Origin of the sequence: uncultured Maribacter sp. (assembly GCF_963975365.1) — a bacterium.
Taxonomy (GTDB): domain Bacteria; phylum Bacteroidota; class Bacteroidia; order Flavobacteriales; family Flavobacteriaceae; genus Maribacter.
In genome coordinates, this window is record NZ_CAXBGF010000011.1 from 1 (window position 1) to 57,671 (window position 57,671).

Here is a 57,671-nt window from a genome sequence, read left to right on the forward strand (position 1 = left end):
TGGTAGAGCGCCACCTTGCCAAGGTGGAGGTCGCGGGTTCGAATCCCGTTTTTCGCTCAGAAAATGTTGCTGGCCAACATTTTTTATTTACATGCCAAATATGCTCGAGTGGTGGAATTGGTAGACACGCCGGACTTAAAATCCTGTGCTCTTTGGGGCGTGCGGGTTCAAGTCCCGCCTCGAGTACCAAAACCCTTGTTAATCATATGATTTTCAAGGGTTTTTTATTTTAACTTCTTTCTTAAGATTAGACCTGAGATTATTTTATTCAATAGAACTTAAAGTCATTGGGTATTTACTACCTTTAATCTTGACTTTAATATATGCTAAGAAAAATTATTAAAATTTTAGGTACATTAAGTCTAGTCCTAGTACTAGTTATTTTTGCCTCTAATTTTGTTATTTCAAGTACCACCGAAGACAAAACGTTTTCTGACGTTAATATTGTACCACCAAATAAGGTAGGACTTGTACTAGGGACTTCTAATAGAATAGCTAACGGTTCTTCAAATCCATACTATACCTATCGCATAAATGCAACAGTATCGTTATATAAAGCTGGCAAAATCAAATTTATTTTAGTGAGTGGTGATAATGGTAGCATTTATTACAACGAACCCAATACAATCAAGAAAGATTTAATTAAGAAAGGAATACCAGAAGAGGTGATTTTTTTAGACTATGCTGGTTTTAGAACTTTAGATTCTATGGTGCGGGCAAAATTTATTTTTGGACTCGACAACGTTACTGTAATCTCACAGAAGTTTCATAATGAGAGAGCAATATTTATTGCGGAACAAAAAGGACTAAAAGCTATAGGATTCAATGCCCAAGACTTATCTACTACACAAGGGTTTAAAGTTCATTTTAGAGAGTATTTGGCACGAGTAAAAGTTTTTATTGATATGATATTAAACACCCAGCCAAAATTCTATGGAGCCACCATTGAAATAAAATAAACAGCATCATTTACCTTAAATAGTTTACATTTATTGGTAAAACCAAACCATAAAACGTGTCAAAACTTAAAATCATATTAAGAAATTTAGGACCAGGACTTTTATTTGCAAGTATGGCAATCGGCACCTCCCACTTAGTATTATCTACAAAAGCAGGTGCACAATATGGATGGATTATGGTAATACCCATAATTCTAGCTAACATTCTCAAATATCCATTTTTTGAATTTGGAGTACGCTATACCAGTGTTACCAATAAAACCCTAATTGAAGGGTACCTGCATCGCGGCAAGGAATATTTATGGTTCTACGCAGGAATCACATTACTAACCACATTTACAATTTTAGCAGCACTGTACACCGTAACTGCAGGCTTGTTCATTAATTTGTTTAGCATTACCAACACTTCTATTTCTATTGTAGCACTAGGTTTATTTTTGACTATAAGTACGATTCTAATTTTTGGAAAATACAAATTTTTAGAGATTAGCCTAAAGTTTGTGGTAAGCATTCTCTTTATCGCATTACTCACTACAACTGTCTTAGTTCTAATTCAAGGCCCTGTCTCCCATATTCAAGATTTTAAACCAACACCTATTTTTAATGAAGTTGGCGTACTTTTCTTAATTGGTTTAATGGGCTGGATGCCAACCACCGTTGAAGCATCTAGCTGGATTAGTTTATGGAGCATTGAAAAATGGAAAACGCAAGATAAGCCAAGTTTAAAAGAATCGCTTCAGGAGTTTAATATAGGATATAGCATCACTGCGATTCTAGCAGTTTTTTTTATGATTATAGGTTGGTTTACTTTATACGGAACCAACATTCAACTTAGTACTAATGCGGTAAGTTTTGCCGACCAAGTAGTTTTATTATTTACTGAGCATATTGGTTCTTGGGCATATATTTTCATAGCAATTTCTGCTTTCGCAACTATGTTCAGTACATGTCTGACTGCCCATGATGCATTAACCAGGGTAAGTCTAGATATTGTATCTCTATTGAATCCGAAAACTAAAATATTCAGTACCAAATTAGCATTTGGCATAGGAGTACTAATTTTAATGATTGTCAACTTTATAGTCATTGCAGCATTTAGTGCAAATATGGGTAAGCTAGTGGCTTTAGCTACTTTTGTTTCATTCATAGTAGCTCCCATTATCGGCTACATGAATCTTAAGAATGTAACTAGCAATGACTTGGCTCAGGAAAATTGGCCTGGAAAATATCTCAAATTACTAACTTATTTTGGAATTGTATTCTTGTCGTGTTTTTCACTGTATTATTTTTATATCGTAATATTCTAAATAAGTAGTAGTAACACTAATCTACAACCACAAACAAAGTACGTTCATTTTGTTTATGAAGAAAATCTAAGCAATATGCTCCATTAATACAGTTGTTTTTAATCATTTCCTCACCATACCCGATTGCCTCAACAATATTATTAGAGGCTAAACCATTCTTAAACAAATAATTTTTTATAACATTAGATCTATCTTGTGATAGTTTCTTATTAAAAGTATCACTACCTCTACTATCAGTGTAGGTTTCAATTTTTAACCTTAATTGAGGAAAACGCGATACAGCATCTACAACCTTATTCAATTCAGCTTCTACTTGTGCATTCAAAGCAGCTTTTCCTTTATCGAAATAAAATTTATCAAGTTTTAAAATTGTTTTGCCTTCGCTTTCCAAAACCAAATCCTCAAACCTAGCAAGCCCTAACATATAAGAAGTGGTTTGAATTTCTTCCATTCCCTCTTCTGAATAGGAAGTTGAAAAAATAGAATATCCATCCTTTAAAACCTGTATTGTTACTTGTTTTTGCCAAGGAATTTCAATTCTAAAATCTCCTGTCTCAGCAGAGCTTACCTCCGCTAATATTTCACCCTTATGGTTTAACAACCTCACTTGCCCGCCACTTACCCCATTTTTTTTCTTTAAGTCTACAACTTTTCCACCTAAAGAAAATGTTTTTAAACCTGGTAAGTTCTTTAATGTAAACCGATAAAGATCATCTCCACCTTTACCTCCTTTACGATTAGATGAAAAATACCCTGAGAAACTTTTATTCTCGTTCTGCTTAATTATAAAACCAAAATCATCGGATATTGAATTTATACCCTCCCCAAGATTTACTGGTATGGTATACGAATCATTTCCTATTATATTTGATTTATAAACATCCATTCCACCTAATCCGTAAAAAACATCAGAAGAAAAATACAAGCTTCCTTCAAAGACAAAAGGAGCAATTTCATTTCCTGGTGAATTAATTCTCGGGCCTAAATTTATAGGCGCAGACATTATTTGCCCGTTGTTTGTATATACATAATACAAATCTGTACCACCATAACTGTCATCGAAATTAGCAGCAAAATATAATCGCTCAGACTTGTCATCGAAATATGGATAATAAAACGATGTACTTAGATCTTTTAATATAAATCGAAATCGTCCAGTATCGCTTAACATACCGATAGCCAATGTGTTTTTACCATTTTCATCATACCTAAGCTCATCATCTTCCGTGTTTGAGAGAATATAGAAGAATGTTGATAATTTATTAGAATAGAAAGGAGTAGACTTATGAAACTTTGTTGCTGGTATTTTATCAAAAACCTCAACATCCATTAATTGATTATTAGCATTCAGTTTACCAAAATAGATATCTAAATATGATTCTCCCGAAGGCTCATAAACTTTTTTAGCATTTTGAAGTCTACTACTACTAAACAACAAACCATTTTTATAAAAAGCAGGTGAGAAATCTGCTTGCGGACTATTCACAACTACATCTGCAATAACACTATTATCACTTTCTTTAGGAATTTCTAAAAGACTATAATTAAACTCTGCATTCTCTAAAAGCTCTGGTGATAACATATCAGCTTTCGACCTTAAAAAGTTCTTTATCCTATCTCTTTCCGAGTTTTTTGATAGACTTTGAAGCATTTTATTAAATCGGTTAACCGACATAATGGTGTCAATCTTGTTCACTTCTAAATAAAGTTCCGAGGCATTATCAAAGCTACCTGTATTAAAATAAGAATCTGCAAGGTTTAATAACTGATGGTTCGTTAATGGATTCTTTTCCATTTCACTTCTATATTCCATTATTGCTTGTTGGTATTGATAGCTATAATAAAGATTATCAGCTTTAGATTTTTTCTCCTGTGCTGAAACCATCAATGGAACGAAAACTAGCAATACTATGATTAACTTAAATCTCATGTTAGTGCACTTTAAAAGAATCGAGGTGAATCAATTTGTTTAGGTTTACTTTTTGCATTTTTATCAGTTCCATCTTTTGTAGAATCAGCTCCTTCTCTACCTAAATAGAATTTAAGTATAATCTCATGTGACCCATTATTAAACTCGCCAAGTAAATTGGTATTATAATCGTATGAATATCCTACGAATAATGAGTTTGAAACTTGAAGACCTGCCAAACCACTAAATGCATTCTCTATACGATAAGACACTCCAGCGGTAAATACGTCTGAAATTAAAAAATTACTAGATAAGTTCACGTTAACTGGTGAGCCTTTAAGTGTATTAATTAAGAAAGCTGGTTTAAATTTTAGATTATCCGAAAGGTCGAAAATGTAACCTCCAATAAAATTGAATTGTAGCTTGTCCTCTACTATTGAAGCCACTTCTTCATTGTATACCCCTTCAGTTAAAAAATTCGGTACGGAGGCTCCTAGATACCAAATATCTGAATATAGGAAAGCACCCGCACCAACTGTTGGGTAAAACTTGCTTAGCATTTCACCATTAAGATTTTCACCAGGATTTTCAAAAGTCCCTTTTGTAAAGTCAACATTTAAAAATGACCCACCTGCATCAATACCAAAAGATAATTTTGTTTCATCGGTTACCATTAACTGATATGAATAAGAAATATCAGCATAGGTTTGAGAAACTGGCCCTAATTGATCACTTATAACATTGAGACCTAGGCCTACTTTCTCATTTTTAAAAGGCAGATTAGCTCCGAATCGAAATGTGCGTGGTGCACCAGGTACATCTATCCACTGAGCTCTGTAAAGTCCAGATAATTCAGGAGTCTCAACAGTACCGACATACGCTGGGTTAAAACTACCAATATTATACATGTATTGAGTGTACTGTGGTTCTTTCTGCCCAAATGCATTGAAGCCTAACAGAGAAAATAGCAAAAACGCTACAGTATAACTCGATTTATTAAAGTTATAATCCATAATTTATTTTATCTAATAAGCTGTATCCAGCCCTTATCGATTATAGCCGGTAGTTCATTAATATTATAATCCATAATATAAAAATAAGTTCCTTTAGGCACTTCTTTCCCTTTATAGGTTCCGTCCCAAACATCAACGGTAGTCTGAGTTTCAGGAGTAACTAAATTGGCACCTTCAAAAACCAGATTTCCATAACGATCATATATAACAATTTTATATTTTATCCCCGCTCTAGATTGAGTATCTGAGTCCCTAAGATTAATTCTTAGTACATCATTAGTATTATCGCCATTCGGTGAAAATTGATTAAAAAGGAACCCCGGGTCTGCAGAAGTTGGTATGCTAACCTTAACATCTACAGTACTATTATTATTTGCCACAACACCATCTGTTGGCGATGACCTAATCAATGTGGCCGTATTACTAAAAGTCCCCTCTAGTGGCACTAATACTGTAATTTCTAATGTTACTGCATTTTGTTCTCCTACTTCTAACGATTCAATAGTCCACCCACCTGTTGTCTCATTATAATCACCGGTAGTTGAAACATCGCTTATGTAAATAAAACCAGCATCTGGCCCAACAGCAAGAATATCTTCAATCTCGATATTATTAATTGTGTCCCCATTTACAGATTTATTTTCTACACGAATTGTAAATGTTATCTGTTCACCTAATAACGGAGTTTTGTTATCAACTGTCTTGATAACTTCAAGATCAATACCTTCTGGTACTTCAGTATTTAGAATTACGGTAGACTCATCGTTTGCCGGATTGTTATCTGATGGTATCGACTCTAATAAGGTTGCCGTATTTTCATAAGGACCTACTTCAGAAACAGTAACCGTTATGGTAAGTTCTGCAGACAAACCAGCTTCAAGTTCTGCTATGTTCCAAATACCTGAAATTTCATCGTAATCGACTGAGGATTTAGACACAAAATCAAAACCTAATTCTAATAAGTCTCCTATAACAATTGCCCTAGCAGTTCTATCAGATAAATTTGTGACCATTATTTCAAAAACAATAGTATCACCGATTTGTGCATCTACATTATCAACAGATTTCAAAATTTCTAAATCTATCGGATCATCGCAACTTGGTGATGCTACAGGATCACAAGGATCATCTGGATCAGAACCATTGGTTTGTTCGTCTAAATCTGACAAACCATCGCCATCAGTATCGCAGCTACCATTAAATCGGTTGGGAATACATGGGTTGTCATTAGCAGGATCTTGCTGGTTATTTACACCATCATTATCCGTATCCTCGGTATTTGAATCTAAAGCATCAATAATTCCATCACTATCCTCATCTAATGGGTTGGCTATATCAGCACCAACTTCTTCACCATCTTCAATACCATCACCGTCAGTATCTGGGTTGTTAGGATCTAAACCTAATGCTACTTCTTGACCACCTAAAAGTCCGTCATTATCATCATCCGATTCACAATCACTAACAGTAACAGTAATATCTATTGTAGAATTGACACATGGCGCCGTTGAATTCGTAGTCGTAAATCTGAAAACATAGGCTCCTGAAGCTAATGCTTCAAAGTCAACAACATTGGTAGAGTTTATATTCACATCTTCAGGACCAGACACAAAAATCCATACACCAGGGTCAGCCCCAGTAAGTCTGGTATCTAAATCTAAACTGGTAAGACCATTGGCTGTTATATTACATATAGAGGCATTCTGAGCAGTACCCGTATTTGCCTGAAATCCTATTCTAGCAATTACTGGTTGCCTTTCGGTCGCACATTCATTTTCGGAAGCCTCAACATAATAGGTAGTTGTAGCAGTTAAAAGTGGTGTTGTGTATGTTTCTCCAAAAGCTATAGGCGTATCTGAGACTAATGAATCATACCAATTAACAGAAGCTCCATCACTTGGCACAACACTAAACAACAATGTTCCTGGCCCACAACGTTCATTACCGTTAATAGTAACCAACTGAGGAATGATATTCCGAACAATTTGAACTTCAATATTACCACTCGCACAATTATTTACGGCATCATAGAAAAAGCCATAATAGGAGGCCGGTGTGCTAACATCTTGAGCTTCTGCAACCGTCAAATGTGAGTTTGTTATTAACGGGTTAGAAACCCTACTCCAAGTTAAAACAGTACCGCTAGGTGCTGGGGTATCAGTGAAATCAAATAGATTGGCTGAAAAAGCACTACCTGTATCAACCACACAATAAATTGGAGAAACCGATGCATCTAAAACCGGTGCAGCAACACAATTATCATCATCATTTATTGCACCTATTGCTGTACCTCCATTTACTAGCTGCACATTATTGGTCGGCATTCCTAATTGAACCTCAAAAGTTTCTGTATTTTCTAAAACTGCATCATTATTTATAGGCACCGTAATCGTCTTAGTTTCATTTGCTGTACCCGTAAAAATTAATGTGCCGGGAGTACCAGTATAATCTGTTCCCCCACCTATTGCAGTATCCTCAAAAAAAGAATAAGATACTTGTGTACCGCCGACTACTGCAATATCTAAAACAACATTAAAGATAAATTGCCCAGAGGCTAAATCTTCATTTTCCGTAACATCAGAAATAGTTAAAGTAGCTTGGTCATTATCATTTATTTCAACAGTTGCCGTTTGCGTAGCTACAGCCCCTAAAATGTAACCAGTTCCGGTGCCAAGTGTAATAATTACAGTTTCGGTACCTTCTTGTATTTGGTCGTTAGCAGGACTGATTAAAATTTGCCCTGACTGATCTCCTTGAGGAATATTTATTGCGTTAGCACTAATAACTGTATAATCGGTACCGTTAACCGCTGAACCACTTATTATATAATTAATGGTCATGGTACTGCCTGTATTGTTTGGAGCACTAAGGCTAATGGTAAATTCACCTGTAGCTAAGGCACCATTACTTTCTGCAGCTGTAGCATCAGATGTAGTAATTCGAGCTACGTTTGCATCATCACTAACAATAATAACCGTTGCATTATTTGGAGTACTAATCGTGTAGCCTATACCTGTAGCTAGGGTTAAAACAACCGTTTCATTACTTTCTATATCAGGATCATTAATTGGTGTCACCGTTACAATACCGGTACTTTGACCATTTGCAATAGAAACCGAACCACTTAATGCATTAAAATCAACTCCAGAAGTTGCTGTACCCGTTATTGTATAATTGACAACTATAGGAGCACCCGTATTGTTAAGTATTAGTGGACCTGAAGGATCGCTAGAAGAACGCAAACTTACAGTAAAAACTCCATTACCAAGAGGACTCTCATTTGCAGTTGCATCTGTAGAAGCAATTGATACAACATACGTATCGGTATCATCTATAGTTACCGTTGCTGTTGTTGTTGCAGTGGCTCCTAAATCGTAACCAGTACCTATACCCAAAGTAACAATGACCGTTTCCGAAATCTCAACAGTATTATCATTAATTGGTGTAACCGTTATTATTTTATTTTGTTGACCATTTGCAAAACTAACGGAGCCTGTAAGTGCGGTATAGTCCGTTCCTGAGATAGCAGTTCCGCCTACAGTATAATTTACAACTACCGGACCTCCGGTGTTATTGACTTCATCTAAACTTACAGTAAATGTCCCTGTGTTGGTAACAGGAGTAGCTTCAGTAGCGGTACCATCAGTTGCGGTAATAGTCGCCGTAAATACGTCATCATCTACAATGGTTACCGTATCTGTATTGGGAGTTCCAATTTCATACAATGCGCTATTTACGTTATTTAAGGTTATAACAACCGTTTCGTCTCCTTCTACTAGTACATCATCTATAGGAAGAATATTAATATTCGTAGAAATCGCTCCATCGGCAATAGATGCAATACCAGAAATAGTATAATCTTGTCCAACGCCTTGTGCTGCACTCCCTGTCAAGGTGTAATCAACAACTAACGCACTTCCTGTATTATTTTGTTCACTCAATTCTATTCTAAAACGACCATCGTTACCGGATCCATCTTCATTTGTACTCGGACTATTCGCAAGAACGGTTACCTGGCCCAAATCATCATTCGTTATAGTTCCAATAGCTGTATCTCCTGAAATTATATTGGCATTACTGGCACTAGTAAGGGTAACTACAAAAGTTTCGTCATCCTCGATTACGGTATCGTTCCCTGTAGTTACGGCTAATTGTTTTGAAACATCCCCTGATAAAAAAGCAACAGTTCTTTGTGCACCATTATAATCTTCCGGGTCAACTATCGGCGTCGTTCCTAAGGTTGCAGTTCCCCCACCAAAATTAATAGTGACCGTATAATCAAATAATGCAGCTTTATCTGCTACTATATTAAATACCAGATTAGTGCCTTCAACAGCCGATATATCTGAAATACTCAACGTTGCGGTATCGTCATCTAGTATATTGACTATTGCAGTTTGATTTGCGCCTAATTCATAAGCTGCATCTGACAATATTTCAACAACTACCGTTTCTGTCCCTTCTAATAAAACATCTTGAAGAGAAGTACTTACATTGATCAATGAACTACCTCCTAAAGTGAAGTCGTATGTTACATCTACCTCTCCACTTAAAGCTACAAAATCTACACCAGAGGTAGCAGTACTACTTACCAAAACGGTATATAATACTGTCACTGTGCCTGTGCCAAATAATGGAGCGACAGAAACCTCAAAACTACCAGGAGTCGGACTACCTTCTATAGCATCGGCATTCTTTACAATGGAAACAGTTTGCCCAAAGACATTTTGAAATGAAACTGCAAGAAAAACGAATCCAAAAACCAATAAAGACTTCTTAAATTCACTTCTAATTATAGGGTTTAGTAAACCAGAATATAATTTCATTTTCATAGCGTTCTTTACATTTCCATCAATTCTATTGAAGAATAGTTCCTATTCCACAACCAAAAATAAGGGCCTCAATATTACAAAAAAATCAAGGTAAACTTCTCATAAACAGCTGAAAAAAGGATTTATGGGTTGAATGGTAATATTAAGAAAGCAATGCTTAGTTCAAAAGCTCAGGGGATTGCGTTGTAACGGTCGACTCTATTTTTTTCACTAACCCTTGTAATACTTTGCCCGGTCCTATTTCAGTAAAAATCGTAGCACCATCTTTCACCATTTGTTGAACGCTCTGCGTCCATTTAACTGGCGCCGTTAATTGCAACATTAGGTTCTTCTTAATCTCTGCCGGACTATTTACTGCAGTAGTCGTTACATTTTGATAGATAGGACAACTTGGAGTTGCGAAATTCGTATTATCTATTGCAGCTGCCAATTCTTCTCTAGCCGGCTCCATTAACGGAGAATGGAATGCCCCTCCAACAGGTAACATCAATGCTCTTCTCGCACCAGCTTCTTTTAATTTCTCACATGCAAACTCTACCGCCGCCACTTCACCAGATATCACTAACTGACCTGGACAGTTATAATTAGCAGCTACCACAATACCTGAAGTTTCTGAACATATTTTCTCTACAAGACTATCTTCTAGCCCTAAAACAGCGGCCATTGTCGAAGGTTTTAACTCACATGCCTTTTGCATGGCCAAAGCCCGTTGCGACACCAATTTTAATCCATCTTCAAAACTTAGCGTATTATTCGCTACAAGCGCAGAAAATTCACCTAAAGAATGGCCGGCAACCATGTCTGGTTTAAACGAATCACCCATCACCTTACTCAAAATAACAGAGTGCAGAAATATAGCTGGCTGTGTAACTTTGGTCTCTTTTAATCCTTCGGCAGTACCATTAAACATTACTTCTGTAATATCGAAACCTAAAATATCATTTGCCTTTAAGAACAACTCTTTTGCAATAGGATATTTCTCATATAAATCAAGACCCATTCCAACAAATTGAGCACCTTGCCCAGGAAAAACATATGCGTTCATAACTTTTAATTTTGGTGCGGCAAAAGTACGTATTTTAGATAGATTGCCATATTGAAATTATGTACAGCCTCTATTCTGACTCTTTGAACCAACCTGAGTACATTATATAAGCTTCTGCTATTCTATTTATTTCACCTGAACTTAATTCGGGACTGATATCTTTTATTTTCTTCGCTGGCATACCCGCAAATATACTTCCCGATGGTACATGGGTACCTTTAGTAAGGACAGCTCCGGCTGCGATTATGCTGTTACTTTCTACAATACAATCATCCATAATAATACTACCCATACCTATCAACACATTATCCTGAACAGTACACCCATGCACAATAGCATTATGACCAATAGATACATTGTTACCTATTGTTGTTGGCGATTTTTTATATGTACAATGAATAACAGCCCCATCTTGAACATTTACCTTATTGCCCATTTTAATAAAATGCACATCGCCCCTAAGCACAGCATTGAACCAAACACTGCATTGCTTACCCATTATTACCTCACCTACAATAGTTGCATTTTCAGCAATAAAGCAATCATCACCAATTACAGGTTCTTTACCTCTAACACCTTTTATCATCCCTATTTTTATTTATTTAATTAAAATACGACAGAAAATCCTTCTTTTTAGATGCTGAAACCATCACTTCTTTTCCGTTGGACATTACTACACTACCACCTTTTCCCTTTCTATATTTTACCACCTCATTCACGTTTACCAAAAAGGATTTATGCACACGTGCAAAAGGAAAGTCCGCCAAAGCATCTTCAAAATATTTCAATGTCTTACTCACCAATATTTTCTTATTCAGTAGATAAATCTCAGTGTAATTATCATCAGCCTTACAATAAAGAATTTCAGAAACATTCAATATTTGGAATCCGTCTTGTTGAGGCAAGGTCAATTTACCTTCAACCCCTTTTGACTTGGTCGTTAGAACCTCACCTTCTAAACTTGCTTCTTTTTCCCGTATACCTTCAACATAATTAACAGCATTAATTAATTCATCAATATTAATTGGCTTCGTTAAATAATATGCTGCATGATTATTCAATGCATCTTTTGCATAATGGTCGTATGCGGTAACAAAAATAGTTTCAAAAGTTCTATCGGGTAGCTGATCTAATAAATCGAAAGCATTACCAAAAGGCATCTCAACATCTAAAAATACAAGATCCAGAGTATTATTTTCTATCAACATTAAAGCTTCTTTAATTGACGACGCCTCACCGACCAAATCTAAACTCTGACAATATTTACCAATGTAATTTCTTAGAATTTCTCTACTATTGGCCTCATCTTCGACCAAAATTGCTTTTAAACTCATTTTTCTTTTTTTAATATGAAAAGCACCTTTGTTCCTGAACCATCTATTTCTAAATCTGATATCTGAATACCCACCTTATCAGAATACATATCATTTAAAATCGCAACTCTTTTTTTGATGATACCCATGCCTTTAGATTTTTGTTTCTTTTGGTTCTGAGTTTTAATGGAAGCCGATTTCTTTCGCCCTATACCATTGTCAGTAATACATATCGCAATTGAATTACTAGTGTTTTCCTTTATAGAAACCAACAATAAACCTTTAGTTTCCCTATACCTTAAACCATGCCAAATAGCATTTTCAATGTAAGGCTGCAAAAGCATAGGGGGTATTTGATACTTAGAAATTTGAACATCCTCATTTATGATAATTTCATATTCGAACTTATCCTCAAACCTCGAATGTTCTAATTTCATATAAAGTTCTAACTGCTGCAATTCTTTTTCTAATGGGATAAAATCTTCTTCAGAATTTTCGAGTACCGAGCGCATTAAAGTAGAGAAATTACTTAAGTACCTATTGGCGCTTCTTTCATCGCTTTTAGAAATAAAATTATTAACCGAATTTAAAGCGTTGAATATAAAATGCGGATTCATTTGTGACCTCAGCGATTTTAATGCTAATAAATTATTGGCCAATTTTTGCTGCTGATTGCTTCGATAAAAGAAGAATGCAGCTAAAAGGGTTAATAGCAGTCCGAAAATCAATGAATAAATAATCAATTGTTGCCGTGCATTACTCTCTTGTGCCAGCTCTTGCTCTGTTAATGCTAAATCATATTTACTTTGCGATAATTCTCGCTCTTGCTCTAGTCCTGTTAATCTATTTTGGGCGCTGGCGATTTCCCTATTAAATCTAGTTGCTCTAAAAATTTCCTGCTCCTTACGCACATATAATGAATCGACCAAAGCGACATACGATTGATAGGTGTCTAAGGCTTTAGTAAAATCACCTTTCTCTTTATACACTTCAGAAAGTTTTCTAGTGGCATCTTTTTGTACAACAAGATCATCTTCATAATTAGCCTCAACAATACTTCTTTCTAAAAAAGGTATTGCCTCGTTATACTTATCTTGAGAGATATACGCATTTGCTATTTTATAATTAATTCGTTGCGATGTTATTGTATCACCAAGTTCTAACTTAGTTACCCCTGCATTAGGTGTGCTAAGCCTCTTTAAATCTTGCAAACTATTTTTTCGCATAGTAATCTCTTCACTATACCTGCTTTTTGCATTGTAAAAATCAGCTACTTTTTCTTTTTCCTGCAAGGCTCTTTTAGGTGCCTGCTGGGTCGCCAACTCAAGTGAATTTCCGTAGTATGCTTCAGCTTCTATTGTTTGATTACTTAAAGAGTATGTGTCAGCAATTTTAGAATTAAGATCTGTCATTTTCGACGTAATCTGACTCTTATTGGCAATTATGAGTCCTTTATTATATAATTGAATTGCTTCAGAAATCTTTCCGTCACCCTTTTTCGCATCACCTAATAACTCATAACATTGTACTCCTTGGTACGAGGGCATTGATTTAATTTCCAACAAAGGATGTAATAAATTAAAAGTTTCTTTAAATCTGGAGGTTAGATTATAAGCCTTAGCCAATAATAATGAAGTTGCAATCGTCCTATTTGCATCTAAAGCATCTTCATAATTATCGATCGCTAAATCTAATTGCCTATGGTATTGATAAATTTCACCAAGCTTGGACAATGATCTTGCCAATTCCTTTTTTCTACCCCTTTTACCTAGTAAGGATATTGATTGTGCTACATAATCAATACTCTTTTCAATATTCTGCGCTTTATATTTCTCGGCAGAATCTAGTAAAGCTTGATGTTCTAAAGAAATATTAGGTGATGATTTTGATTTAGTACTGATTGATGAAGTTTCAAAATCTTCTACTAATATGAGAACATCATCTTTTTGCTTAACGTTATATTGTAAAGTTTGTATGTCTTCGTGCTCAATTATAAGTACATCGCCAATTCTTGTTTTAATTTCAAATTCTCCAAGCCCATTAGTTACCACAAAGTTTCCTAAATTATTTGAAATTGACACACCAGAAATAGGTCTACCGGTATTCTTAGCTTCGACCTTACCCTTTAAAATGAAATTTAGGGAAACATTTTGTATTTGAGAACGACTTGAAAAAGTTCCCAAAACAAAGAAGAGAGATATATAGAATATTAATTTTTTCATTCGCTATGATTACTGTAAACTTAGCTGATTTATGTGTTACAAAAAAATAGGTTAAACGCCAAAAACAGCCATTTAACGCTCAATTTAATTAGTTTACAAACTCATCGGAGCATTTAACTAAGTGAGATGGTACGTTTACTCAATACCATTATTTTTAAAGAAACATTGCCATTAGTTTTAGCCTTGAATTTAAAACTACAATCATGAAAACATTAAAAAAAATAACAACTTCGGGATTACTTTTGTTTGCCATAACAACTGTATTTAGTTGTGTAGACGAACCTAAACAAAAACAAATTGAACTAATTGCACATGCTCATTCCACTTTTGAATTAAAAAAAGATAATACTGTACAAATTGCATTATTACTTGACACAAGTAATAGTATGGACGGTTTAATTAACCAAGCAAAATCTCAGCTTTGGGATATTGTAAATGAATTTAGCCTTGCAAAATATGGCAATGATGCAAGACCGAATTTACAAATTGCACTGTATCAATATGGCAACGACAATTTATCGGCAGATGAAGGTTATATTCAACAAGTATTGGGTTTTAGTAGCGACCTTGATGAAATATCTGAAAAACTATTCTCATTGACGACCAATGGTGGGGAAGAATATTGCGGTAAAGTTTTGCAAACATCGTTGGCTCAGTTACCTTGGAACAAAAACCCAGATTTATTACGCATGATTTTTATTGCTGGCAATGAACCATTTGATCAGGGGCGATTCAATTACAAAACTGCATTGACCAATGCAAACGAGAAAGATGTTGTTATCAATACCATTTTCTGTGGAAGCTACGAACTGGGCATTAATACCAATTGGAAAAATGGAGCTACACTAACCGGTGGCGAATATATGGCCATTGACCACAATAAAGAAGTTGTTCATATAAATACGCCATACGATGAAATCATTATAAAACTAAATTCGAAACTTAACAAGACCTACATTTCTTATGGTTCTTTGGGCAAAACAAAAATTATAGCTCAAGAAGTTCAGGATAACAATGCACTAGCAATGCAAGAAGCTGTTGCTATTAAGAGGGCTGTAAGCAAAAGCTCAAGGCTTTACAATAATAAAAAATGGGATTTGGTTGATGCTTATGATGATGCCGAATTTGAAATCAGCTCAGTAGCGAAAGACGAGTTACCTGAAGAACTACAAAGCAAGAGTGAAAACGAAATCAAGGAGTACGTTGAATTGAAGAAAAATGAGCGAGAAGAAATTCAAAAAGAAATAAAAGAGTACAATTCTAAACGCTTAGCCTATATCGCCGAAAATCAAAAAAGCAATAGTTCAGGTGAGCTAGAAAACGCAATGATTCAAGCCATTAAAAAACAAGCTGCATCAAAAAACTACAATTGGGATTAATCTTAAAAAATCTCATTGGCCTGTTTTAACTTAAACGGGCCTTTTTTAATTAGCTGCCGGACAATAGCAATCGTACTTACGTTCGGTCTGTCCGAAATCGTAACCAATGGTAATCTGATGAAACCCACCATTATCGAAACGAATATCACCCATTTGATAAGAATAGTTATAAGACACCATGAAATTATTAATATTAGCCCCAACTATAGGTGTTACAAGTTGTAAACGTTGTTCTCCAAAACCATTTACAGTTTGAAATTGAGCACCATCAAAACTTCTTCTATAAGAGAGTCCGCCCCAAATACGACCAAAATCAACATCCTTATACACCTTTGCATTGATATCCATGGTTTTCTCTTTAGTAAACTCGGTCATTTGGAACAATATAGATGGTTCTACTTGCCACTCACTTTTTCCAAACACATAACCAGCAGAAACCAAGTATCTTCTAATATTATCAATAACTAATTGGTCTGGGTTATCTTGTCTATCTCTGTAATACACATTTCTTTTACTACCTGTTAATGCGTTGGTAACTGCAAAATGAGTGTAGAATTCTTGAAAATTATATGAAATACCAATATCAACGTTAGTATATGATGCGCTCAATTTTATTCCAGATACAGCAGGATCTGGGATAACAGACCTAAATTCGGTTTCATCTAAACTACTCTGCAAAATTGTACCACTTAATCCGAAAGATAATTGATTCAAAACTCTCATATCACTGCTACCCATTCTTAAATGGTGCGCATATGTTAATTTCAATCCTGTTTGTGAATGATAGCCATTTGCATCATTAAAAAGAATGGCGCCTATTCCACTTGGTGTGTCTCCTATTCTAAAATGTGCATTTATTGTTTGTAAACTTGGGGCATCATCTACATCGAACCATTGCTTTCTGGCGGTTGCCCTAATTTTTCCTCCTTCACCTATACCTGCCATAGAAGGAAATACCAAATAATAATTATCAGATAAATAATCAAAATATACAGGTATGCCCTCCTGTGCTCTAGATTTAGCACCTATCATTAACACGGTAAACAATAGTAAAATTTGGTATCTCATCTTTGGGATTATAAACTAGACCTTAGTTTTAATAATATAAAGTGTATAACGGGTTAACCACAACATTATTATATAAGACTAAACTTAGATTTCCTTCGTATTTTTGCATAAATTAATTGAAAAATGAAAGAGTATTCTATTACAGTTGTTAAGACAAATAACCCCAATATACTAAAGTTTGAAACTAATCATCTATTAGTTCAACGCAAAAATTACGAGTATAAAAATATTGATGAAGCCAAAAATTCCCCGTTGGCACAACAATTATTCTATCTTCCATTTATAAAGACTGTTTATATTTCTGGCGATTTCATTGGCCTAGAACGATACGATATCGTTAAGTGGGAAGATGTAAAAGATGAGGTTGCGCAACAATTGGTCGAATACTTGAACGCAGGAGAACCTATTGTTATGGAAGAAGATTTGGATAAACCAATACCTGTAACCGTTTATGCAGAGGTTACTCCAAACCCATCTACGATGAAGTTCGTAGCCAGTAAAAAAATAGTTGGTTCCGCGTTTGAATTCAAAAACATTGACGAAGCCCGAGATTCAAAATTAGCAACAGCATTATTTCAATTTCCATTCGTGAAACAAGTGTTTATTGATGAGAATTATGTTTCGGTTTCAAAATACGAGGTTGCCGAGTGGGAAGACATTAATATAGAATTAAGAGAAGTGATTAGAAACTTTATCGCTGACGGAAAAGAGATTGTTGCAGATAACGCAAAATCAATTGGTGCCGAAGCACAAGTTTCTGAAACGGTATCCGCAGAAAGTAAAATGACGCTAGATGAAACATCTCAAGAAATTGTGGATATTTTGGAAGAATATGTTAAACCAGCAGTTGCAAGTGATGGAGGCAATATTATGTTCAAATCTTATGATAAGGACAGTAAAACTGTAAACGTAATATTACAAGGAGCGTGCAGTGGTTGTCCTTCTTCAACGTATACCTTAAAAAACGGTATAGAAACTATGCTTAAAAATATGATGGGTGATAAAGTAAATGAGGTGGTAGCCCTAAACGGTTAAAAAACCCTTGAATATCATCAAATTTTGCCTTCAAATTTAATAACTTAGGGTAAATCTATAAATCATTAATTATGGCAGTTTTAAAAGTGATCGAAATATTAGCAAATTCTGATAGTGGATGGGAAGATGCAGCAAAACAAGCAGTTTCTGAAGCCTCTAAATCGGTAAAGAATATAAAATCGGTTTATATCAATGAGCAAAGTGCAACTGTTGAAGATGGCAAAATCAAAAATTACAGAGTCAATGTTAAAATCACTTTCGAAGTGAAATAACTAAAATCAAACACTTTTAAAAGCGCCAAAAGGCGCTTTTTTTTGTCCTAAAATTAATACGTATCCTAATGGCTAAGCATCCAAAATTTACTAATAATCTAATCAAAGAAAGTAGTCCGTACTTACTTCAACACGCCCATAACCCCGTAAATTGGGAAGCATGGAACGCTGATGTTTTACAGCGAGCAAATGAGGAAAACAAACTTATTTTAATAAGTATTGGCTATGCTGCTTGCCATTGGTGCCATGTCATGGAACATGAATGTTTTGAAGATGAGGATGTTGCTAGGGCCATGAATTCTCATTTTATCAATATTAAGATTGATCGTGAAGAACGACCAGATATTGACCACATATACATGGATGCTTTACAAATGATGACCGGCAGTGGTGGTTGGCCGCTAAATATTTTAGCATTACCAGATGGCAGACCCTTCTGGGGTGCAACTTTTGTAAAAAAACAAGAATGGATTCAAGTACTAAACCAATTGCAAGAGTTATATGAAAATAATCCTCAAAAAATCATAGGGTATGCCGAAAACATGGCTCATGGATTAAAAGAAATAAATGCCGTAACTATTGAGAATAATAATGACCCCATAACAGTATCTGACATAAAAAAAATAGTAAAAGATTGGTCTACCTATTTTGACACGTTCTTAGGTGGTTATAAAAGAGCGCCTAAGTTTATGATGCCCGTTAATTTAAATTTTCTTTTACATTACGGGCACTCGCAAAAAGATGAAGAAATCAATGAATATGTACATACCACATTGACCAGAATGGCTTGGGGCGGTATATTCGACCATGTAGGTGGTGGTTTCTCTAGATACTCGGTAGACACGAAATGGCATGTCCCTCATTTTGAAAAAATGCTTTATGATAATGGGTTATTAATCAGTCTATACGCCAAAGCATATGCGGTTACAAAGAATATCCTTTTTAAAAATGTAGTGGAAAAATCTATTTCTTTTATTAAAGAAGAACTTTTAGATATAAGTAATGGTTTTTACTCTTCACTTGATGCCGATAGTTTATCAGATACAGGAAAATTGGTAGAAGGAGCATTTTATGTTTGGCAAGAAAAAGAACTTCGAGAGATTCTCACTGATAATTATGCTCTTTTTGCTGATTATTATAATATCAATTCTTATGGTTATTGGGAAGAAGATAACTACGTGTTAATTAGGGATGCGGAAACAACCGAAATTGCAAATAGGCATAATTTATCAGAAAAAAAAGTACTCACAATACTAACAAAATGTTTAAAATCATTAAAACAAGAACGCGAGAAAAGAGACAAACCAAGACTTGATGATAAAATTCTAACCTCGTGGAATGGACTAGCCTTAAAAGGACTTACAGATGCTTATAGGTATTTGGAAAACAGCGCGTATTTAGAACTAGCACAACAGAATGCAGATTTTATTCTAAACAATTTAGTTGATAAAGAAAATGGACTTTACCACAACCATAAAAATGGAAAAAGTACCATTGTAGGTTTTCTTGAAGATTATGCTACGGTAATTGAAGGCTTTATAGGTTTATTTCAAGTAAGCTATAATGAAAAATGGCTTCACCACAGTTTAAAACTAACTCACTACGTACTCGATAATTTTTCAGATACCTCCACAGGTTTGTTTTTCTTCACCTCGAATAAAGGAGAAACATTAATTAGAAAAACCTTAGAAGTAGCTGATAATGTAATACCCTCATCAAATTCAATTATGGCCCATAACCTATTAAAACTTTCTAAATATTTTCCGGAAGAAAGTTTTGAAATCAGATTGAATCAAATCATGAATACAATGCGAAAATCAATTACAGATAATCCACAAAATCACGCGAATTGGCTTCACTTATCACTATTAATGGGTCAAGATTACTATGAAATTGTCGTTATCGGCAAAAATTTTAAACCCTTATGCAAAAGCATAATGAATAGCTACTTGCCAAATACTATATTTGCCGCTTCAAATTCTAAGACAAGTAATTTACCCCTGCTAATGAATAGGTATATCGAGAACAAAACGCTGATATATGTTTGCAAACATGGCACATGTCAATTACCCATTGAAGAAACCGAGGAAGCCTTAAAATTAGTAAAGACACAATTTTAATAATTTTTTAATGCCTAACATTTAAATTTGATTTTATAAATTTTAGGTATTAAATAGCAAAAATCAGATAAAGACTATGGATAAAATAATGAATCTTCAAGAACATGCAGATAATATAATTTCCTGGTTATGGGCTGCGATGCCTAACTTGCTTTGGGCTATCTTTCTATTATTTGCGGGAACATATGTTATTCGTTTCATTAATAGAATGGTACGTAAATTCTTTTTAAGGAAAGACTATGATTTGGCTTTGGAAACCTTTCTGCAAAGCTTTATCAACATAGCCTTAAAAATAATACTATTTGTTTTAGTTATTACTCAACTTGGCGTTCAAACAACCTCTTTAGTTGCGGTACTTGCCTCTGCTGGTTTAGCAATTGGTTTAGCATTACAAGGATCATTGGCTAATTTTGCAGGCGGAGTACTAATATTAATATTTAAACCCTTTAAAATTGGAGATTTTATTTCTGCTCAAGGCGTTGATGGAACCGTAAAGGAAATATCGATTTTCACTACAAAAGTAAGCACCTTCGGAAACCAATTGGCGATAATACCAAATGGACAACTTTCTAATAATACTATTGTCAACTATAATGCGCAAGATACCAGAAGGGATAAAATTGATGTTGGTATTGGGTATGGTTCAAACATAAAACAAGCAAAAGAAATTCTTTTGGCAATATGTGCAGAAAATGAAACTATCCTTAAAACTCCTACTCCAGAAGTGTATGTAGGCGAATTAGGAGATAGCTCGATAAATTTAACACTTCGTTTTTGGGCAAATAACCCAGATTTTTGGGCAGCCCATTTTTATGTTTTAGAAGAAACAAAATATCGATTCGATGCTGCCGGTATTGAAATACCATTCCCACAACGTGTGGTTACGCAATTGAAAAATTAAAATCACCTATAATTGTAAACCAAAATCCTCTAATGACTAGAGGATTTTTTTTTGTAATTAGTTAATTTACAGTTTATTATTTACTATATTTAAGTAAAATCAATGGTTATGAAAAAGCTTTTAATTATGATGTTTTTTGTTTCCAATATCTGTTTTTCCCAGGGGGTACAGACCATTGGGAATTCAAGTGGTTTAATGACTCCAGCACAAATGGGGATGTCTTTTTTTGAAGTGCCTATTGAAGGTTCGCCATATATGAATGAAATTTTTAAAAAAGGAAAAACTATAATTAATGGCAAACATACGAGTAATGCTTTAATGAGATATGATGCATACCGTGATGCAATTGAAATAAAAAATGAAAATGATATAGCAAGAACTTTGTTGAGAAGAAACAACATAGTAGCCGATATAGATGGTACAATCTATATGGTTAGGGAGTATCGCGAATCAAGTGATATTAAATTGGGGTATTTCAACCCACTAAATGAAGGATATGCCAGACTTCTAAAAAAACCAAAGAAAATATTTATACAAGCCGAAAATCCAGAAAACGGGTACGATACATTTAAACCTGCAAAATATCAGGACATATCAATGTATTATATGCAAAAAGGTGATTCGCCTGCTATTGAAACTAATTTATCAAAAAGAAAGATTCTAAGTTTTTTAGATGATAGTTCTGAAATCTTAAAACAATATATTAAAAAAAATGAATTGAATATGCGTTTAGAAAGTGATATTATTGAATTGCTAAACTATTACAATACTCAGGAAATGAATAAGAAAACGCTATAAGTTATTTATTACTTATCCCTCTTTGTTTGAAGAACAAAGTCCTTTAAATAATAAGGCTCAAAATACGCAACATCCTCAAAGTCTTTCTTTTTAAATTTATCGAAAGATATCGTTGCCATTTCTTTTGCCGATGGCACAATATCTAGGTGAAAGATAAGATTGTTAGAATTGAAAAATCCTTTAATCTTCTCGGCGCCACTTCCCAGAAAATGAACAGAAGTCGAGCTAATATACGCTTGAAATGATTGTTCATCTATAATTTCTGCCTTTGTTTCCCTTACTTGATTAAGATGGTAATCAAAAACGGCAGAATATACCTCCATACGTCTAGCGTCTAAAACCGGAATTATTGCAGCATTATCATTAACACCCTTTAATTGAGAGGCCATGCTTTTTAATGTAGAAACAGAAATAAGCGGTACGTCCAAGGCATAACAAAGGCCTTTTGCGGCTGAAACTCCAATTCTTAACCCAGTATAAGAACCTGGTCCTTTACTTACTGCTATCGCCTCTAAATGCTGCATTTTCAAATTAGCTTCATGCATTACCTCTTCAATAAATACGTGTAATTTTTCGGCATGAGAATAGTTTTCAGAATTTAATTCTTTCGTCGCCAATATAACTCCGTCTTTCGCCAAGCATACCGAACAATTTGTAGAAGATGTTTCAAGATTTAATATTATGCCCATGATGCAAAGGTATTACATCCTATAAAATGAAAAAGCCTGTAACAGGTAAATGTTACAGGCTTTTAAATTATAATTAATTCGACTAGTCTAAAGAAATAGGAATGCCAAAATAGAATTCTAATATTTTTAACCTAAAGATATAATCGTATTTAGTACGTATAACATCTGCTGCAGCATTATCCACTCTGGATTGTGCCTGACTAAATTCGAAAGAATTCATTAAACCTACATCGAAACGTTCTTTGGAATAGTTGTATGCCAAAGTTCTAGCCTCTAAAGTTTTTTCAGCGGCATAGTATGCTTTTGCAAATGTTGTAACATCAACATACCTTTGATTAACAGTTGTTTCCAAATCTAACTTATCTTGTTCAAACTGAAGTTTAGACTTTTCTAAATTTATACGTGAACGTTGAACACTATTACGGGTACTCCAACCATTAAAAATCGGCACATTTAATTGAGCACCATAAGAGATACCATCAAAAATCCAAAGTTGGTCTATGAACCCAGGCGTAAAAACTCCTCCATTTCCATCTGGCAAAGGTTGGGTGGCATCAGAATATCTTGCTCCATATTGAAAAAACCCACTTAAGGTTGGAGCATATGCACCTTTTGCAATCTCTAAATCTTTCTCAGCTAAGTCTACAGTAGATTTAGAAAATTTAATATCATTTCTAAATTCTAATGCTTTGGCAAAAATTGTTTTAGCAGAGTTATTCAATATATCCGATGGTGGAACTTCGAAAGATTCATCCGCGATATTAAAATTTTCGTAATCCGTTATTTGTAAAAGTTGTGCAAGGTTTATTCTTGAAATCAATACTAAGCTTTCATTATTGACCATTTGTTGTTCTTGCCCAGCAGCAGTCGCCTCTAAATCAAGTAAATCCCCCTTAGGAACAACCCCAGATTCAACCAATTCTTTTGTTCGTTTTAAATCTTGTTCTGTAATAGCGTACTGCGCCTTTGAAACTGCCAAAGCCTCTTTATTTGATAAGATTTGAAGATAAGCATTAGCAACACTCAACTTTATATCATCTTTCAGATTATCTAATCTATACTGATTACCAATTGCATTTAATTTTGCGCGTTGTAATTGTTTAAAATTCCTTAATCCGTTGTATAGCGTAATATTAGAACTAATATTACCACTAACGCTAACGGTAGATTGATTACCTGCAACAGGCTGGTTAGAGGTACTTACAATTGTAAACCCTACGTTTTTTGATGCACTTGAAGAAGCATTTAATGTAGGCAACATATTTCCGATAGCATCAGATTCATCGATTTTTGCATTTTCTAAATCCAATTCGAATTGTTCAACCGTAAGGTTGTTCTCGACCGCATAGAATACGCACTCTTCTAATGTCCACTTTTTTTGCTGTGCCATTGTTGTCATCATGGCAAACAAAAACGTAAAGACGGTTATTTTAAATTTCATTTTTTGATTGTTTTGATTTGTATTTTGATTGATTCCTTATTCTACCGATTCTTTTTCTGCGTCTTCCTCTTCACCCTTCTTAACAGGTTCGGTTTTGTTCCATTGTTTAACCTTATCATCTTTTGTTAACCCAGAAATAATTTCAACATTGATTCCATCAGAAATACCTATTTCAATATCCTTACGTTCAAATTTTTGTTCTTCGGCAGAACCAACCAACACCTCAACATAAGGTTTATCTGTTTGTCTATCGAACTGCAGCAACGCTTCTGAAATAACCAAAACACTATCTTTTCTTTCTAATACCAAAGATGCATTTGCACTATACCCCGCACGGATAAAAATATCTTCTGAATTTTCTACATCTCCTTCAATCTTAAATTGAACAGCTCCGGTCTCTTCAATACCTTTTGGTGCTATAAATCGTAATTTTGCATTTAATTCTTTTCCTTCTACAGCACCTAAGTTTATTTTTAAAGGTGCGCCCACTTTTAATTTTCCAACTTCACCCTCATCGACTTTACCTTCAAATATCATTTTACTCAAATCTGCAATAGTAGCAATTGTAGTACCATCATTAAAATTGTTACTTTGAATAACTTGGTCACCTTCTTCTACAGGTATTTCTAATATAGTACCGTTTACAGTAGCCCGTATATTGGTGTTTGCGCTTGACGAACCGCCTGTAGAACCTACTCGAATAATCTGATAATCCGCTTGAGCATTTTGTAGTTCTTGCTTTGCTTGATCATAACGCAATTGTAAGTCGTTAAAATTTTGACTAGAAATAACCCCTTTATCAAAAAGAGTTTTATTTCTATCGTATTCAATTTTAACATTACTAAGAGATATATTGGCACTATTTACTCTACCTTTTGCCTGATTTAATGATTGTTCATTCGGAACAACTTTAATAACAGCTATTAAATCTCCTGCTTTAACTTCAACACCTTCTACAAGGTATATTTTTTCAATAATTCCGGAAATTTGAGGTTTTATCTCTATTTCGTCTTCAGGAATCAATTTACCTGTTGCTACGGTTTTCTTCTCAATATTTGAAATAAAGGGACTAGAAGTTTCATAGGTAATAGATGATTTACTGTTGCTTTTGATAAAAAATACTGCTGCCCATAAAGCCCCAAGAACTACTAGGCCAATTAATGTATATTTTACAAATTTGTTCATTTTAATAGTTGTTTATCGTTTAATATTTGGTTATTGTTATTGTTCTAATTTATTCTTCTCTTAATGCTTCAATAGGTCTTATACTAACAGCTCTTTGAGCAGGAATCAATCCTATTAAAGTGCCTAAAACGACCATAATGACCAGGGCTCCTATAACATAAGGTATTGGAACCGTTGGGTTTGTATATGGAAAATCTATATCCTTAGTGAGTGAATTAATGAGAGCTAATACACCTGCCCCTAATATGATTCCTAGAATACCCGCGATGAGTGTTAAAAACACAGATTCCATAACAATTTGATTTCTAACTTCCGCTGGTGTTGCTCCCAAAGCCCTTCTAACTCCTAGTTCCTTAGTTCGCTCTTTTACAGAAATAAGCAATATGTTACCAATACCAATTACCCCTGCTAAAATTGTAGCAATACCTACAACAAGAGACATAAAAGTTAATCCGTCGGCAAAACCCATTGTTTTAGAAAATGCCTCTCCTAGATTAAACGAACCAAACGCACGTTCATCTTTAGGATCAACCCTATGAATATTCCTAAGCAAGGTTTTAATATCTTTTTCTACCTGTACCACATCAACATTATCATAGGCAGCAATACACATATAACCAATATTATCACCAGAATTATATAATTTTTGATATGTTGTAAATGGTATAAACATAGCGCTATCAGAATCAAAGCTTACACCTTGTGCAAGTTTATGAACACCTATTACTTGAAAATAAACGCTACCAACCCTAATCCAGGTACCTACAGGATTTTCATCTTTCTTATACAGTTCTTGTTCAACCCGTTCACCAATTACAATTACTTTTCTAGCTTGATCTATATCTTCTTGATTGATAAATCTACCACCGTCATATATTTTCTTGGTAGATATTTTGGTGTAAATAGGATAATCTCCATTTAAAACATAATTACCATATTTTTGACCACGAACTGTATATACGGGTTCTGACCCAAAATCCCCTTGAGTAATTCTTGGAGCTATATATTGAACTTCAGGAATTCTATTCTGAATTGTTTTAACATCATCTAATTTTAACTGTAGTGGTCTTCCTGTTTTAAAACCATCAAATGGCATGCTTGTGCTTTGTGCCCAAACGAACATACTATTAATAGCCACTGTTTTAAAAACCTTATCAAAACCATTATCCAAGCCTTTTGCTGCACCGGATAATGCTATATAAATGAATATACCCCAGAGTACCCCAATAATGGTTATTATAGTTCTAGTTCTATTCTTACTAATAGAACCAAAAATCTCTTGCCATGTATTTCTATCAAATAAAAACCCCATATTATTCGTCTCTTAGTGCTACAATTGGTTTAATACGCGCCGCTCTTTTTGCTGGAATATACCCTGCTATACCACCAAAAATTATAAGAACAAAAGTCGCAAATATGGCAACCGGCATATCTATATATGGATTCGTTATAAAAAAGTCCTCCAAAGTTTTATCTAAAGAACTTAAGATTGCTACACCTATTAACATTCCTAAAATACCCGATATCGTCGTTATAAAAATAGATTCTAGTAGAATGGTACCAATAACCGATTTAGGTGTAGCACCCAATGCTTTTCTTATACCTAATTCCTTAGTCCTTTCTTTGACCACAAAAACCATAATATTGCTTATCCCGATAATGCCGGCTATTATTGTTCCAAAGGCTACAAACGACACAATTATCTGTAAAACACTTGCTAACTGTTGTGTTTGTTTCAACCCTTCTGCCACATTTCTGATGTATATACCGTTTTGATCATCGGGATTAATAAATTTCTTTTCTTTGAAAAATGTAGAAAGACTTTTCTCTAAAGCTATAGCGCCTGAATACCCTAACTCTGGTCTAAAAGCAACAATAATTTGATCGACTTTATCTGTATTTTTCTCTATCAGCTGTAATGTGGTATAGGGCACATATATTCTACGTTCCTCATCATCGCCACCATCGTCTTGATACACCCCTACTACTTTAAAAACACTTCCACCAACATCTATATACTTACCTATCGCATCTTCTTGACCGAATAAATCTTTCTCAACCAGCCTACCGATAACCGCATTCTTAGTTTTTTTCTGGATATCCAATTTATCAAGATACCTACCTTTCATGATAATGGTTTTCTCTGCAAATTGATGTGAAGGAGCAACACCCCTTGTGGAGTAGTTGTTAGATTCGTTTTTATGTTTAGTTAAATAAGACCTACTAATTCTTGGAGTCACATATTCTAAAAATAATGGAAAGTCCTTTTCAATATCATGTATATCAGACCTATCGAACTCTATTTGGCGGCCAGATTTGTAGCCTTTATAAGGCATTGTAGTTTGCCCAGGAAAGAATGTGATTATATTTTGAGCATCATCCTCAAAAAACAACTGAAAGGTATTTATAAGGCCATTACCAAAACCAAATAAAACTACAAAAATTAAAATTCCCAATGCCACCGTAAAACCGGATAAAAAAGTCCTTAACTTATTTTTCTGGATGGTTTGAAATATTTCTCTCCAATTATCTCTACTAAACATACTTTGCAGCTCTAACTTGTTCTATTTTCTTATCCTCTATAATTATTCCATCCTTTAAATGAACAATTCGCTTACACATGTCTGCAATATCAGGTTCGTGGGTAACAATCAATATTGTGTTCCCTTGGTCATTTATCTTTTGAATTAGATCCATAACTTCATAAGAAGTTGTGCTATCTAAAGCACCTGTTGGCTCATCTGCCAATAATACTTTAGGTTCGGCAGCCATAGCTCTTGCAATTGCAACACGCTGTTTTTGACCTCCAGAAAGTTCACTAGGCAAATGATTAGCCCACTCCTTCAGTCCAACTTGCGTTAAGTATTTTAAGGCCTTTTCTTGGCGTTCTTTTCTAGGTACTTTTTGATAGTATAATGGTAGTGCTACATTCTCTGCTGCACTTTTATAATTTATTAAGTTAAACGATTGAAAAATAAACCCTAAGAATTTGTTACGATACTGAGCAGCCTTGGTTTCATTTAAATTTTTGATAGGGACACCATCCAACGTGTAAGACCCTTCATCTAATTCATCTAACATACCTAGAATATTCAATAACGTAGATTTTCCAGAACCGGAAGAACCCATTATAGCTACCAATTCACCTTCTTCGACATTAAAATTTATTCCTTTAAGTACGTGAAGTGAATTCTTGCCCATTTTATAGGACTTATGAAGATCTTTAATTTGAATCATGTTGGTTGTAGTTTTGAACAATCTTTTACACTGTCTATCGATTAGACTAATCTGTGTTTAAATTGTTACATCAATTTATTTATTTTTTTACTTTATTAGTTTTCAGCCAACTCATCAGGCTTTACTTCGTTCCAAACTTTTATTTTTTCACCTTCTTTAATTCCAGAATTTATTTGAACATAAATACCATCGCTAATACCCAGTTCTACATCTCTTCTTTCAAATTGCTGTTCTCCATTTTCAATTTCTACAAACGGTTTTTTAGTTTTATCATCAAACTGAACCAATGCTTCCTTAATCGATAAAACATTATCTGCTCGAGCCAATATTATAGATGCATTGGCACTTAATCCTGCTCTAATAAATATAGAATCTTGCTTTTTTAGGGTTCCTTTAATTTCAAATTGTATCGCACCATTTTCCTCATTTCCTTTTGGAGCTATATAATCTAATACGGCATCAAAAACTTTATTTTCGATTGCTCCTACAGTTATTTCTAATGGAAGGTCTTCTTTAATTTTACCAACTTCAGACTCATCAACCTTACCTTCAAATATCATTTTATCAACATCTGCAATTGCCGCAATGGTAGTGCCTTCATTAAAATTATTACTTTCTATAACTTGATTTCCTACTTCTACCGGAACCTCTAGTACCATACCACTAACCGTTGCCCTAATTTGAGTGTTGGCAGCATTGCCATAACCTGCAGTTGTACCTGTTTTTACAATATCATATCGTTTATTGGCCGCCGCATAGGATTGCTTAGCTTGATTATACGTTACCTCTGCCCTTTCCAAATCTACTTTTGAAATAACCCCTTTATCGAACAACCCTTTTTGACGCCCTAAATTACGCAATTGATCATCTAAATTAATTTTGGTTTCGTCAATAGTATTTCTTGCATCATTTAAAGAATTAAGATTGGGAACAACCTTTATAGTACATAACAAATCGCCTGATTTTACAAAATCGCCCCCTTCAATAAAAATCTCCTCAATTACACCAGATATATTCGGCTTAATTAAAACTTCCTCTAACGGGAGTATGCTTCCTGTAGCCATCGTTTTCTTAATAATTGTTTGTTTCGAAGGTTCTTCCGTTAAATAAACCACTGGGTCTTCTGAATTTTTTTGATATAAATAATACATAGACCCACCAAAGGCCAGTACTATGATTAGTAGGATGATAATTGTTGTTGATTTTTTCATTTTTTGATTGGTTAACTATTTTTCTAATCGATAAATTTATTCAGTTCTTAACGCTTCAATAGGCCTAATTTTAATTGCACTTTGGGCGGGTATAAAGCCTGCTAACAATCCTGAAAATATTAAAATTACTAATGCACTCACCACTACACCTAAACTTACACTGGGGTTAACAAACATATCTACTGGACCCACAGAATCTAGTACTGCATTTACCCCGTAAATAAAAACTGCACCGAAAATAATACCGACCATACCTGAGATTATGGTCAAGAAAATAGATTCCATTAAAATTTGCTTTTTGATAGACCAAGGTGCTTCCCCCAATGCCCTTCTAATTCCAATTTCTTTAGTCCTCTCTTTAATAACTATCAACATTATATTGCTTACACCTATTATACCTGACAACAATACAAGAACACCAACAAAATAAGCGACCCATCGCAATGCCCCGAACAAGCTTTCTACCCTATTAAATTGCTCATATAAATCAAAATAACCTACAGCGCGCTTATCATCTGGATGTATTTTTCTTTTCTCTTTTACCACACTTACAATCTTTTCTTTCATGTCTGAAATTGAATTACCGTCTTCGGCCGTAATTGCCATCCAACCAACATCATTACCCATATTAAAAGCTAGTGAAAAAGCAGTAAATGGCACGAATATTTCCTTTTGCCCTTCCTCACCACCACCATCACTCTTCTTTTGATAAGTACCAACTACCATGAAATTTACGCCTTGAATTTTCAGATATGTACCAAGTACTTCCTCACCAAGTTCATATAATTCATTCTTTACACCATCACCGATAACAGCTATTTTACGCTTGTCCTCAATATCATTTTGATTTAGAAATCTACCCGATGTAATGGTCATTGGTTCTTGTCTAATAATCTGAGGATAATCTCCATACACATTAAAAGCTCCTGTTTTTAATCCTCGAACAACATTATTACCTTCTCCAAAACCACCTAGTTGATTACGAGGAGAAATAAATCTGAGGTTTGGCACATTATCATTAATTGCCTGCACATCTTCTAATTTGAAACTAAAACGTCTTCCTTTCGGTAAGCCTTTATATGGTATTGTGGTATTTCTTGACCACATAAACATAGTATTGGTTGCTATATCACCAAAATCTGCCCGAATTCCATTTTCCAAACCTTTACCTGCAGCAAGTAGAATGATAAGAATGAAAATGCCCCACCCTACGCCAAAAGAAGTAGCTAGTGTTCTAAAAACATTACCAGATAATACTTCTAAAATTTCTTTCCAACGGTCTTTGTTGAACATGGTTTCACATTATTAATTATTAGTTTAAGGAATAAACTAATCATCCATTAATCCTAACATAATTTCAAATAGGAATTACTCGTCCCTTAAGGCCTCAATAACATAAATTTTTGCAGCTCTCCAAGCTGGAAAAAATCCCGCTACGGCACCTGCAAAAATCAAAACAAAAACAGTAGTTAGTGCCACATTAAAGTTCACTGATGGATTCAAAATATAATCTACCTCAACATGAGGACCTACTATCTCTAATAAACCCATACTTAATATGAGTCCGCTGAAGCCCGCTATTGCGGTAATAAAAATGGCCTCATGTAAAATCATAGCTACTATCGACCATGGCTTAGCTCCTAATGCCTTTCGTATACCAATTTCTCTAGTTCGTTCTTTCACCACTATCAGCATAATATTACTTACACCTACAATACCAGCGATGATTGTACATACACCTACAAACCAAAAGAAAAATTTTATTCCACCCATAAGGGAATAAAACCGCTTAGCTTCTTCCATTGGATTATATACCTGAATAGCACTAGTATCGTCTGGAGAAATTGTATGTGCTTTTTGAAGATATGATTTAATGTCGTTTTTGAATTTGATAGATTGGGCAACTGCCGTCTCAAAATCGTCTACAGGAGGCAATGTATAGGATAAATTATTAAGATGATCCGCGCCGTTAAAAACTTGCTGTGCAGTACTAACAGGAATGTAGATGCGGTCCTCTTCCCGTTCACCGCCAATATCACCATAGACCCCAACAATTTTAAAAGATATACCAGATATTTCTATAAACTCTCCAACAGGGCTTTCCAATTCTTTAAATACTTCGCGATTTATTTTATTGCTGATAATGGCCACCTTCGCCTTTACAACTTCATCTTGATGGTTTAAGAATCTTCCTTGTGAAATAAATTCATTCTCTATAAACTGAAACTGACTAGATACACCTTGTACGTTATATGCCAATGACTCGTTTCCGTAATTTACAAATACATTTCGAACAAATAATCTGGGAGACTTATGCTCAATTTGGTCTTCTAATAATACTCCTGCAAATTCATAATTCTCATTTCGTAATTGAATAGGCCTTCCAGGGTTCATTCCTTTATAATCAATTGTAGTGACACCGGGCCAAACCCAAACGCTAGTAGTAGCATCTTGCTCAAATTCTTTGGCAATACCATTTTGCATGCCTTGCCCGAAACCCAATAATATTACCAAAATAAAAATTCCTGAAGCTACGGAAAGTCCCGTGAGAAAGGTTCGCAATTTATTTTTGCGAATAGTATCGAAGATTTCCTGCCAACGTTCTAGATCGAACATGAGATTGATTGATTAGATTGATTGATGAATGCAATACAAGAATCACACAATCATAAGACTAACCAAATTGAAGAATGTTACACTATTTTGATGAAAAAAATTAAAAATAGATTTAAGACCGTATTTTTCTATAGATAAAATAGAATAATCCTGCGACCAAAACATAGGGTATGGCCATCAAATATACAATACCGTTATTTATACCTTCGGCAGCTTTACCCGACGATTCACTTTCCAATACCGCTCTACACATGGCACATTGTGCATCAGCATCAAATGGAACTACTATGAATACCACTATAAGTGTAAATATGGCTTGTTTAGTATACATAGTAAGGAGATATCATTAAATAGACCACAACACCAGTAACGGCAACGTACAACCAAACAGGAAAAGTGTATTTCGCCAATGCTCTATGGTCTTCGAATTTCTTTAGATATGCCTTAGCATACGTACGCAATACCAGAGGAATTAATGCAATCGATAAAATAATATGTGTTATTAATATGAAATAATATACATAACGAATAACACCTTCACCACCATAAGAAGTGGAATCCGAAGTCATATGATATGCAATATACATTACAAGAAACAACAAAGACAAAAAAATGTTCGTTGTCATTAATTGCTGATGAAGTTTCTCATTACCATTTTTAATTGCCCATACTGCCACCAATAATAGCACAGCAGTAATTCCATTAATAGTAGCATATATTGGAGGCAAGAACGACAATGGTTCTACATTAGGTATTTTAACCATAAAAAGTATGGTAACTACCACAGGGATTACAATTGAAACCACTGCTATCAATCTATTAAATTTTCGTTCGTCTGACATCTTTACTTGCGTATTTAAATCTTTACTCATTTAACAACTTTTGAATATCACTTTTTAAAATACCTATTTCTTCCGTCTCGCCATGGTCATTAACCCCTTTTTCCTCTAAAATTGCTCCCCTATAGTACACTATAGGATTTCCAAATTGATCTATTCTAGACCTTAAATAGCCTTCCTTATCCACTAATGCAAACAATCCAGAATGTTCAAAACCGCCAGGAACATCTGGCATTTCAGCAGCGAATATATTGAAGCCAGCATTTGCCAATCGATACACCACATCTTTATCACCTGTCAATAAATTCCACCCTGGTTTTTGAATTTTATATTTATCAGCATAAGTTCTTAAAACCTGTGGGGTATCAAACTCTGGAGTAATACTAAATGAGGCAATACCAAAATGTTCATTCCCTTTAAAATATCTTTGAACATCAACAAGGTTAGTGGTCATTACAGGACATATACTAGGGCATCTTGTGAAAAAGAAATCCACTACATAAACTTTACCTAAATAATCCTTATTACTAACTACAATACTATCTTGATTGAGGAACTCAAAAGAAGGCACCTTGCGCTTTTTACCATCTACCAAAATATACCCCAATCTCTCATTATGAACAGATACATTAAGCCGATCGTTTTCCACCACTGTATTTGATGATAATCTTTTTACTATTCGTGGAATAACAATTATACCAAAAATTAGAACTATTAATGAAACCCAGACATACGTATACTTCTTATTCATTACTTAATTCTTTCGGTATTATTCTTTTTTAATGCCAGACGATATTCTGCCAAAACTATTTTTATATCATCTACCATTTTATTATTTAAATCCGCAACAGAATTTGAATTGAAACCATATTTAGTACCCTCATCCTCATCTTTAGCTCTGCCTCTAAGCTTAAACTCTTTATCAATTATAAAAACAAATGGAGTTCCTAATTTATCATCTAATTGAATATCTGTTTTAAGGCTAGAATATAATGTCTTTATTTCTTCTTGAGTTGCAAATACGAAATTCCATTTATCAGTTTCAGACAAGGTTGCAAGCTCCTTTTTAATCTTATCTACTTTATTCTCAGTACCAATAGGAACAATCATAACAAACTGAAAATCATTAAATTCATGAAATCGTTTATATATCTTTTGGTTTAAATTAAATGCATTTCCTTTTCTTGAATCTACATTTGTTCCCAAAAAGCCTAAAACAGTAATTTTATCCTTAAATCTTATTTCTTTCGAAAAATCTATTTCGTTCACATTTTCGGTAAGCACTGGCAATTTTCCAAAGTTATTAACCCCAGAAGCAAAGAATAAATAAGCAACAATCGGAAGCACAAACAAGACAATAAGAACAAAGGCCTTTTTCATAAATCAAGAAGAAAAATTATCGGTCAAACTAATTAACCCCGATTGAATAACTATTAAAATAGAAACTAAACAAAAATAAAAAAGACGATTATAAAACCGTCTTTTAATTCTGTTAATTATCACTTAGAAATTCCAAGCAACAAAGCCATCTTTATATACGTTGTAAATATAATCTGCTTCAACCAGTAGAATAAATACTAAATACAACACCAAGAATATTGGTGTCCAAACAATAGCTCTTCTTAAGGCAGACTTTTCGTCTCGTAAGTGCATAAAGTCCCAAGCAATATAATATGCTTTTACTAAAGTAAGTATAATGAATATCCAGTTTAACAACTTCATTCCTAAAACGTAAGTACCTGTTAAAACTTCTGGCTTAATAATACCTAAAACAACTTCTACTGCTGTTATTAAGGTCAAAAAAGCTAATACTCCCCAGATTTTCTGTGTGTTAGATTTGAACTTTACAAGTCCTCTAAAAATCTCCAATTTATGTTCGTGTGCCATTTTACTATAATCTATTATATAAATCTATCGTAATTCTATAATCTTTTAGTGAAATTAAACCAAGTAGAAAAAGGTAAATACGAATACCCAAACTAAATCTACAAAGTGCCAGTACAACCCAATTTTCTCAACCATTTCATAATGTCCTCTTCGTTCATATGTACCAAGAATAACATTAAAGAAAATAATAATATTAATGATTACACCAGAAAAAACATGGAAACCGTGAAAACCTGTTATAAAGAAAAAGAAATCTGCAAACAACCTACTACCATATTCATTATGAATTAAGTTGGCACCTTCAACAACTTGCGTTGCGTCAGCTAACTTTTTTAATGAAGTTTGTCTGTCTAAAAGTGTTTTCTCACCTTCTTCATTAATTAATTCCGTTCTAATTAAAATATTAGGGTTTGCCTTAAAGCCTTCAACAACCTCTTCTAAAGAAAAACTAGTTAATGTTGGTTCATCAAAGAACCACAGACCATTCTTTCTTTCGTGAACAACTCTTTCACCTGGCAATGAGACAGCAAAATCTGACAATGAAGCTCTTTCTCCACTATCTGCTTTTACGAATTGCAAAATTCTACCACCTTTAGTTTCTAAAGCGCCGTGATCACCTTTAATAAAAGTTCCCCATTCCCATGCTTGAGAACCTACGAATATTGCACCACCAATTATGGTAGCAAACATATACCAAATTACAGCATTCTGCTTCATCTTATGACCTGCATCAACCGCCAATACCATCGTTACAGATGACATAATCAAAATAAAAGTCATAAAAGCCACATAAATCATGGGATAATTACCATGAAAAAATGGAACGTGAGTAAACACCTCATCGGCAATTGGCCATGTTTCTATAAATTTAAATCTTGAAAAGCCGTAAGCTGCTAAAAATCCTGAGAAAGTTAACGCATCCGACACAAGGAAAAACCACATCATTAATTTACCGTAGCTTGCTCCTAAGGGTTGATTGCCTCCACCCCATACGCTTGTTTCCGTTCCCGTTGTCACCGTAGAATCCATATACTGATTATCGTTTTAATAAAACTTTAGCAAATTTACATTTTTTTGAACTATATAAAAGCGCAATTTGAGTCAAAACTTATTTTCAGACACTTTTTATTTAACAAAGGTCATAAATATCACCAAATAGACCCATAACAAATCTAAAAAATGCCAAAAAGTAGCCCCTAAGGTTACTCCCAAATAATTCTCTTTATTATATTTTCCTTTGCTTTGGTTATACATCACTATCAAAAGTGAAATTATACCCGCTACCACATGCACAATATGAACCATTGCTATCAGAAAAACATAAGACATTTTTATACTACTTGTTGGGCCTGTAAAATAATATCCTTGAGCGACCATTTCTGAAAAACCAGAGAATTGCAGTATTATAAAAGCAACACCAAGTGCAAGGGTTATCCACATCCAAAGAGTACCCTTCTTAGACTGCCCTTCTTTAATAGCGTTTTTTGCCAACATATAACAAAAGCTACTAATAATAATGACAATAGTACTATATACAAAAAACTGTGGCAAAGCTACATCACTAGACCAATCTTCTCTTGAGCTACTTACAATGTATGCACTTGTCCAACCAGCAAACCCCATTAACAAACTCACTATACCAAACCAAAGCATCATTTTTTTTGCCCTGGCATTTTTCTCTTGCTCTGTTCCTTGTGTCAAATCCATATTAACCTAAAAATTTATCTATTACATACACTATTTGCATCAGAGTTATATAACTGACGCTTGCTAGCATTAATTTTTTCGCTGAGGTATTATCCCTTTTAGAATATAACTTAAAGGCAAAACCTAACATCACAGCTCCCATCAAAAAGACAATTACAGCAGCTATAACCGATAATTGTAATCTCCCAGTTATACCAAAAACAGGTATTACCGATACCACCATCATCCAAATCGTATACATTATTATTTGCAATACAGTAGCGGTATCTTTTTTACCGGTCGGCAACATTTTAAATCCACCACTTCGATAATCATCATCCAACATCCAACCTAAAGCCCAAAAATGAGGAAATTGCCAAAAAAATTGAATCATGAATAATGTTCCAGGTTCAATACCAAAATCATCGGTAGCAGCAACCCAACCTAGCATAAATGGAATCGCCCCAGGAATAGCACCGACAAATACCGCTAATGGGGTTATTGTTTTCAACGGAGTATATACACTGGTGTAAAGAAATATAGAAATAGCCCCAAACATTGCCGTTTTAGGATTCAAAAGGTATAATGCCAATACACCGAGCAACGTTAAAACAATTGCCATAGTCATAGCCGACTTAACCGAAATTCTACCCGTAGGAATTGGTCTATTTTTAGTACGCTTCATTAATGCGTCTAAATCTCTTTCAATTACTTGATTGTAAGCGTTACTTGCACCAACCATACAATAACCCCCAAATGCCAATAGTAATACCTGTACCCATTGAATTTCATAAGCACCCAAAAAATACCCCGCAATAGAAGAAAAAACGACACTTATTGCCAATCTAGCTTTGGTAATCTCCTTAAAATCGGTAAAAATCAATGCTAGTGCACTACTTTTTGTCGAACTAACGGCCGTTTTCATGTTTAATTTAAATAGATCTGCAAAGATAACCCCCTAGTCATATTTCTGCAACCTTAAACATTTATTTCTAGTATATTTGAGAGTAACTAAATTTACTTCTTATCCCTTAAAAATGAATCACTTAAAATCTATTTTCACTCTAGCGATATTTATGTTCCTCTCTACAATTTCTTGGAGCCAAGAAAAGAACGTCATAATCACCATAGATACTCTTACTAATGAAGTATATATGCTTACAGGCCAAGGTGGAAATATAGGACTCTATGTAAATGCAACCAATTCATTTATGATCGATGATCAGTTTGCAAGACTTAGCCCAAAAATAAAACAAGCGATAGCAACTATAACCAACCAGCCCATTAGCTATTTATTTAACACGCACATGCATGGGGATCATACTGGCGGCAATGCAGAATTCAATACGAATAAGACAACTTTAATCACCCAAGATAATGTTCGAAAAAGTTTAGAAGAGAGGCTTATTGAAAAACCTGAACTTAGCAAAGAAATTCTACCAGAAATAAGTTTTTCTGAAGAGCTGAAAATATATCAAGATGGGGAAACTATAATGGCATTTCATGTACATAACGCCCACACTAATGGTGATGCTATGATATATTTCATTAAAAATAATGTCTTACATATGGGTGACACCTACTTTTCAGGACGCTATCCTTATATTGATTTAGATAACGGCGGAAGCGTTGATGGTTATATTTCTGCACAAAAGAAGGCTTTGATATTAATTGATGAGCTTACAGTTATCATCCCTGGTCATGGGCGACCATCGAATAAAAAAGAACTAAGCACTTACATTGCTATGTTAGAAGATATTAAGAATAATACTTTAAAAGCAATAGAATCAGGAAAAACATTAGAACAAGTTACAACAGACACTACTATTTCCGACATATATGACAATGACTACGGAACTGGCTTTATCAATCCTGAAAAATTGAGAAGTACATTCTATATCAGTTTAAAAAATTAGTAGATGCACTTAAAATCAAAAAAAATCCCGAGCTAGTAGCTCGGGATTTTTTTTTAAAGTATAAAATAGTATTATAAACTATTGCAATTTAAAGTTAATTGGAATACTAAAAGGCACACGTACCGCTCTACCTCTTTGTTTACCTGGTGTCATCTTAGGTAGTTTTCCAATAATTCTAGCTGCTTCAGCCTCTAAGTTTTTATCCGGACCACGCATTCTAATGTTACCGATGCTACCATCTTTTTGGATAACGAACATAACACTAACCCTACCTTGAACACCCATTTCTTGAGCAATTTCTGGGTAACGGAAATTTTTACCAATATGCTTCTGAATCATTGTATTGAAACAAGCTCTCTTATCGCTCTCATTTTCACAACCTGGAAAAACCGGTACATCTTCAATTACAGCGAAAGGTACATCCACATCTTCTTCAATTTCATCAACGACTACATCGTCAACTTCTACGATTTCTTCATCTTGACTAGTTTCAGTAGACTCAATTACTGTTTCTTCAACCTCTTCTTCATCTTCTACCACCTCAATAATTTCAGGTGCAGCCGGTGGCGGTGGCGGTGGTGGAGTTTTAATCTGCTCCGTCATCGGAACCTCTTCATCTAAAAGGTCATCCACATTCATAGAAATATCATAATCATTGACTTCATCATAAGTCTTCCACTCAAATGCCACATAAGTAAATAGCATTACCGCGAACAATCCGATAACAAAATAAAGACTACTGTTCTTTGTTAAATCCGCCTTAGGATTCTTTTTAGGTTCCATATATATTCAATTTTGTGATTGCTAATTTAACTAAATAATCCATAAAAATGCAATTAATATTTTCATTTTAACGACCGCTTTCGAAAAAACCAAAATCGAAAGACCAACATTCCCGATATAGCTCCGGTAGAATTGGCCAATGCGTCAAGCGGATCACCATGTCTATCATAGGTAGCTATATTTTGTATAACTTCAATAATTATGCCGTAAACTACTGCAAATAAAACTATGTACCACAGCAACTTAAGCATGTCTTTTTCTTGTAAATCTTCCTTGATACTTGCCGAAAAAGCCAACAATACCATTACAAAATAAAAGGTGAAATGAACCACTTTGTCCATATGAGGGATATCAAACCTAGAGGTATCTACATCTGAAAAAGAAAATAAGCTGAAAAATGTTACAAACATCACCCAGCTTATGAATAGCACTTTAAAAACAAGGTTTTTAACCACCTATAATTTCTTTATATGCCACATCACTCAACAAATCTTCCAATTCACTGGCATCACTATATTTTATTTTTACCATCCATCCATCACCATAAGGATCAGAATTAACTTTTTCTGGCTCATCTTCAAGCGCCTCATTGAATTCAACTATCTCACCAGATAAAGGAGAAAATAGATCTGAAACTGTTTTTACAGCCTCAACAGTTCCAAAAATTGCTTCACGGTCTAAAGTTTCATCTAAGGTATCTACTTCTACATAAACAATATCACCTAGTTCACCTTGGGCGAAATCTGTGATTCCAACGATTGCAATATCACCGTCAATCTTTACCCATTCGTGGTCTTTTGTATACTTTAATTCAGCTGGTATATTCATTATAAATGTTTATTATTTTTTTACTTCGGCAAATGTATAGTATTCCATTTAGCTTATCAAAAAATTAACCGATGTTATAATACCCATAAAATTATGAGCAAATGCATAATTTTTTAAGTTACAGACACCTTTTTAATTTCCGAAATTATAGCGTATGGTAAATCCTGTATTGATCGTAGTTTGTGGAAAGGCGGTAGAAACCGCAAATTTGGAAAAAGAATGATCATAAAAGAACAACGCATTCAGGTTCTTACTAAGAGCGTAATCAGCGGTAAACTTTAAAGACATTAAATTTTGCCCCGAGGTTATTTGATTGTTATTGATATCTAGATTTCTAATAATCGTAATATTATCACGCAATGTCACGTCGGCCTTCAAATTTAAGTCTCCTTTTAACCTTGTTTTATTTCCACCAATATTTGTCACAAATTTGACGTCTTTGAAACGATACCCCAGCCCTACCGTATATTCTTTACCGTTAATTTCAGTCATAAGATTGTTGTCAAAACTTAATGATAAAGCCCTATCTGTTCTGACCTCGGCCAAAATACTGATTGAATTTTTCATCTCAAAATCTACCCTAACCAGTGGATTAAATTGATCCGTTAGTACTACGTTATTCAAAATTAAATCTGACAATAAATCACCGGTTTCAGTATCTACTTGAGGCAAACCATCCTTACGTAATTGAACTTTTTCAAGATTCGTCTGGTATGAGTTAATACTGTAAGAAGAACGATACCCATGACTTAAAGAAAAACGCTTGAATTTCTTTTGAAACCATTTACTCTTCATCAACCCTGTATACTTTATACTCCAGTTAGGTATTGGTATATCTCTAAAAGTATCTAAGTTAACGCGACTTGCATCTTGCCCTGTATACGCTGCAAAGAATGCAGGTAGTAAAACCTCTTGCTGAGTTTTGCCATATAATTGAGGAAAACCATCATCATCTAATGTACCAGCAGCTTGACCCCTATCAGCAATTAATCTATTGGCTATGGTAATCCTATTCTCCTTAAACTGAGTAAAATTATCTGAATCGAACTCATCGCTTTTTCCAAATGCGGTACCAATCATCATGGTAGAAATACTAAAACTACCATAGTTATTACCTAATTGGACATTATATTCTTGATCGGTAACATTAAAATTTTCTTGATAACTGTCTGAATATTGTCTATCAGCCACCAAATCAATAGTAATATCTTTAGTTGGTTGTGCCGTAGCCGTAATATTTAATTGCTTATTTGTTCTTTGTATGAATTGCTCGTTGAATTCTGAAAAATTTGTCAACCAACCATTTTTAGCCGCTTCGAAACGAACATCGGCTTGACTACCAAAAACAAAACCTATTGTTGGCCTAGCCGTACCAATAAAACCCACAGACTGGGTATAGCCTGGAAGCACTGTACCATTATTCTCACTGTAGTTAAAGTTCAATCTTTTTACCATAGTAACAATATCAACTACAGTATTGAACATATCACTTGTCTTACCCTTAATTTTTTCTTGATTCGCTGGCACTCCGGCTTTATCACGTCTAATAGGTCCAGCAGTAGATGCCTTTGGAGCTTCGCGCTTTTTAAGCCCTATCATATCATAAAATTTTTGCAAGGTTAATGAAGATGTTATCGTATGCGTATTTGCATTCTGCACGGTATTGACATCACTACCGACCACTGCTAAAATAGCATCACCACCTCTTTGCCAATCAAAGTTACTGGTATAGGTATATTGCGTACTAATAAAATCTAAAGCAGGTATTTTTGCGAAGGGAACTTCATAATTTAATTGCATCTGTTGCGAATGTCTGTTAGGCTCACCAATATCAAAGAAACCATCCCATAGCCCTAATGCAGTGTTAATTCTATCTACTGATTCCAAGGGCTCATCTTCATTAAGGTAATTACGAACAATATTATTATTCGATGCCGTAAGGTTTAATCGCAACGATTTTGTAAGATTATAATTAACAGCGTACTGCCAATTAAATAGATAATTACGTTGTTGCAATTCTGGTAATTGAATTCTGTCCTCATTCTCCTGATAAACATCTCTAAATCGTTGTGCATTAAATTGTCGATTTATATTAGAGTTTATACCTATGGTCGATGGTAATAGGTTTAAGTTTAAATCTTTTAACCATTGCCAGTACTTACCTGTAAAAAGTGAATCCTTTTTTGCAAATGGAGCAACCTCTAATGGTTCAAAACTGTGGTTATACACAAAACCGGTATTCACTGTTTGGTCCCTTAATTGAGAAATCTCAAAATCGCGATGATCGGTTTCGTTATAACTATAGTTAAATGTAAAGTTCTCTATATCGTAAAAGTTGGCGTCAGCTTCTTCTCCACGATCCTTACGAACCCCTATTAAATTTATACTTGTTCTTTTTGTATAATCTTCCGCCTGCTCTAAAACATCATCTTTACCTTCTTGAGTATCTTCAGCGGCTATTCTATCATCAAGTTTTAAATCATCATATACAGGGTCAAACTCAGGAGTAATTACTTGTTCAGAAATACCATAATTAAATGGTAATTGAATCCCCCATTTCTTTGGTAGTAACTGACCCACATTAACATTCGTAACAACATCATAAGAAATGGCATCTTCACGAGCACGTTCATTTGGCATTTGGTCAATAGAACCAAATCCAGAAGTACTCTTACTACCGGTAGCGCTTATATTGGCAAAATCGGCAATATTGGCATCAATAGCCGCAATGGCAGCCCAACCTCCGTTATTATCTAATCCGGCAAGACGAAGTTCATTGAACCATACCTCTCCCCTTGCAGGTAAAATGTCTTGGTTCTTAATACCCACCATTATAGTACGAATACTACCCAACGAAGGGTTACCTTTTATTCCAATTCTAATTCTTCCAGGGGTTCGAACATCAAATTCATTTACTGGAATAACTTCCCCGTTCTCTACTTCAAAAAATCGAATATCACTTAGATCACCATCAGATATCCACAGAGATTTCACTTTATTTAAATCGCTTAGGGCAATATTCATTTCATTCGCCTCTGGCCATACCTCACTATCCGAAACCGCTGTAAAAGGAGTAAATTCTAACGGAAGCTCTATTTGATAAAAGTTTTGCGAGAAATCTGTTCCCATTCTCAAGAAACCTACTAAAGGAGTAGATGTATCTGCATAATCACTATCTACAATTTTCTCAGCATGCATGAACATTTTCAAATTCTTATACTGACGTATATCAATATTTAAATTCTTGAAGACTCCACGAGAATCACGAGGCTCTAAATTCTCTACCAATAAAGAAAGAGATTGTTCATTTTGACGGATAATTGTATTGTTATTATTTAATTGCTCTCTAATAACACCTGGAGGTAATATATATGGAATAGGCGTCCTATTACTATTTTCCTCAATATTTACCGTATTTACATCTAAGGTAGTACCATCATCAGAAGGATCATTATCAATATCTTTATCTTGTAATGTTTTCGTATAGGTACGCCAATCTCCTCGAACCAAATCTAAGGTTGCAAAACGAAGTACAGTAGGACTATTAAAACCCGTCATATACATTCTCATAAAACTAATTGACCTAAAATCGGTGATACCGCCCACTGCATCTGTAAAATCACTTAAAGGAATTTTATACTGAATCCAACGATAATTGACATCATCTCCATTAGGAATTCTAGTACCGCTAGCTACACCCTCTCTTATATCGGTCACATACTTATCATTAATAGAGGTATTCGGTTTAATCGCTATTCGATATTCGTAATAACTATTCACCGTATTCATAGTTAAATCACGATCGATATCTTCAACATCTGGTAACGTTGTAGACCCCCTATCGGTATTGGTTACAGAAACTGGCGAGTTACCTTCCGGACTATTAAAATCAATATATCTTTCTAAAATACTACCTTCTCTATTCAGATAATAAGCGTAATTATCCAAGGCTGGATCACTACCTTCATTATTCGTGAAAATTGAACTTTCGTTAACATCATTCAATCCGTCAAAACCAATATCCTGCAAACTCCTGTTAGGTTCACTAGCATCAAATGCATATACTAAAGATTGTGTTGCGGGTACTTCACCCCATGCAGTAGACGCTATAAAATCGTTACTATCAACACCCGGCAATCCATTTTCATATTGCTTTTTACCATCACGCAAAATATCCTCTGAGATATTACCTAAGTTCAGTACCAATTCACCTGCACCTGATGCTATACCATCTACATATGGATCCATTACCCAAAACTGAACGAACTCCACATTACTCTGCTCAAAATCAGTACTACTCAACGAGCGCATCATACCACCCCATTTTTCGCTAGGTGAATCAACTTCAAAGTTTGGGTTATTATTATAAGGTCCTTTTACTGATGGATAATACACCATATCTAAGGTTGTTTGTACCTGAGTTTGACCTTGTGCAACATCAGTCTGCGGAAAAACCTCATCGATATATATTCTACGGGTAGGATTTGTAGAAACATCATCATCACTTATTTCTGCAGGTCTTTGATTGGTATAGAAGATAGGATCTATGGTATACCATGATAATTTAGCCCTACCATAACCATTCAATAAGTTATCTGCATCGTCAGGAGAACTGCCGAAAAGCTGACCTCCGTTACCAAATTCTAAAGGCATACTTGATATCGACCAACCTAGGGAAGCCCTAATATCTATTAATGCTTGTGCACCTTCAAAATCATCTAAATAGGTAGTTGTTTCCCCATTGAAATCTGCATTTTTCGGAGAACTAGGTTTCAACATAGCCATCTCAGCTCTTATGGATACATTCGATGGAACATCGGTATCAATATTTGGAAGCCTGTTAACCATACGTGTCAACCAAGGAACTTCGGTAGAAAAATTACCGTTTAGTCCAAAAATCGTATTGTTAACCGGTTCAACCCCGTAATTTGATTTCTGTGTTAACGGGCGCTCATTCAAGTTTAATAAAGTACCGCCCAATACAAATTTTTCATTGATTTGATGCTCTACATTTACACCAGTAAATCGACGTGTTTGTTGACCAAACACTGCGTTGTTCTCAACAGAAATATTGATAGGAACATTAGAAGCCTCTAAACTAGGATCTAAAATTTGAACCGTACCTGCTTGGTAATTTACGGTATAATCAATGCCTTCTTGCAGTTGTCTACCTCCAGCAGTAACCCGTACAGAACCTCTGGGGACATTGAATGCACCAATAGGAATACCATTACTACCTTCTGATTTGTATTTACCTTTTAATAAGAACTTATTTTTTTCTGGATCCTGTAATGCAGCAGCTTTCGTCAATTCATACATGTCTCTAAACACATATTGCTCTTGGTTTGCATTATACCCAGAAACATTATCATACTGACCACTATTACCGTTCTCTAATTGTTCATATAAAAATTGACCAAACGGTTCTACTTTCGTGAAAATAATACGACCACCTTGTACATCTATGGTCTGACCGGCTACGAAATCAAAAAAGCCATCACCACCTGGTTGAATATCATTATAAACGTTTAATCTATCTAGATTAAAAACGTTCAACAGTATTCTTTCTTCTAGACCTTCGGGCCAACCTGAACCAGGGCCTTCTTCAACAGGTGTAATATAGTTTCTAGGTGTAGGATCAGAATACAAAATATTCATCTTAAAATCGTCTTGACTTAAACGAAATGCGCCGGTAGCGTAGATATTTTTCATCATTAAATCCCAAATAGGATCTTTGATGTTTGTAATATTACTTTTTAATAACTTAAGTATTAATGTATTGTTTTCAATAATAGGATTTGCACCTTGTGAAACCGTAGTAGCTTCTAAACCGCCATTCGCAAATTCACCAACCTGAAAAACTTCACCTTGAAAGGTATATTGAAAGGCAACACCCAGTACTTCATCATTACTTAATCTTTGGTTTAATGAAATATAGCCTAATTGAGTATTATACTCAAAATCTCTACCCTGCTCCAATTTCCTTGCATTTTCCAATAACGCATAGTCAAAACCTTGATTAGGATTATACCCGCCAGAAAAACTGCCTGCATTAAAACCGCTTTCAACAGTAGCGATTTCTCTAATATTATCATTTAACGCACCTCCATTTCCAATTAAAGCCGGATCATAATCATTTGCATTGTTTCTAGGTCTTAAATCTGTAGGACCATTAAAAAATCCTGCTCCATTACCATTATTCTGACCCACTCTGGTTTTCCCGCTATCAGCCTCACCTAAATCTTGAATCGCAACTACATTACGAACGTTCATGGTCAGTTGACTTCTATTAGTTACCCAAACCTCTATACGTGTAATTTGAACCTGACTTTGTATATATGGATAGGTTGAAAGCGCACGGTCATAATTATCCCTAAAATATTGTGATAAGAAAAAGTGCCTATTCTCATCATAATCTAATGCAGTCAATGAGAACTCATTTAATGTACCACCACCTTGAGCTACAACAGTATTATTTTGAGAACGTTGTTCAGAAAAAACTGCAGTAACCGATGTCTTACCAAATTGAAGTTTTGTTTTTACACCGAATAAACTTTGAGCACCTTGAATTAAGGAACTATTTAAAGGCATGTTCACGTTACCAACTTCTATAGATTGAATAATATCATCTTCAGTTGGCGTATAATCGAGCTTTACAATATTCTGAAAATCGAAAGTAGCTTCGGTATCATAATTTGCGGTTACTTGTAAACGTTCTCCAATTTTACCCAACATACTAAGACTAATACGTTGATCAAAGTCAAATGAAAGATTGGTTCTATTACGAGGTGAAAGTGATGGATTATCGTTTTTCTGCCAAATAACACCCAAATCCATAGCTACAGAGCCCTGTGGAATAATTTCTATTGTATTACCGCCAAAAATGGAAGTAAAAAAATTATTGTTCACATAAAAATTGGGAAGTAAGTTTTTACGTGCTTCTTCACTACCGGCTTTTCTACCAGAAAAAGCATCGGACTTTTCTTTAAAATAAGACTTAATACCTTCTTTCTCTATAAGATCAAAATATTGATCAGGAGTCAGAATTATAGGATATCCTATATTAAAATCTCCAACGCTTTCATTGTAGATATAACGATCAAGCTTTGGGTCGTAAATATATTTAGAAACGATACTATCTGGATTCTCAAGAAGTATATGACCAAGATCATACCCTGTCTTTACAGAATCAATCTCCTGACCCTCTGTTTCTTGAGCCATAACTACTGTTATGGAACCAAAAAACATGAAGAATAAAAAGATAGACTTAAAAGAAGTTTTAAGATTTTTAATTGCCCCGATTTTTTAAACTTATTACAAATTTTTGAGCGCGAGTTTAATAATATTCTCCACGCTTAATGAAGAATCTTGACTAAGCACTTTATCGACAACCCGTTCTGCCTGTTTACGTGCGAAGCCTAGAACTTCTAAAGCAGATAACGCTTCATCTTTATTTGTATTGTTTGCACTTAGCGAAAGTTCGTCTATATCATAGACTTTTAATACCTTATCTCGAAGATCTAAAATTACACGTTGCGCAGTTTTTGTTCCAATTCCTTTAATTGCTTGAATAGTGGGGACATCACCATTAGCAATTGCATCTCTAATTTGAGATGGTGACATCGAAGAAAGCATGGTTCTGGCAATACTTGAACCAATACCAGAAACGGACAGTAATAACCTAAATATTTCACGTTCAGATTTCTCCATGAAACCGTATAAAGTATGCGAATCTTCCTTTACTTGAAGATGTGTAAATATGGAAATGTTTTCCTGTGCCGGTAATTTAGAAAAAGTATTTAACGATATATTCACAAAATAGCCAACGCCACCACATTCAATAATAATATGTGTTGGATTCTTCTCTACCAGTTTACCTCTTAAGTGATGTATCATATATCCTTAAATTAAATAAGGAAATAAAGTTAAACACTTATCTCCCTATTCCTATTTTACTTAAAATCTTAACTTATTTACTTCGTTTCCTTTGCCTTCTTACGTTTTTCACGCTCTTGCACATCAATAACAGCAACTGCAGCCATATTGACTATTTCATCAACACTTGCCCCTAATTGCATGATATGTACAGATTTTCTCAAACCTACCATAATCGGACCAATAGAATCTGCTTTATTTAATTCTTTTAGCAATTTATACGTAATGTTAGCCGATTCTAAATTCGGAAAAATCAATGTGTTCACGGTTTTTCCTGCAAGTTTTGAAAATGGAAATTTACTTTGATGCAACTCCTTGTTGAGCGCAAAATCTATCTGTATTTCACCGTCTACCAATAAGTTAGGCTTATTTTCATGCAAAATTCGAACTGCTTCCCTAACTTTTCTTGAATTCGGATGTGAAGAAGATCCAAAGTTTGCATAGCTTAACATCGCAAGAACGGGATCAAACCCAAAGTTTGAAGCTACATTCGCAGTCATTTGTGCAATATCTGCCAGCTCCTCAGCATTTGGCTCAATATTTATTGAAGTATCAGCCAAAAACATAGGACCTCTTTCAGTAATCATAATATTTACAGTAGCCACTTTTTTCACTCCTGTTGCCCTACCTATTACCTCTAAAATTGGTTTCACTACTGTTGGATAAGCTCTCGAATAACCCGATATCATACCATCGGCATCACCTTCTAAAACCATCATGGCGCCAAAATAGTTACGCTCGCGCATTTTTATTTTTGAACTGTAAAAAGTAACTCCACTTCGTTTACGACTTTCCCAATATTTAGTAGCGTAACGTATATGACGCTCATCAAATTCTTCTGACATTGGATCAATGATTACCAAATCGGCATCAAACTCCAATTCCTTCTTTAATTCTAAAATAACATCTTTTCTACCTAAAAGTACAGGAATAGCAATACCTTCTTCATGTACGATCTGAGCTGCTTTTAATACATCTAAATGGTCTGCCTCTGCAAATACAATTTTCTTAGCATTAGAACGAGCTCTACCGTGCAATAGGCGAACAACTTTATTATCATTCCCAGAACGCATCATTAATTCTTCTCGATACTTGTCCCAATCTTGAATTGGTGCCTTTGCTACACCACTTTCCATAGCCGCTTTGGCAACAGCCGGGGGAATCTCATAAATTAGACGTTGATCAAAAGGTTTCGGAATAATATATTCTTTTCCAAAAGTCAACCTAGTTTCACCATATGCAATATTTACTTGTTCCGGCACAGGTTGTTTTGTTAGATTGGCTAATGCTTTCACAGCAGCCATTTTCATAGCCTCGTTAATTGCGGTAGCCCTAACATCTAAAGCTCCCCTAAAAATAAATGGAAAACCTAGCACGTTATTTACTTGGTTTGGATGATCAGATCTTCCAGTTGCCATAATGATATCCTTACGGGTAGCAATGGCCAAATCGTAGGCGATTTCAGGATCCGGATTTGCCATTGCAAAAACAATCGGGTTCTCCGCCATAGAAGCTAACATCGCTGGTGATACTACATTAGCAATGGATAGCCCAACAAAAACATCTGCATTTACCATTGCCTCTTCAAGCGTATCAATTTTTCTATCCGTAGCAAACTCCTTCTTTGATTCTGATAAATTATCAGCATCCTTCCGAATTACACCCTTACTATCAAGCATTACAATATTCTCTGCCTGTGCCCCAAAAGCTTTATACAATTTAGTGCATGAAACAGCAGCTGCACCAGCACCACTGATTACAATACGAACTTCATCCATTTTCTTATTGGAGAGCTCTAATGCGTTTAGCAAAGCCGCTGCAGAAATGATTGCAGTACCATGTTGGTCATCATGCATCACAGGAATGTCAAGCTCCTCTTTTAATCGACGCTCTATTTCAAATGCCTCAGGAGCTTTTATATCCTCAAGATTGATTCCTCCAAAAGTTGGAGCTATCATCTTAACGGTTTCTATAAACTTATCTACATCTTCCGTATCCACTTCAATATCGATACCATCGATATCAGCAAAAATCTTAAATAAAAGACTTTTACCTTCCATTACAGGTTTAGAAGCCTCAGGACCTATATTCCCTAAACCTAAAACAGCGGTACCGTTTGAGATAATGGCCACTAAATTTCCTTTAGAAGTATATTTATAAACGTTTTCTTTATCCTTCGCTATTTCCAAGCACGGTTCTGCAACACCTGGGGAATACGCCAAAGCAAGATCTCTTTGAGTACTATATGGTTTTGTTGGAACAATTTTAATTTTACCAGGCTGTGGTTTTGCGTGATAAATAAGTGCTTCCCTTCTTAGCTTTTCGTTGCTCATGCTCTACTATTTAAAAAAACAAATTTAAAGGTAATCTTTATAGAAGCCTGAAAAGAAACAAGTTTTATATTAATAAAAATATAACCCTAAGGTTGATATAAAAACATCAAATTTATTATAATTACAAGGCTTCTTCCTTTTTATCTATATTCAAACGAATGGCAAAAAATGCTGCAATAACGAAAAATGCACCTGCAAATAACATAGCATTAACCGCATTACCACCTAATAAATACTTATAAATTGGTCCGAATGTGAGTGTTTCAATTCCCATAGGAATTACAATCATCATATTTAATATTCCCATATAAACACCACGTCTTTCTTGCGGTACTACTTTAGACACCATGGTGTAAGGTATTCCCATCATTGCTGCCCAACCAACACCGAAAAGAACCATAGGCACTAATACCATCATGGGGTCTTGAATGAATGGAATTGCAAATAATGCAATCGCGGTACCTACTAAACTTAACGCATATACCTTTTTTCCTCCGTATTTTAGTGTCAAGGGCACTAAAGCAAGTGCGACAACCATAGTAACGATGTTGTACGTTAGGCTCATTTGTGCTGATTGAGATGCCGCCTCACCGGTTGAATACCCCATTGTTAGTTTAAATAATGGCGTTGTATACTGCCAATAAATAAACAAAGCATACCATTGAAAAAGATAAACTGCACCAAGCTTCCACATGAATTTCGGCATTTTCTTAATAGACTCCGAAATTTCAAGAAAAGGTAATGCAATACGATCGGCCAAAGGTTTTGCTTTTGCTCGATTAATATCTACTAATTCATCGGAAGTAGGTGGGATTTCAGGCGTTTTTAAAACAGACCATAAAATCGTGGTAATCGAAAGAATTGCGCCGATATAAAATGAGTAATACAACCAAGTTGGAATTGTGCCTGCCACTTCTACAGATTCACCACCAAATAAATACTGAAATAATACAATGGAACCATTTGCCAAAAGTATACCAGCACCGACAAATAAACTTTGCATTTGGTATCCTAAGCTTAATTGTTTTTCTGGCAATTTATCACCTACAAATGCGCGATATGGCTCCATGGCCATGTTGTTACCCACATCTAAAATCCATAATAGGCCTACTGCAAACCATAACACCGGACTCGTAGGAAATGCGAACAGACACAAACTCCCTAAAATCGCACCAATTAAAAAATAGGGCTTACGTCGACCCCATCGTTCTGACCATGTTTTATCTGACATTGCTCCAATTATCGGCTGAATAACCAATCCAGTTACCGGGCCTGCAATATTTAGAATTGGAAGCATATCTTCGGGTGCCCCTAAGTATAAGAAAATTGGATTAATTGCTGTTTGCTGTAGTCCGAAACTATATTGAATCCCTAAGAATCCAACATTCATATTAAATATCTGCCAAAAACTAAGACTCGGTTTATTTATTTTCATTTACGTTTATTAATTTTTTTATACAGAAGAGACAATTACAGTATTCTTATTAGAATGTAATAAATTTTTATAATTACCTAATATTAACCTGCTAGCAATATAATATAATTAAGTCTTCGTACAATTTTTCTAAGAAACAAAAGTCTTCGAAAACGTTTGAAAAAATTTATTTATTTTAAAAAATCAATATTTCTTGTCAATCCTGTAAACTTGGTTCGCTTTACAGCTGACTTTTTAAAAACCTTTTGAAAAACATCTTCAGTAATTTCATCCCAGTCTTTTTTTGTCATGGAGAGCATTTCAGGATTTGGGTTGAATAATGGTTCTTTATGTGGTTTTGAAAATCGATTCCAAGGACAAACATCTTGACAAACATCGCAACCAAACATCCAATCATCAAAACTTCCTTTAACATCAATGGGCAACTCATTTTTTAATTCTATAGTAAAATAGGAAATACATTTACTGCCATCCACTGCATAAGGCTCAACAATTGCTTGCGTAGGGCAAGCATCTATGCAAGCAGTACATGTGCCACAATGGTCAGTTACCTTATGGTCATACTCCAATTCTATATCAACTATTAGCTCCGCTATAAAATAAAAAGACCCTAATTGCTTTGTTAATAAGTTACTGTTCTTACCAATCCATCCTAAACCACTTTTTGCAGCCCATGCCTTATCTAAGACCGGGGCAGAATCTACAAAGGCACGCCCATTGATTTCGCCAATCTCTTCAGTAATAAATTCTTGAAGCTGTTTTAGTTTTGATTTAATAATATGATGATAGTCTTGGCCATAAGCATATTTAGATATTTTATAGGAATCTGCTACTTGTGTTTCTTCTGGAAAATAATTTAGAAGCAATGATATCACAGATTTAGACCCTTCCACCAACAAGCGGGGATCTAAGCGCTTATCGAAATGATTCTCCATATACTTCATTTCGCCATGCATATTATTGCTGAGCCATTTTTCCAATCTTGGCGCCTCTTCTTCCAAAAAATCTGATTTAGATACACCACATGATAAAAAACCGAGGCGTTTGGCTTCGGTTTTAATACTATTGGTCCATTTAGATTTTATGTCAATACTCAAAATAACCCTGGTTGAATGCCGCCCTTTATACGACCTAGATGTTTATAGGCAAGCTCAGTTACTTCTCGACCCCGTGGGGTTCTCATGATAAAACCTTGTTGAATTAGAAAAGGCTCATACACTTCCTCTATAGTTTCTGAACTTTCAGATACGGCAGTTGCCAATGTTGTTATACCCACTGGACCGCCTTTAAATTTATCGATAATTGTAGTCAAAATTTTATTATCCATCTCATCTAAACCGTGAGCATCAACATTTAAAGCTTTAAGACTAAACTTTGATATTTCCATATCGATAGAGCCATTACCTTTAATTTGAGCAAAATCTCGCACCCTTCTTAATAACGCGTTACAAATTCGAGGTGTTCCTCTACTTCTACCCGCAATTTCAATCGCGGCTTCTTGGGTAATAGGAACACGTAATATTTCGGCACTTCGCTCAACAATGGTAGAAAGTAATTCGGTAGAATAATATTGTAGTCTACTTTGAATACCAAACCTAGCGCGCATTGGCGCAGTTAATAACCCCGAGCGTGTAGTTGCCCCTATCAATGTAAAAGGGTTTAAATTAATTTGAACAGAGCGGGCATTTGGCCCGGTTTCTATCATTATATCAATTCTGAAATCCTCCATAGCCGAGTACAAATATTCTTCAACTATAGGGCTTAATCTATGTATTTCGTCAATGAACAATACATCACGTTCATCTAAATTAGTCAGTAATCCTGCTAAATCACCGGGTTTATCTAAAACTGGGCCTGAAGTAATTTTTATACCTACCCCCAACTCATTAGCTAAAATATTGGCTAAAGTTGTTTTTCCTAATCCTGGAGGACCATGAAATAAAGTATGGTCAAGAGCCTCACCCCTTCTATTGGCTGCTTCAACAAACACCTTAAGATTCTCTAGCACCTGTTCTTGACCTGTAAAATCGTCAAAATTAACTGGGCGCAATGCTCTTTCAATATCCAATTCCTCACTTGAGAAACCTTCTGAAGATGGGTCTAAATGCTCATTCATATACTCACAAAGATATACAAACACTAGATAACTTCTTTAGTAAGTGGTTTTCTAAATTCAATTTAACAAATAGACAATCAGCGCATTATTTACTCACTACAATTAGGCATAAATATTGTAATTTCATAGTATGACAAAAGAAAATTACACTGCAGAAGTTCTTCAATATATCGCCATATTTTATATTATTTGGTCCGATGACCTGTTATCGGCATCTGAAATTAATGTCGTTGAAAATGCTATAGCTGAGGACAGCACTTTAACCCAAAGTGATAAAAAACAACTTCGTAAATGGTTAGCTGTAAATAATCCGCCAAAAAATCAAGTATTCAAATCTTGGAAACAACTCATTACCAACAGTGGTGTTAAACTGGTAGAGCATGAGACCTACCCTTTAACAGCATTTAGCCAGAAAGTAGCTTCGCATTATCACAAGGGTATTGCATTGAATGACCATATTCAAAAAATAGAAGTCAATCTTGGTATTCAACCTAATCATTACAACCATTTATTTGATGTTCAAATCGATGTAGATAAAAACTCGACTCAATATTCTGCTATTGAAATTGACAGCATTTTAAAGGGTAATTACGCGGAGGTGGTCGATAATTTTAGACAAGTGTTAAAAGACCCTATATTCTCTTGGGAGATACGCAGAAATAAAGAAGAGTTTAGAAATCATGTTTTAAAGCAAGTAGAATTTCTAGCAGATAAAGGTTATGGCACTATGGCTTACCCAGAAACCTATGGGGGCACAAACGACATGGAAGGTTACGCCTCTATTTTCGAAAACATGATGTTCGTTGATGGGAGCTTGGCCATAAAATTTGGTGTTCAATTTGGTCTTTTTGGAGGTAGTATTCAGAAATTAGGAACTAAAGAACACCACGACAAGTACCTTGCGGATACTGGATCTGCCAAACTTTTAGGGTGTTTTGCAATGACAGAAACAGGACATGGTTCTAACGTACGGGGAATAAAAACTACAGCAACTTACAACCATGCTACAGAAACTCTGGTTATTCATACTCCCGGAAAAAATGATAATAAAGAATATATAGGTAATGCGATACATTCTAAGATAGCATCGGTTTTCGCTCAACTAATAGTCAATGGGAAAAACCAAGGAGTACATGCAATTTTAGTTCCACTAAGAAATGAAAACCATGAATTACTACCAGGAATTGAAGTGGAGGACAATGGTTACAAACTTGGTTTAAATGGTGTTGACAATGGAAAAATTTGGTTTAATCAGGTTACAGTGCCTAAAGATAATTTGCTTAATAAATATGGAACAATTCTTGCGAATGGAGATTATTATTCAGAAATAAAAAATCCGAATAAAAGATTTTTTACCATGTTAGGCACCTTAGTAGGTGGAAGAATTTGCGTGGCCAGAGCTGGATTAGGAGGTGCGAAATTCGCACTTACTGTAGCTATAAAACACGCATTAAAAAGAAGACAGTTTAATGATAGCGTAAAAATTCAAGAAGATTTACTAATGGATTACCCATCGCATCAATTGCGTTTAACACCTTTAGTCGCAAGTGCTTATGTCTACCATATTACCTTAGACAAAATGATGAAGGTTTATTGCGATGAATCTCAACCCGACAAAAGGCAAGTGGAAACCCAAGTTGCCGGACTAAAATCGATTATTACATGGTATGCAAACGACACTATACAAGAATGTAGAGAGGCATGTGGAGGGAAAGGTTATCTTTTAGAGAACCGTATTGCTGATTTAAAAGGCGATGTTGATATTTTTACCACATTTGAAGGAGACAATAATGTTCTGCTTCAACTAGCCGCAAAGGGAGTTCTTTCTGACTTTAAAGCAGAATTTAATAGTGCTGGGTTTTCCACCGTATTGAAATTATTGAGCTCACAAATAAGCGATAAGCTATCAAACATAAACCCACTATACGCCAATAAAACAGACAAAGACCATTTGTACAATCCGAAATTTCATGTACATGCTTTTGAACATAGAACACGAAGATTAACCTATACTATAGCCATGAGAATTAGGGGTTATATTAAAAAAGGAATACCGTCTTACCAAGCCTTTCTTAAAGTACAAACTCACTTAATGACACTTGGCAAAGCATATAGCGTCGAACTTGCATATAAATCATTTAAAGAGCACAACAGCACTATTTTAGACCCACATCATAAAGCTCTTTTTGAAAAATTAGGAACACTCTATGCTCTTTCTGAAATAAGAAAAGATGCTTCTTGGTATTTAGAACAAGGCTATATTGGAAGCTCTAAATCAAAAGCGATACGACAACGCGTTGAAAGACTTTGTACAGAAATGAGACCACATTTAGATAGCCTGGTAGATGGCTTTGGTATACCAGACCATTGCTTGAAGGCTCCGATAGCTAATTGATTGTCAAGCAAAAAATCGAATAATTAACAATTTATTAACATGATTATTAATATATATATCTTACACTAATTATAAGAATTATATTGTTAATTTAAATTGCACTATTATGAAACAACCTTATTATTTTATTATTGTATTTTTATTTATTTCATTGGTTTCCTTTACTTCTGTAAAAAACAGCACACCTATTGATTTAACCAAGACCGAGAAAAATAGTTCTACCCTTGAAGAAAAAAAGGCTATTTTGACAGAATTTTATTCAAACCTTATTAAAAATGAAATTGATAAACGATTTGCCGAAAGCAAGGATGGTAATATCAATGAAAAGGAAATGATTGAGAATCTTGTACTTTTAACTGAATATGGATGCGCATACAGTGGTACAGGTTGTACGGGAAATCAAGTTTGTGGTGTTTCTAAAAAATATGCTAAAACTTTTGGATATAGTTCGTATAGCACTTATAATAGCGGTGTTTGTGAAGATGTACCAAAGCCATAGTTCTTAAAGTTATTTAATTGGGCGTTAAAACGGTCGTTTTAACGCCTTCTTTTCCTAATTGTACGAATGAATTATAAATTTTTTATTTTACTATTTCTTATTGTTATAACTAATATTTTTTCACAAGAAAGAATATTGAATATTGAATATGACTTTTATTTTAAAGATTACTTTCCAGAGTCTATGAAAATAAGCCTCATAAGTAATGGTAATCAATCACTTTCAACTCTTACCCGCACCATATATAATAAAAAACTGGATTCTTTTGAGGCAGAACTTACATCATTTTATAAACATTATTATAAAACCCAGGATTCAATATTATCTGAGGAAGAATTGGACGATAAAAAATATTTTATCAAAGAACCTTTAGATCAATTTAAATGGAAGTTGACAGGTAATACTAAGACTATATTGAATTACGTATGTCAAGAAGCAACTGTTTCTTTTAGGGGGCGTAACTATTT

Annotated in this window: 46 protein-coding genes and 1 tRNA gene (1 of these 47 running past the window's edge); 13 read left to right on the forward strand and 34 right to left on the reverse strand. The window is 34.7% G+C overall.

Features of this window, described 5'->3' with window-relative positions:
- Positions 1–102 precede the first annotated feature (102 nt).
- The 3 genes from AACZ49_RS12650 (at position 103) to AACZ49_RS12660 (ending at position 2,266) form a co-directional block, all read left to right on the forward strand.
- A tRNA-Leu gene (locus tag AACZ49_RS12650) sits at positions 103–189 on the forward strand.
- A gap of 134 nt (positions 190–323) precedes the next feature.
- Entirely contained in the window at positions 324–959 is a 636-nt protein-coding gene (locus AACZ49_RS12655) for an ElyC/SanA/YdcF family protein (RefSeq protein WP_339655446.1), read from the forward strand.
- A 56-nt stretch (positions 960–1,015) separates the two neighbouring features.
- Positions 1,016–2,266, forward strand: coding sequence for a divalent metal cation transporter (locus AACZ49_RS12660; RefSeq protein ID WP_339655449.1), 1,251 nt, complete (start codon positions 1,016–1,018; stop codon positions 2,264–2,266).
- 16 nt (positions 2,267–2,282) lie between these two features.
- Here the strand turns inward: AACZ49_RS12660 and AACZ49_RS12665 are convergent, their stop codons facing one another.
- From AACZ49_RS12665 to AACZ49_RS12695, 7 genes are all read right to left on the reverse strand, one after another.
- Complete coding sequence (locus AACZ49_RS12665; protein ID WP_339655451.1) at positions 2,283–4,196, reverse strand: OmpA family protein; 1,914 nt, start codon at positions 4,194–4,196, stop codon at positions 2,283–2,285.
- A gap of 11 nt (positions 4,197–4,207) precedes the next feature.
- The gene (locus AACZ49_RS12670; protein ID WP_339655454.1) at positions 4,208–5,188 is read right to left on the reverse strand and encodes a type IX secretion system membrane protein PorP/SprF; all 981 of its coding nucleotides are present in this window, start codon (positions 5,186–5,188) and stop codon (positions 4,208–4,210) included.
- 8 nt (positions 5,189–5,196) lie between these two features.
- Positions 5,197–10,014 carry a Calx-beta domain-containing protein gene (locus AACZ49_RS12675; protein WP_339655457.1) on the reverse strand — a complete coding sequence of 1,606 codons (4,818 nt, stop codon included), beginning with the start codon at positions 10,012–10,014 and terminating at the stop codon, positions 5,197–5,199.
- Positions 10,015–10,177: 163 nt separating this feature from the next.
- On the reverse strand, positions 10,178–11,065 hold the full coding sequence (fabD, locus tag AACZ49_RS12680) for an ACP S-malonyltransferase (protein WP_339655459.1): 888 nt from the start codon (positions 11,063–11,065) through the stop codon (positions 10,178–10,180).
- A gap of 70 nt (positions 11,066–11,135) precedes the next feature.
- Positions 11,136–11,651 carry a gamma carbonic anhydrase family protein gene (locus AACZ49_RS12685; RefSeq protein WP_339655461.1) on the reverse strand — a complete coding sequence of 172 codons (516 nt, stop codon included), beginning with the start codon at positions 11,649–11,651 and terminating at the stop codon, positions 11,136–11,138.
- A gap of 16 nt (positions 11,652–11,667) precedes the next feature.
- Complete coding sequence (locus AACZ49_RS12690) at positions 11,668–12,399, reverse strand: LytTR family DNA-binding domain-containing protein (RefSeq protein WP_339655465.1); 732 nt, start codon at positions 12,397–12,399, stop codon at positions 11,668–11,670.
- On the reverse strand, positions 12,396–14,600 hold the full coding sequence (locus AACZ49_RS12695) for a histidine kinase (RefSeq protein ID WP_339655467.1): 2,205 nt from the start codon (positions 14,598–14,600) through the stop codon (positions 12,396–12,398). Before AACZ49_RS12695 ends, AACZ49_RS12690 begins: the two co-directional genes overlap by 4 nt.
- Before the next feature lie 203 nt (positions 14,601–14,803).
- Here AACZ49_RS12695 and AACZ49_RS12700 point away from each other — a divergent pair, with 203 nt between their 5' ends.
- Positions 14,804–15,979, forward strand: coding sequence for a vWA domain-containing protein (locus AACZ49_RS12700; protein WP_339655470.1), 1,176 nt, complete (start codon positions 14,804–14,806; stop codon positions 15,977–15,979).
- Between the two features lie 45 nt (positions 15,980–16,024).
- On the opposite strand, the gene AACZ49_RS12705 is transcribed toward AACZ49_RS12700, so the two are convergent.
- Positions 16,025–17,047 carry a type IX secretion system membrane protein PorP/SprF gene (locus AACZ49_RS12705; protein WP_339655474.1) on the reverse strand — a complete coding sequence of 341 codons (1,023 nt, stop codon included), beginning with the start codon at positions 17,045–17,047 and terminating at the stop codon, positions 16,025–16,027.
- Between the two features lie 123 nt (positions 17,048–17,170).
- Between AACZ49_RS12705 and AACZ49_RS12710 the strand changes: the two genes are divergently transcribed.
- The 5 genes from AACZ49_RS12710 to AACZ49_RS12730 all read left to right on the forward strand — a co-directional run bounded on the left by AACZ49_RS12710 (position 17,171) and on the right by AACZ49_RS12730 (position 22,173).
- A complete protein-coding gene (locus tag AACZ49_RS12710) occupies positions 17,171–18,082 on the forward strand; it encodes a NifU family protein (RefSeq protein ID WP_339655476.1) in 912 nt (303 codons plus the stop codon).
- A gap of 71 nt (positions 18,083–18,153) precedes the next feature.
- Positions 18,154–18,354 carry a dodecin family protein gene (locus tag AACZ49_RS12715; protein ID WP_339655479.1) on the forward strand — a complete coding sequence of 67 codons (201 nt, stop codon included), beginning with the start codon at positions 18,154–18,156 and terminating at the stop codon, positions 18,352–18,354.
- Positions 18,355–18,422: 68 nt separating this feature from the next.
- Positions 18,423–20,474, forward strand: a complete 2,052-nt coding sequence (locus AACZ49_RS12720; RefSeq protein ID WP_339655482.1) for a thioredoxin domain-containing protein — start codon at positions 18,423–18,425, stop codon at positions 20,472–20,474.
- A gap of 76 nt (positions 20,475–20,550) precedes the next feature.
- Positions 20,551–21,375, forward strand: coding sequence for a mechanosensitive ion channel domain-containing protein (locus AACZ49_RS12725; protein ID WP_339655485.1), 825 nt, complete (start codon positions 20,551–20,553; stop codon positions 21,373–21,375).
- 108 nt (positions 21,376–21,483) lie between these two features.
- Positions 21,484–22,173 carry a hypothetical protein gene (locus AACZ49_RS12730; protein WP_339655488.1) on the forward strand — a complete coding sequence of 230 codons (690 nt, stop codon included), beginning with the start codon at positions 21,484–21,486 and terminating at the stop codon, positions 22,171–22,173.
- 8 nt (positions 22,174–22,181) lie between these two features.
- Here AACZ49_RS12730 and tsaB read toward each other — a convergent pair whose 3' ends face one another.
- From tsaB to cyoE, 17 genes are all read right to left on the reverse strand, one after another.
- Entirely contained in the window at positions 22,182–22,862 is a 681-nt protein-coding gene (gene tsaB / locus AACZ49_RS12735) for a tRNA (adenosine(37)-N6)-threonylcarbamoyltransferase complex dimerization subunit type 1 TsaB (RefSeq protein WP_339655490.1), read from the reverse strand.
- 82 nt (positions 22,863–22,944) lie between these two features.
- Positions 22,945–24,303 carry a TolC family protein gene (locus AACZ49_RS12740; protein ID WP_339655492.1) on the reverse strand — a complete coding sequence of 453 codons (1,359 nt, stop codon included), beginning with the start codon at positions 24,301–24,303 and terminating at the stop codon, positions 22,945–22,947.
- Between the two features lie 36 nt (positions 24,304–24,339).
- Positions 24,340–25,488, reverse strand: coding sequence for an efflux RND transporter periplasmic adaptor subunit (locus AACZ49_RS12745; protein ID WP_339655495.1), 1,149 nt, complete (start codon positions 25,486–25,488; stop codon positions 24,340–24,342).
- Between the two features lie 49 nt (positions 25,489–25,537).
- On the reverse strand, positions 25,538–26,800 hold the full coding sequence (locus AACZ49_RS12750; RefSeq protein ID WP_339655498.1) for an ABC transporter permease: 1,263 nt from the start codon (positions 26,798–26,800) through the stop codon (positions 25,538–25,540).
- 1 nt (position 26,801) lies between these two features.
- On the reverse strand, positions 26,802–28,031 hold the full coding sequence (locus AACZ49_RS12755) for an ABC transporter permease (RefSeq protein WP_339655500.1): 1,230 nt from the start codon (positions 28,029–28,031) through the stop codon (positions 26,802–26,804).
- Positions 28,024–28,725 carry an ABC transporter ATP-binding protein gene (locus tag AACZ49_RS12760; protein ID WP_339655503.1) on the reverse strand — a complete coding sequence of 234 codons (702 nt, stop codon included), beginning with the start codon at positions 28,723–28,725 and terminating at the stop codon, positions 28,024–28,026. Before AACZ49_RS12760 ends, AACZ49_RS12755 begins: the two co-directional genes overlap by 8 nt.
- Positions 28,726–28,820: 95 nt before the next feature.
- Entirely contained in the window at positions 28,821–29,936 is a 1,116-nt protein-coding gene (locus AACZ49_RS12765; RefSeq protein ID WP_339655506.1) for an efflux RND transporter periplasmic adaptor subunit, read from the reverse strand.
- A gap of 36 nt (positions 29,937–29,972) precedes the next feature.
- Entirely contained in the window at positions 29,973–31,229 is a 1,257-nt protein-coding gene (locus tag AACZ49_RS12770) for an ABC transporter permease (protein WP_339655508.1), read from the reverse strand.
- A 75-nt stretch (positions 31,230–31,304) separates the two neighbouring features.
- Positions 31,305–32,552, reverse strand: a complete 1,248-nt coding sequence (locus tag AACZ49_RS12775; protein WP_339655510.1) for an ABC transporter permease — start codon at positions 32,550–32,552, stop codon at positions 31,305–31,307.
- Positions 32,553–32,664: 112 nt separating this feature from the next.
- Positions 32,665–32,883, reverse strand: a complete 219-nt coding sequence (locus AACZ49_RS12780) for a hypothetical protein (RefSeq protein ID WP_339655513.1) — start codon at positions 32,881–32,883, stop codon at positions 32,665–32,667.
- On the reverse strand, positions 32,873–33,394 hold the full coding sequence (locus AACZ49_RS12785; protein ID WP_339655709.1) for a DUF420 domain-containing protein: 522 nt from the start codon (positions 33,392–33,394) through the stop codon (positions 32,873–32,875). The genes AACZ49_RS12780 and AACZ49_RS12785 overlap by 11 nt, the downstream gene beginning before the upstream one ends.
- A 22-nt stretch (positions 33,395–33,416) precedes the next feature.
- Positions 33,417–34,142 (reverse strand): SCO family protein, encoded by a 726-nt coding sequence (locus AACZ49_RS12790; protein ID WP_339655516.1) that lies wholly within the window; start codon positions 34,140–34,142, stop codon positions 33,417–33,419.
- Complete coding sequence (locus AACZ49_RS12795; protein ID WP_339655518.1) at positions 34,142–34,771, reverse strand: hypothetical protein; 630 nt, start codon at positions 34,769–34,771, stop codon at positions 34,142–34,144. The genes AACZ49_RS12790 and AACZ49_RS12795 overlap by 1 nt, the downstream gene beginning before the upstream one ends.
- Before the next feature lie 123 nt (positions 34,772–34,894).
- On the reverse strand, positions 34,895–35,278 hold the full coding sequence (locus AACZ49_RS12800) for a cytochrome C oxidase subunit IV family protein (protein WP_339655520.1): 384 nt from the start codon (positions 35,276–35,278) through the stop codon (positions 34,895–34,897).
- 54 nt (positions 35,279–35,332) lie between these two features.
- On the reverse strand, positions 35,333–36,307 hold the full coding sequence (locus AACZ49_RS12805) for a cytochrome c oxidase subunit 3 (RefSeq protein WP_339655522.1): 975 nt from the start codon (positions 36,305–36,307) through the stop codon (positions 35,333–35,335).
- Positions 36,308–36,403: 96 nt separating this feature from the next.
- Entirely contained in the window at positions 36,404–36,985 is a 582-nt protein-coding gene (locus tag AACZ49_RS12810; RefSeq protein ID WP_339655524.1) for a cytochrome c oxidase subunit 3, read from the reverse strand.
- A 1-nt stretch (position 36,986) separates the two neighbouring features.
- A complete protein-coding gene (cyoE, locus tag AACZ49_RS12815) occupies positions 36,987–37,889 on the reverse strand; it encodes a heme o synthase (protein ID WP_339655526.1) in 903 nt (300 codons plus the stop codon).
- 112 nt (positions 37,890–38,001) lie between these two features.
- Between cyoE and AACZ49_RS12820 the strand changes: the two genes are divergently transcribed.
- Positions 38,002–38,880 carry an MBL fold metallo-hydrolase gene (locus tag AACZ49_RS12820; RefSeq protein WP_339655529.1) on the forward strand — a complete coding sequence of 293 codons (879 nt, stop codon included), beginning with the start codon at positions 38,002–38,004 and terminating at the stop codon, positions 38,878–38,880.
- Between the two features lie 78 nt (positions 38,881–38,958).
- On the opposite strand, the gene AACZ49_RS12825 is transcribed toward AACZ49_RS12820, so the two are convergent.
- The 9 genes from AACZ49_RS12825 to ruvB all read right to left on the reverse strand — a co-directional run bounded on the left by AACZ49_RS12825 (position 38,959) and on the right by ruvB (position 54,310).
- On the reverse strand, positions 38,959–39,663 hold the full coding sequence (locus AACZ49_RS12825; RefSeq protein WP_339655532.1) for an energy transducer TonB: 705 nt from the start codon (positions 39,661–39,663) through the stop codon (positions 38,959–38,961).
- A 62-nt stretch (positions 39,664–39,725) separates the two neighbouring features.
- On the reverse strand, positions 39,726–40,073 hold the full coding sequence (locus tag AACZ49_RS12830) for a VanZ family protein (RefSeq protein WP_339655534.1): 348 nt from the start codon (positions 40,071–40,073) through the stop codon (positions 39,726–39,728).
- A gap of 37 nt (positions 40,074–40,110) precedes the next feature.
- On the reverse strand, positions 40,111–40,491 hold the full coding sequence (gene gcvH / locus AACZ49_RS12835) for a glycine cleavage system protein GcvH (protein WP_339655537.1): 381 nt from the start codon (positions 40,489–40,491) through the stop codon (positions 40,111–40,113).
- A 132-nt stretch (positions 40,492–40,623) separates the two neighbouring features.
- The gene (gene sprA, locus AACZ49_RS12840; protein WP_339655540.1) at positions 40,624–47,739 is read right to left on the reverse strand and encodes a cell surface protein SprA; all 7,116 of its coding nucleotides are present in this window, start codon (positions 47,737–47,739) and stop codon (positions 40,624–40,626) included.
- Between the two features lie 66 nt (positions 47,740–47,805).
- Positions 47,806–48,387 carry a Holliday junction branch migration protein RuvA gene (gene ruvA, locus AACZ49_RS12845; RefSeq protein ID WP_339655542.1) on the reverse strand — a complete coding sequence of 194 codons (582 nt, stop codon included), beginning with the start codon at positions 48,385–48,387 and terminating at the stop codon, positions 47,806–47,808.
- A 77-nt stretch (positions 48,388–48,464) separates the two neighbouring features.
- Entirely contained in the window at positions 48,465–50,759 is a 2,295-nt protein-coding gene (locus AACZ49_RS12850; protein WP_339655544.1) for an NADP-dependent malic enzyme, read from the reverse strand.
- A gap of 121 nt (positions 50,760–50,880) precedes the next feature.
- The gene (locus AACZ49_RS12855) at positions 50,881–52,194 is read right to left on the reverse strand and encodes an MFS transporter (RefSeq protein WP_339655547.1); all 1,314 of its coding nucleotides are present in this window, start codon (positions 52,192–52,194) and stop codon (positions 50,881–50,883) included.
- Positions 52,195–52,364: 170 nt separating this feature from the next.
- Positions 52,365–53,285: a tRNA epoxyqueuosine(34) reductase QueG gene (gene queG, locus AACZ49_RS12860; protein WP_339655711.1), complete on the reverse strand. Its 921-nt coding sequence runs from the start codon at positions 53,283–53,285 to the stop codon at positions 52,365–52,367.
- Positions 53,286–53,287: 2 nt separating this feature from the next.
- On the reverse strand, positions 53,288–54,310 hold the full coding sequence (ruvB, locus tag AACZ49_RS12865; protein ID WP_339655550.1) for a Holliday junction branch migration DNA helicase RuvB: 1,023 nt from the start codon (positions 54,308–54,310) through the stop codon (positions 53,288–53,290).
- 130 nt (positions 54,311–54,440) lie between these two features.
- Between ruvB and AACZ49_RS12870 the strand changes: the two genes are divergently transcribed.
- The 3 genes from AACZ49_RS12870 to AACZ49_RS12880 all read left to right on the forward strand — a co-directional run.
- Positions 54,441–56,705: an acyl-CoA dehydrogenase gene (locus AACZ49_RS12870; protein WP_339655552.1), complete on the forward strand. Its 2,265-nt coding sequence runs from the start codon at positions 54,441–54,443 to the stop codon at positions 56,703–56,705.
- Positions 56,706–56,811: 106 nt separating this feature from the next.
- Complete coding sequence (locus tag AACZ49_RS12875; RefSeq protein ID WP_339655555.1) at positions 56,812–57,204, forward strand: hypothetical protein; 393 nt, start codon at positions 56,812–56,814, stop codon at positions 57,202–57,204.
- Between the two features lie 66 nt (positions 57,205–57,270).
- A protein-coding gene (locus AACZ49_RS12880) for a GLPGLI family protein (protein WP_339655558.1) crosses the window boundary here: on the forward strand, positions 57,271–57,671 show its 5' portion. Its footprint extends 352 nt past the window's final position; only the first 401 of its 753 coding nucleotides appear in the window; the start codon lies at positions 57,271–57,273; its stop codon lies off the right edge, out of view.

Bases quoted from the DNA above. Each gene is read 5' to 3' on its own strand.
- AACZ49_RS12870 (WP_339655552.1), top strand. From the start codon at position 54,441: ATGACAAAAGAAAATTACACTGCAGAAGTTCTTCAATATATCGCCATA.
- AACZ49_RS12685 (WP_339655461.1), bottom strand. From the start codon at position 11,651: ATGATAAAAGGTGTTAGAGGTAAAGAACCTGTAATTGGTGATGATTGC.
- AACZ49_RS12795 (WP_339655518.1), bottom strand. From the start codon at position 34,771: ATGAAAAAGGCCTTTGTTCTTATTGTCTTGTTTGTGCTTCCGATTGTT.
- AACZ49_RS12855 (WP_339655547.1), bottom strand. From the start codon at position 52,194: ATGAAAATAAATAAACCGAGTCTTAGTTTTTGGCAGATATTTAATATG.
- ruvB (WP_339655550.1), bottom strand. From the start codon at position 54,310: ATGAATGAGCATTTAGACCCATCTTCAGAAGGTTTCTCAAGTGAGGAA.
- AACZ49_RS12755 (WP_339655500.1), bottom strand. From the start codon at position 28,031: ATGTTTAGTAGAGATAATTGGAGAGAAATATTTCAAACCATCCAGAAA.
- AACZ49_RS12725 (WP_339655485.1), top strand. From the start codon at position 20,551: ATGGATAAAATAATGAATCTTCAAGAACATGCAGATAATATAATTTCC.
- cyoE (WP_339655526.1), bottom strand. From the start codon at position 37,889: ATGAAAACGGCCGTTAGTTCGACAAAAAGTAGTGCACTAGCATTGATT.
- sprA (WP_339655540.1), bottom strand. From the start codon at position 47,739: ATGTTTTTTGGTTCCATAACAGTAGTTATGGCTCAAGAAACAGAGGGT.
- AACZ49_RS12805 (WP_339655522.1), bottom strand. From the start codon at position 36,307: ATGGATTCTACGGTGACAACGGGAACGGAAACAAGCGTATGGGGTGGA.
- AACZ49_RS12785 (WP_339655709.1), bottom strand. From the start codon at position 33,394: ATGTCAGACGAACGAAAATTTAATAGATTGATAGCAGTGGTTTCAATT.
- AACZ49_RS12745 (WP_339655495.1), bottom strand. From the start codon at position 25,488: ATGAACAAATTTGTAAAATATACATTAATTGGCCTAGTAGTTCTTGGG.
- AACZ49_RS12695 (WP_339655467.1), bottom strand. From the start codon at position 14,600: ATGAAAAAATTAATATTCTATATATCTCTCTTCTTTGTTTTGGGAACT.
- AACZ49_RS12775 (WP_339655510.1), bottom strand. From the start codon at position 32,552: ATGTTCGATCTAGAACGTTGGCAGGAAATCTTCGATACTATTCGCAAA.
- AACZ49_RS12790 (WP_339655516.1), bottom strand. From the start codon at position 34,142: ATGAATAAGAAGTATACGTATGTCTGGGTTTCATTAATAGTTCTAATT.
- AACZ49_RS12655 (WP_339655446.1), top strand. From the start codon at position 324: ATGCTAAGAAAAATTATTAAAATTTTAGGTACATTAAGTCTAGTCCTA.
- AACZ49_RS12760 (WP_339655503.1), bottom strand. From the start codon at position 28,725: ATGATTCAAATTAAAGATCTTCATAAGTCCTATAAAATGGGCAAGAAT.
- fabD (WP_339655459.1), bottom strand. From the start codon at position 11,065: ATGAACGCATATGTTTTTCCTGGGCAAGGTGCTCAATTTGTTGGAATG.
- AACZ49_RS12705 (WP_339655474.1), bottom strand. From the start codon at position 17,047: ATGAGATACCAAATTTTACTATTGTTTACCGTGTTAATGATAGGTGCT.
- AACZ49_RS12830 (WP_339655534.1), bottom strand. From the start codon at position 40,073: ATGTTTGTAACATTTTTCAGCTTATTTTCTTTTTCAGATGTAGATACC.
- AACZ49_RS12810 (WP_339655524.1), bottom strand. From the start codon at position 36,985: ATGGATTTGACACAAGGAACAGAGCAAGAGAAAAATGCCAGGGCAAAA.
- tsaB (WP_339655490.1), bottom strand. From the start codon at position 22,862: ATGGGCATAATATTAAATCTTGAAACATCTTCTACAAATTGTTCGGTA.
- AACZ49_RS12740 (WP_339655492.1), bottom strand. From the start codon at position 24,303: ATGAAATTTAAAATAACCGTCTTTACGTTTTTGTTTGCCATGATGACA.
- AACZ49_RS12720 (WP_339655482.1), top strand. From the start codon at position 18,423: ATGGCTAAGCATCCAAAATTTACTAATAATCTAATCAAAGAAAGTAGT.
- AACZ49_RS12750 (WP_339655498.1), bottom strand. From the start codon at position 26,800: ATGGGGTTTTTATTTGATAGAAATACATGGCAAGAGATTTTTGGTTCT.
- AACZ49_RS12730 (WP_339655488.1), top strand. From the start codon at position 21,484: ATGAAAAAGCTTTTAATTATGATGTTTTTTGTTTCCAATATCTGTTTT.
- AACZ49_RS12670 (WP_339655454.1), bottom strand. From the start codon at position 5,188: ATGGATTATAACTTTAATAAATCGAGTTATACTGTAGCGTTTTTGCTA.
- ruvA (WP_339655542.1), bottom strand. From the start codon at position 48,387: ATGATACATCACTTAAGAGGTAAACTGGTAGAGAAGAATCCAACACAT.
- AACZ49_RS12850 (WP_339655544.1), bottom strand. From the start codon at position 50,759: ATGAGCAACGAAAAGCTAAGAAGGGAAGCACTTATTTATCACGCAAAA.
- AACZ49_RS12675 (WP_339655457.1), bottom strand. From the start codon at position 10,014: ATGAAATTATATTCTGGTTTACTAAACCCTATAATTAGAAGTGAATTT.
- AACZ49_RS12765 (WP_339655506.1), bottom strand. From the start codon at position 29,936: ATGAAAAAATCAACAACAATTATCATCCTACTAATCATAGTACTGGCC.
- AACZ49_RS12825 (WP_339655532.1), bottom strand. From the start codon at position 39,663: ATGGAACCTAAAAAGAATCCTAAGGCGGATTTAACAAAGAACAGTAGT.
- AACZ49_RS12770 (WP_339655508.1), bottom strand. From the start codon at position 31,229: ATGTTCAACAAAGACCGTTGGAAAGAAATTTTAGAAGTATTATCTGGT.
- AACZ49_RS12665 (WP_339655451.1), bottom strand. From the start codon at position 4,196: ATGAGATTTAAGTTAATCATAGTATTGCTAGTTTTCGTTCCATTGATG.
- AACZ49_RS12800 (WP_339655520.1), bottom strand. From the start codon at position 35,278: ATGGCACACGAACATAAATTGGAGATTTTTAGAGGACTTGTAAAGTTC.
- AACZ49_RS12780 (WP_339655513.1), bottom strand. From the start codon at position 32,883: ATGTATACTAAACAAGCCATATTTACACTTATAGTGGTATTCATAGTA.
- AACZ49_RS12710 (WP_339655476.1), top strand. From the start codon at position 17,171: ATGAAAGAGTATTCTATTACAGTTGTTAAGACAAATAACCCCAATATA.
- AACZ49_RS12875 (WP_339655555.1), top strand. From the start codon at position 56,812: ATGAAACAACCTTATTATTTTATTATTGTATTTTTATTTATTTCATTG.
- gcvH (WP_339655537.1), bottom strand. From the start codon at position 40,491: ATGAATATACCAGCTGAATTAAAGTATACAAAAGACCACGAATGGGTA.
- AACZ49_RS12715 (WP_339655479.1), top strand. From the start codon at position 18,154: ATGGCAGTTTTAAAAGTGATCGAAATATTAGCAAATTCTGATAGTGGA.
- AACZ49_RS12700 (WP_339655470.1), top strand. From the start codon at position 14,804: ATGAAAACATTAAAAAAAATAACAACTTCGGGATTACTTTTGTTTGCC.
- AACZ49_RS12820 (WP_339655529.1), top strand. From the start codon at position 38,002: ATGAATCACTTAAAATCTATTTTCACTCTAGCGATATTTATGTTCCTC.
- AACZ49_RS12690 (WP_339655465.1), bottom strand. From the start codon at position 12,399: ATGAGTTTAAAAGCAATTTTGGTCGAAGATGAGGCCAATAGTAGAGAA.